The following is a 57,671-nucleotide window of genomic DNA, read 5'->3' on the forward strand; positions in this document are numbered from 1 at the left end:
ATTGTGAATAGTTTAGATATTAATAAATTGACTTTTAGGCTTTCAGTTCTGAAGTTGGTTATTTAAGTTTGTAGATAATTTTAAAGGACTAAAAATGAAGTTGCGAAACCACATTCTACTGTGCTTATCTCTACTTTTTGCATCAAATACATTTGCGCTTGAACAACAATATCACCAGAACATTTCTGCGATTATTGCCGCGTTTGAAGATGATGATAAAGCGGCGATAGCTGCACTTATTCGTTATCCGTTAAAGCGCAGCTATCCAGTGCCTGCTATTAATAATGAAGCTGAGTTAGCCGAACGTTTCGAACAGGTATTTGATCCGCAGCTGATTGCACAGATTGCTAATTCGAATATCGATACTGATTGGGATAAGGTGGGCTGGCGCGGCATTATGCTAAATAGTGGTATCGTTTGGGTTGATACCGACGGTAAAATTATCGGTATAAATTACCAAACAGCCAAAGAGCAGTTGCTGACGAAACGTTTAAAAGCAGCTGATAAACAAGCGCTGCACCCAAGTGTTAATACTTTTGCAGAGCCTATTTTAGATTGGCAAACGGCTAAATTCCGTATTCGTATTGATGACTTAGGGGATGGAAACTTCCGCTATGTATCGTGGGGTATTGATAAAAAACTCAGCGATAAACCTGATATTGTTTTAGTTAATGGCGATATAAAGTTTGACGGTAGCGGTGGTAACCATAGCTACACATTTAAAAATGGCCGCTATAGCTATGTATTACAAGTTACAGTGATCGGCTGTGATACCTCGCCACCAGGTTGGCTTGAAGTATACAAAGACAAAAAGTTGTTATTGTCTGACGCTGTGATCAGTGCAGTTAATAAGGCTAATTAAGCTTCTAGTGAAGAGCGGCTATTTTTAACTTGCTGTGAAACGTAAACTGCGATCGAGAGTGGGAACTAGCTATGAAAACAATCGGCATGCTCGGCGGCATGAGTTGGGAGTCAACAACCAGCTATTACAAAGCTTTAAACGAAGGCGTTAAAAACTCATTGGGTGGACTACATTCTGCCAAAATTTGTATGGTGAGTGTCGATTTTGCAGAAATTGAAACGATGCAGCATCAAGGTGATTGGCAACAAACAGCAAGTATACTTACCGAGGCTGCTAAATCAGTTGAGGCTGGTGGTGCCGATTTTTTACTTATTTGTACCAACACCATGCATAAAGTGGCCGACGAGATTGCCAGCAATATTACCATTCCAATTTTGCATATTGCCGATGCCACCGCCGAGCAATTAAAGCACGATAACATTACGCGAGTAGGATTATTGGGCACGCAATTTACAATGGAGCAAAACTTTTACAAAGAGCGTTTAACTGATAAGCATAACATTGAGGTATTAATACCTGAGCCTAATGAGCGAAAGCGAGTGCACGAGGTTATTTATTCGCAGTTATGCCAAGGGATTATTGATGACGATTCGCGAGCCGATTATATACGCATTATAGAGCGTTTATTTGAGCAAGGCGCGCAGGCCATTATTTTAGGTTGTACTGAAATTGCTTTGTTGGTAAAGCCACAACATACACAGGTTCCGCTCTACGATACCACCAAAATACATGCCGAGGCAGCAGTAAAACTAGCCCTCGCTAAGTAAATAAGGTTGATTAATTCTGCAAATAACCACTTCGGTATACTTGTATACTGTGATGCTGATAGTAAAGTAATTTGGGGGTAGAGGTGAAAAAGCTTACTATTTATTTGTTACTTTTATTATCTGTTGGATATTCTTCAGTTGCTTTATATTCGCTCATTAATAGTGATATTGAAGATATTATTATTTGCAGCACTAATGATAATACTCATTACATCCCAAGTGACGCTTGTGAATATTACTTACTTAATTATAGAGCCGATAAGGATGATATCGAATCACTTGAATCAGGCACTGGTCTAGCATTTTTATTTGAAATTAAAGATATAGATAAGCGTGATGCTTATATCGAACACTTTATTTCTAAAGGAGTCAAAGTAAATACGTTAAGTCATATAGATGGCTTATCACCTCTGCACTCAGCTATTTTGCTTAATGACTTTGGCTTAGTACAACTTTTAATAGATAAAGGCGCGAGTATTACCATTAAAGAAAAATCACATGTACTTACACCTTTAGAGTTTATTCATAAATTGAGTGAAAAAAATGCTCAGATAAATAGACAGCTGATATCTGAACTTTTGACGTCGGTTTCAAATAATAAACAGGCTGGATAATTCAAAGGCTTGCCCAACATGTTAAATCTAATAAATCTATTATTTACCAACAAAAAAACCGCCAGCTGGCGGTTTTTATTAGCAAGTAAAGCTGTTAACGCGCTTTATATTAATGGCCTTTCTCAAACTCATCAACTTCACGCTCAGCGTCTTCTTTCGATTTACCGTATGCTTGTTGGATTTTACCAACTAGCTCTTTACGGCTACCTTCAATTTTATCTAAATCATCGTTGGTAAGGTCGCCCCATTTACGCTGAGCTTTACCTTTAAGTTCTTTCCAATTACCTTCAATACGATCGCTATTCATAATTTACTCCTTGTATAGATAAGTGATTTTCTTGTCATGTCACTTATTAAAGAGCAAACTGTATACCATGCTAGATAATTATTTTATTTAAATTTAAATCAATGGTTTATATTTTTTACTGGCGGTGGCTATTACATTGAGTGTTTAATTATTACGTTAATGTGTGTAATTATTACGACCTTGAAAAGTAGGGATTGATTATTAATATTTGTGTGGGTAATTCACTTTTTAGAATCTTTCTTTAACTATTTCACACGAAAAAGCCAATGAAAAATTTATACTTCATTGACTTGTAGGTATTGATAATGTTCATTACGAAGGCGTGATTTTTTAAATACGCGCTTTTACAAATGCCGCAATTGCGTCGTCTTGGCAGTGCGCGAAAAAACACTCTTGGAAACGTGGGCCGCCAATGGCTTGTTTAATCAGTTCAGGATCAATGGCTTCCAGTGCGCTTAAGTAATCTTTAGCAACATCCGCTTTTAGTTGATTTAAAATACCTGCATTTGTTACTTGAGATTCTTTACGCTCTGCTGGATACCCTTGGCCTTTTTCGCCGGTAAATGCTTTTTCAAATATATACTTAATATTTAACTCAGCGCCCCAGCCAAAGCCTTTGGCATAAGGTAAAGCGAGTGCATTACCGTTATTTATTTGCGCGAACAGGTAAGCATCAGACGGATCAATACAATAACCGCAGCTCACACCCGCAAATGCATTGCTCGCCATTAACGCGCCTTGGCCTGTGCCACAACCAGTTACAACAAAGTCGACCGCTTTAGAGTTGAGCAGTAAGCTTGCGATAATGCCTAGGTGAATATAAGTTAGTCGATGATCGTTATCGCCATCCATACCAACATTAAATACTTGATGGCCTTGCGTGTCGGCTACGCTGTTTAATTGTTCAAGCACGATTGGATTTTTAGCAGCTTGACTGAACTCATTCATTAATGCGATTTTCATTTAGTCCTACCCAAATTGATTAATATTAAAGTGATTCTAACTACATTTGCTACCGGTGGCAAATGTCAGGCATGCATAATAAATAAAAAGCGAACTAAAAATAGGTGAGATTTTGGTTACATAAAATAACGCAAATTAACATTCTCTTCGTTATTGCTGTATAATTAGCCACTGCGACATTGTCTAGTGTCGTAACTTTCTTATTATCAGGGCGTTGTTTATGAAGTACTTCTTTTATTTATTAATGCTATTTAGTAATTCCTTAGTCGCAAAGCCAGTGTTGGTTATCGATATTCTTAGTAATGAGAACTTTAGCGAACGTTATAGCGCTTTTTTAAATGGTCGTGATGTACTTAGCATTACTGATTTTACTGCCAATACACATGGATCTCACCTTGAGATCGTGGAAATGATTTTACTTCAGCAAGCTTTATACTTAGGTGGTGAAACTCGCCCTGTGGAGTTTCGTGCGCAGTCATGGGTAAACAACACTGAATTTGATGCCCTAATTGATGGCTCTAGCCTAATGCTGGCACGCAGTGTGTGGCATGAAGATATTTTAAACTACCGTGGCTCGCTTTATGTTAGTGAGGCTGTTATTGAATTTGGTCAGTACGAAGCGGGTTTATATGTTGCAGCTGACAACCTGCAAGCACAACAATTACAAGTATCACAACTTAATAAATTAACCGTAGTGGTTAACCCTCGTTGGCAGGTTGATTGGCGGGCACTGGTTAATACCCCGATGAGCGCAATTAGCTATATTGGCCCATGGGAGGAAATGCTAGCGATGGTTAAAGCCAAAGTAGTCGATGCGATGATGATTAATTTTAGTGTGGGGGCTAACTTGGATTTAAATTATGACGGACAATTATTTACGCCAATAAAAAACGTCAAGGTGGTGTTGCCTGATACTCGCCATTTTGTTGTAAGTAAAAAACACCCACAAGGTAAAGACGTTGCGCAAGCGCTTTCGACAGGTTTAAAAATATTGCAGCAAGGCGGTGTTATTAAAAAGGCATTTCAGCAATCAGGATTCATCAACCAGCAGGTTAAAGATTGGCAGATAATAAATCAGCAAATGATAGTAGCCACTCAATGAGAAGTTATTTTAACGTATTTTGTTTAGTGTTACTGATGTACGGTTGTGAGCTTCTAGCGAGTTCTGCAGGGCAAGAAAAGCAGCAATTAGATCGCTATTACGATAAATTTAAAGCAGATATTGATGACGATAACATGCTGCATGTCATGAGCTATATCAAAGAGCTACGGCGATTGGCTGTCTCGCAGCAGGCGTTGGAGATAGAGGTTGAAAGTTATTTGTTAGAGGCGTTAGTGAAACGCCGTTATGGGGCATTTGAAGAGGGCGTAAAGCTTAATAATTATGCCTTGGAATTAGCGCAATCCGCTGGAAATCAAAAGTACACTGCTTGGGCTTATTTACACTTGGCGCATTTAGAAATGGAGCTGGAGCGTTTTCGATTAGCGCTTGAATATATACAGCATGCTGTTGATTTTTATAAAAATGAAAATTCAGAATACACTGCACTCATGTACCTTTGGCAAAGTAAAATTTATTTGGCTATGGGGAGCTACCATCAAGCATTGCAGGCGAGTAATAAAGCGCAAAAGGTAACTGCAAATATTGGCGATCTTAGCAATGAAGTGGTGGTTCACCATGCGCAGATCCTCCTTAAACTTGGCGATTATCAAGTGGCACAGGCGATGTTAGCTAACGTTGACCCTAATCAGTTGAGTAAATCACAAGAGCGAGTTCGTTTGCATTATTACTTGGCATTAGCTAATTGTTATTTGCAAGCGGGGAATTTTAAACAAGCCATACATACTGCATTATCGCAGCTCGCAAATAGTTACAATACGCGCTTTTTAGATGAGCAGGCACAACTACAGTTTTTGGTGGCGAGTGCTTACCGTCAGCAAAAAGAGTATAAGTTGGCATATCGTTATTTAAATCGCTATACACTGAGCAAAGATGCGCTGAGCTTACAGCGGCGCAATAATAAAGTGTTACAGCTAGAAGCGCATTTTAAATTTGATTCGCAAAATCAACAATTACAGCTGTTAGGTAAAGATAACGCATTAAAAGAGCAGCGGCTATTACAACAACAGCAAACAATTGAGAACCAGCAACTACAGCATCAGCGCTGGTTGCTTGCAGGCATTTTGATTATGTGTGGGCTGGCATTTATTTATTGGCGTTGGCAAAATCAGCGTTACTTAGTAACGCTAAAACAACAAGTTGCTGAGCGTACACACGAACTTGCCAAAAGTAATGAGCTATTAAAAACAATGAGTTACACTGATAGCTTGACGGGTCTACACAATCGCCATTACTTCTTTAGTGTTATCAACCAACAGCTAGCAAAGTTAGCGCGAATTAATCATCTACTCCCTCCAGCGCAACTACAAAACTTGGTATTTGCAGTGGTTGATATTGATCACTTTAAAAACATTAATGATAGCCATGGTCATGGGGCTGGGGATCAGGTGTTGGAACAGTTTTCAAAAATACTGCAACAACACAGCCGTAACAGTGATTTATTGATCCGTTGGGGTGGAGAAGAGTTTTTACTGGTCATGGATAATCTCAGCCTTGATGAAGCTGCACATACGCTAAATCGTATGCGTAATGCTATTGCAAACCATCATTTTACGTTAAACCATAATGAAGTTTTACAGTGCACTTGTTCGGTCGGGTTTGCCTGTTATCCGTTTATCGCAGCGATGCCAGAGTTGTTTAACTGGGAGCAAGTAATTGAACTAGCTGATGGAGCACTGTATTTAGCAAAAGAAAATCAACGCAATGCTTGGGTTGGCATTACCCCAGCAACGGAAAAGTTGCATTGGCAAAGTGACGATGTGGTGAAGCATTATCGTAAATACTTGTTAGCAGGTGATCTACAAAGCTATAGCAATATTACCGCAAAGCTGAAATTATAAGGTGGTTTGAGTATAATCAGCAAAATGGTTATTAATGGTAAAACGTGTGCTACCCGTTGAAGATATTTATACACAGCTAGTTACCCAACTAAAAACTCACCCTATGGCATTATTACAAGCGCCACCAGGGGCGGGTAAATCAACGTGGTTGCCCTTGCAGCTAATGCGTGATGGGCATTTTCAGCGTATTGTTATGCTTGAGCCGCGTCGCCTTGCTGCACGAAACATCGCCAGCTACTTAGCTCGTTGTCAAAATGAAAGTGTTGGTCAAAGTGTTGGTTTACGGATCAAGCAAGAAACCAAAGTTAGTGCCAATACTCGCCTTGAGATTGTTACCGAAGGCATGTTGACGCGGATGCTACAAAACGATCCTGAATTGACCGGTATCGATTTACTTATTTTTGATGAGTTTCATGAACGCTCCCTCGCCGCAGATACAGCATTAGCTTTTGCACTAGAATCACAAGCTGCATTGCGTGATGATTTAACTATTTTACTGATGTCAGCAACTCTTGATGGGCAGCGTTATCAGCAGTTTTTTGACTGTCCCATCATTGAATCAAATGGCCGTAGTTTTCCTATCGATGAAGTGTATATTCCTCTAAAAGATGAAAGCCGTTGGCTTGAGCAAATACCTGCAATAATTACTCAAGCAGTCAATGAACAAGCGGGTAGCGTGCTGGTATTTTTACCCGGTCAGCGAGAAATTAATCGTGTGCAACAAGCACTTAATGAGCTACCTGCTGATTGTCAGGTTTTTACACTCTTTGGTGAACAAGATAAGGCGACTCAGCAAGCAGCCATTGCACCTGCAAAAAATGGGAACCGTAAAATCGTATTGACTACCAATGTTGCGGAAACTAGCTTAACCATTGAAGGTATTCGGATTGTGGTTGATAGCGGCAAACGTCGCGCTGCGAGTTTTAATTTAAAAACCGGTGTTACTGAGCTGACAACACAAAGTATTTCTCGTTCTTCAGCCGTGCAAAGAGCTGGTCGAGCCGGGCGAATAGAGCCCGGTGTTGTATATCGACTTGGCTCAAAGCAAACCTTTGAGCGACGTAATAGTCATGATGCGCCGGAGATAGTGAGCACCGATATTAGCCAATTATTATTAGAGGCAAAATGTTGGGGCGCTGAGTTAAGTGACTTGAGCTTGTTAGATCCGCCTGCGCAACAACAAGTTCAGCAAGCAACTAAACTACTGCAAATGTTAGAAGCTCTCGACGGTAAAGAAAAACTCACCGCCCTTGGTACACTGATGCTAGGTTTTGGTACTGACATTCGCTTAGCGCACATGCTTATTAAAGCGCAGCAATTAGAGTCGAGCATGCCCGGCATTTATGGTTTAGCTGCATATTTAGTGGCGTTATTAGAAAGCCGTATTAGTCATGCTGCCGATTTAAACTTAGCCTTACACAGTCAACATGCGCGGCCACATCCGCTATTTAAGCAACAACTAAATTATTGGTTAAAGCGCTTAAAACTCAGCCCAGTTAACGACTTAAAGACGGGGTATTTAGCGTTATTGGTCGCGTTTGCATTCCCTGATAGGCTCGCTAAAAAACGAGGTAACGGCTATTTACTTGCCAATGGTGCTGGCGCCGAGCTTAGCGAAGAGTTTTGGCATAATGATGACTATCTCGCTATTGCCAGTATGGGTGGGCACAAAGGGGGCCGGGTGTTTGCTGGTGTTGCATTTACACCAGCTGAAATTGAAAGCGAACTTGGGCATTTATTTTACCAGCAAACTCGTTGCGAATTTGACGAAAAAACCGGGCGTTTTATTCACCAAGATGAAGTGAAGCTTGGGGCCATTACCCTCAGTAGTCAACCAAGTAAACATGCTCTAGATAAAAGCGAGCGCGCTAAAGCATGGTTAAGCATATTTAAAAACTATGGCTTTAGCATTTTCAATGAACAAACCGAGAGTGAGCAGTTACTTATTCGTATGTGCTTAGCCAGTAAATTATTGCCAGAGCAGTTCCCAGCCATTACTGAGCAGTCACTGATTGACAATGCCGATAGCTGGCTTGGGGTATACCTAGAAGATATAAAAACTCTCGAACAGCTGAAAAAATATAACTATTTTGAGGCACTACAAAACTGCTTTGATTGGCAGCAACAGTCAGCTTTAAAAGCGTTACTACCACTTAGATTAACGGTGCCGAGTGGCTCAAACATTCGTATTGAATATCAACTCGATGGCCCTGCAAAACTCAGTGTGCGGATGCAAGAAGTATACGGCATGACCAGCACGCCATTACTTGCACAAGGCAAGCTTGCCCTATTAATGGAGCTACTTTCACCAGCAAGGCGACCATTACAGCTTACGCAAGATCTTGCTGGCTTTTGGCAAACCAGCTATCGCGATGTGCAAAAAGAAATGAAAGGCCGATACCCCAAACATTTTTGGCCAGACAGCCCAGCAACCAGTGTCGCGACCAGTAAAGTTAAAAGTAAGATGTGACGGAGTGAGAGTAAAGTTAGCGATAAAAAGTTAACTATAATGCAGTGCTTTATGGTTTAAAAAAAGGTAAGTTACATACTTATTTTTATGCATAAACAAGGAGTTATTTAATGCCACATTTTATTGTCGATTGTTCACAGAGTATCTTGGCTCATCATGATGAAGATACTATTAATGAACAAATTCATCATACTGCAAACGCATCGGGATTGTTTGCTGAGCACGAAATTAAAGTTAGGGTAAACCCTTATAAAAACTATTTAGTGGGTAACAAACGAGATGAGTTTATCCACGTATTTACTCATATAATGCAAGGACGAACGACTGAGCAAAAAGCTGAATTATCAAAGGCGATAGTAACTCAGCTTACTCAGATGTTCCCACATATTGATAATATTGCGATGAATGTGAGTGACTTTGAAAAAGCCACTTATTGTAATAAAAACCAACTCTAATAGGGTGAATAACATGTTACGGTTGAGGAGGTTTAAAGCTGACGACGCGTTATTGCTCATCAATTACCTTAATAACCCAGAGGTGATGCAGTTTTTATCGCCAAAAATTCCAAATCCTTACACTATTGATGATGCACGCTGGTGGATTGAAACTGGTTCAAAAGCAGGGCATACCTTTGCAATTGAACAGAACGGGCACTTTATTGGTTGTATTGGCGCTGTTGCGGGTGAGTTTGAATACAGTAAATCAGCGGAAGTGGGTTATTGGTTGGCTAAAGAGTGTTGGGGACAGAGAATTACCTCGCAAGCATTAGTATTACTTATTGAGAAAATACAACAAAACAACGATATAGTAAGGTTACATGCGGTTGTTTTTGAAGGTAATACACGCTCAGCTAAAGTACTTGAAAAGGTTGGCTTTGCTCAAGAAGGATGCTTACACAAAGCAATTTATAAACAGGGCGCATTTTATAATGCACTGGTTTATGGCAAAGTTATAGCGCAATAGTTGGCAAAAATAGTTGGATTTGAAATGAAGAATATAATTGTTGTTCTATGTTTATTTATAAGCACACTCACTTGGGCACAGACGCTAAAGGTTGTTGATGTTACAACAGAAATCGCTCCAGCTACGAGTTGGTTAGAAGTGGTTGATAGTGGAAAATACACAAATAGTTGGCAACAGGCGGGGGCGTTTTTTCAAGAAAATGTACCAGAGGCGCTTTGGGTCTCTAAGTTAGAGCAAGTTCGCACACCGCTCGGTATTGTTAAATCTCGCGAAGGTATAAGTCGCCAAGTGTTAACCTCAATACCGCAATTACCTGATGGTGAATATGTGATTTTAGAGTTTCAAACTGATTTTGAAAATAAAGCGAACTCTATTGAAACTGTGACACTTAAAAAATCGGCTGAGCAGTGGCAAGTGATTGGTTACTTCATTCAGTAAGTTAATGGCCTTGCACGGGATTACGTGCAAGGCATAGAACATTACTTCTTGCCTGTCAGCTCTTCAACAATGGCATTCATCTCTAGTGGCATTTGCGCCAAAATAGAATCTTGGTCATTGGCTAAAACCAGATCTTTTTCAATGTAAGAAATAACTTCTAAGTTTTTCACATTGATGATACCGCCAAATGCTGTAACGCGTCTTACACCAGGTACTGGAATACCGCCAGTGCTATCTACGTGAAGTACAATAACGTTTTCAAAAGAGAAGTTCTTATCTTTAATAGCACCTGAGCTTTTCAGTGCTTTGGTTAACTTGTCCATTGAGTATTGTAAATCGGTTGCAAGTTGCTCACCGTAATAGTTAATTTGGTAATCACCTTTATTGGCACCACGGCGAATACTTTCACCTAGTGTCCATGAAAGGTTACCGACAACGCTATAAAGTTGTTGCGCAGAAATAACAGATGCGCCGTATTTTCCAGCAACACCGGCAGTGATTGCTAAACCTACTTCAGTATCATTGCCTGGTACACCGTGCAGTGATACTGGGAAAATCATTGCAGGATTTGTGGTTGAAAATTCAACTGGTAGTTCATATTTGTCGTTTGTTTTAAGTTCAGTTGACACACAGCCAGTTAAAACGAGTGATGCTGCAAGAGAGATAGTTGCAACGGTTTTCTTTAGATAAGCATTCATAAGGGGTCCTTTTTAATGTTGTTTAGCTTCCTAGGGCGGCGATTATACAAATGGTCGCTATTTAAGCAATGTGTAAATTTTGCCGTGAGCGAATGAGCCGGATTTTTATTTTTATATGTGCAATTAATAGTGGGGCAGTTTAACAAGTTTAGGGTACAAAAAGAGTGAGTTGTTGCTGATATGGGGATGATTCAGCCATGATGAAAAATATTCAACTTGATCGTTTTGTTATATTGTAATGCTATGTTTTTACTGTATTTATATTACATATTAGAACTATCTGCGATGTTTAAGTATTGAGAGTGAATTAAATGATACGGCAGCTAGACGAGTCATGATGAATGAACTCTATTAATATTTGTAAAAAGTTTGTCGCTTAGATTGCTACATTAATTTTGCTTTAATCAATACCATAGCGTATTTTTAGATATTCTTAACGCTGAGTTTTATAGGAATTCAAATGAATAAAATAATTGGTATTGCGCTGATCTGTATTGGTGTTGCATTAGCTTTTTGGGGTTATGACGTCTATGACTCAGCAAGTTCGCAAATTACCCGCACTTTAAATGGCGAAACTCCGCTTGAAGCGTGGGCAGCCATGGTTGGTGGGGCGGTGTGTATCGTATTTGGCGCGTTCAAAGTAAAAGGGTAACTGCTTACTGAGCAGCTCACTTTTACTCATCATTAAACTGCAGTTTTAGCCATTGTTTGAGCTGCAGTATATTCGCATTTTCAGCCTTTCCTTTTGCGCTCACGAAGTGAAATTGTTGGTATGGATTCAAAATAGGCTCACCTATTTGCACTAGCATGCCATGTTTAATATCATCTTTTACAAACTGTTTATGGGTAACCACTATACCTAATTGGCGCATAGCCGCTTGTGTTGCTTGCACCGATATACTAAAAGTTAAGTTTTTATGCTGTTGTGGCATGGTTAACTTTTGGGCATCGCACCAGACCTGCCAATCGGTATAACGACGTGGATTTTCGACAAAAATTGCAGGGTATTTACTCAGTATTGTTTGTAGGTTTTGCGTTGGATCGAGTAGTTGTGGGCTACACACTAAAATTAGCTCGTCATCACCTAGCTTTTCACACGCGTAGTTAGTCCAATCTTTGGCATTGCCATGAATTAATGCAACATCAACCCCTTGCTGCTCTAAATTAAACTCACCGACCAAATTTGATAAACGCACATCGAGCTCTGGCGCGTAATCTTGTAACTCAGCGACACGAGGGATCCACCAATGCAGCGCCATAGAATTAACCATATTTAATGTTAAATAGCTATCTGCTTGGCCTTTCGATGCTTCATCACTGGCGGCGATAATTTCATTAAGCGCTGGGTGCACTCGTTGATAATAGCGCTTGCCCGTGCTGTTTAACTCAACTCGGCGGCCCACTCGGTTAAATAGTGGTGCATTGAGCTGTGATTCAAGCGACTTTATTGCTTGGCTTACCGCTGAGTGACTTATATGTAGCTGCTCTGCTGCAAGTATCATGCTGCCCGTTTGCGCTACTGCCACAAAACTATGCAGTGATTTTAATGGGATTGAATGAGCCATACCTTCTCTTTATTAAGTTTTACTTACAGGTTTATACACTATTACTCGCTTTTTAATTGTACGTTTTCACGCTACTTTAGCGGCCAAACTTATCTTAAGCTTATTATTCTCAATATAAAACGTATTTAGTTATTGAGGAAGAGGTTGTTATGGCGACTATTTTACGGCCCAGTATGTTTATGCTGTTGTCCACATTTACTTTAGCGTTGAATGGCTTATTATCAAAACTTTTAACGGTTCATTTTAGTGACGCCATTTTAGTTATGCTGCGTTTACTCATTCCAGCCTTAGTGATGCTGTTGTTGGCAATGGCTAGCCATTGGGTTATACCAAACCAAGCTGCTTGGCGTGCATTTACCCTACGGGCAATTTTTATTGCCAGCTGCCAAAGTTGTTTTATGCTGGCGCTGAGCCACTTAAGCTTAATTGAGGCGGTGGTGTTATTTAGTACCGGGCCATTATTTATACCGCTGCTAGAGCGGTTTTTCTATAAAACCAAAATTAGCTGGCTGGTAATGCCAACTTTAATCGTGATGATAATTGGCGTGGCGATGCAAAACTTAACCGCACAAGGGATCATCTGGCGCTGGGAGTTATTAATTGGATTAGCTGCTGGGGTTTTTAATGGTTGCTCGCAAGTTGCCTTATTTAAAGCCAGTAAAATTAATCTACCAGTATTAGTGATCAATGGCTGGTGCTTTGCAATTGCTGCATTGCTGGTATTGCCGGTCATGCTGATATTTACTAATCAATATGAGTACCAGCAGAGTATGCAACTGCTCAGTAATATTGAACAAGGGATCCCGTTGTTATTACTATTTTTGGGGTTGTCGACGGCGTCCACGCAATTTTTTCGCTCTAAAGCATATCGATTAGTAGATTCAAACTCAGAGCTTGCGCCGCTTATCTATACTAATTTAATTTTTGCGATGGTGTTTCAATTACTATTTTTTGATACATCAATGAGTTTGATGCAAATATTAGGAACTGGGTTGATAGTGCTTGCGACATTATTAAACACATTTGCGCCGCATTATTTTAAACGGATTAAAGTTCAAAAAGGAATAATCTGAAAGAAGTTGAAGGTGTTCCCCAAGTATGCGGCACTCGGTGTCAGTCCTGAAACCATAAGGTCTCAGGGCGGGGATCTGCGGTTTGCCGTAGGCTTCTCGGTACATGCCGAGCTTGCACAATAGCAGACGAACAGAAACCCTAACATAAAATTTATCGGCTCAGGGACTTAACCAAGCTCCAACACCCTAGGGAACAACTTAAGTATATAAGACATAATCCAATCCTTACACCCCAAATTGAAAAAACTTATACTGCTTGCTTGCTTTTTCAACGCTGGTAACTGGCTATTTACTTTTCGGATTGCTTTTTGACCTCAATCATACTTTTCATTGGAGTTGCTATTTATCGAGTGGTAGCATTAACTTAATTAGCCAAGCGAAAGATGCCAGCATGAACGAATTACCAGATTACCAACAAGCTCAATTATTACTTGAGAAGAACGAAATTTTTGTCACTCCAGCAGAAGCCCATGGTGTGATCAGTGGTTTACTAGCCTGTGGTTTGAACATTGAAGCCAAAGAATACTTAGGCTTATTAAGCGATGTGTTTAATGATGGCCAGTCGTTTAGTCATGACTTAAAAGAATTTTTTGCTGTGATTTACAAGCAAGTAGTCGCCAGCTTTAATGACGAAGAGTTTCAATTTGATTTATTTTTACCAAGCGACGATGAAACCTTAATTGACCAAGCCAATGGTTTAGTATCGTGGGTAGCCGGTTTTATGCTGGGTTTTGGTTTAAAACAAAAAGATTACGGCAAGCTCTCAGCTGATGTTAAAGAGGTCATTAGCGATTTTAGCGAAATAACCCGCTTAGACACCATGTTTGATGAAACCGAAGAAGATAGCCAAGCGCTGCATGAAGTGATTGAGTATGTGCGTGTATCGGCATTACTTTGTTTTGCTGAACTAGGCCAAGAACAGGTACCAGCAAGCACTAAAAAAACACTTCACTAAGTTAAAATTAACAGTATAAACAGGGTTTATGATGCCAACAGTTAGTATTGAAAAAGCTGAGTTTAAAGCACGCCGCGAACGTTTACTTGCGATGATGGAGCCAAATAGCGTGGCTATCATTCCTGCAGCGAATGAAGTAACTCGCAGTCGTGATACCGAGTATGCATTTCGGCAAGATAGCGATTTCTATTACCTAACTGGCTTTAATGAACCTGACGCTATTTTAGTGCTTTGCCCAAGCAGTGAAACACCCAGTACGCTGTTTTGTTTGAGCAAAGATAAATTAGCTGAAATTTGGCATGGTCGTCGTATTGGCTTTGAAAAAGCAAAAACAGAGTATTTATTCGACCAAACCTGTGCGCTGACTGAGCTAGATGAGCAATTATTGAATTTGGTGAACGGCCAGCAGATTTTATTTTATGCGCAGGGGACTTATCCACAATTTGATGACAAAGTGTGGGGGCTGTTAAATACTCTGCGCGGCGCGCCGAAAAAAGGCTACAAAGCACCGCACACCATTAAAGATATTCGTGGCTTAGTGCATGAAATGCGCTTGTTTAAATCAGCTGCTGAAGTAGCTATTATGCGCAGGGCATGTGAGATCAGTGCGCAAGCTCATATTCGTGCAATGCAGTTTGCAACACCTGGCGCCACAGAGTACCAATTAGAAGCGGAACTACATCATCATTATGCAATGCATGGGGCTCGTCATCCCGCCTATGGGACCATTGTTGGTAGTGGCGATAACGCGAATATTTTACATTACACCGCAAACAGTGACACTCTTAATGACGGTGATCTAGTATTGATTGACTCAGGTGCTGAGCTGCAAGGTTATGCGGCAGATATTACGCGCACCTTTCCTATCAATGGCAGATTTAGTGAACCTCAAGCACAGTTGTATAATATTGTACTTGCGGCACAAGAAGCGGCATTTACAGAAGTTAAACCCGGCGGCAGCTTATCTAAAGCCAACCAATTAGCGATGACGGTTCTAACTCAAGGCTTACTGGATTTGGGTATTTTGCAAGGTGAATTACAAGAGTTACTTGATAATCAAGCTTGTAAAGCATTTTATATGCATGGCTTGGGTCATTGGCTTGGCCTTGATGTACACGATGTTGGTGACTACAAGCAAGATGAAAAAGAGCGCCCATTTGCACCGGGTATGGTGCTTACAATTGAGCCAGGCTTGTATATTGCGCTAGATGCCAAAGCGCCTGAGCTATATAAAGGCATTGGTATTCGTATTGAGGATAACCTCTTAGTGACCGAGCAAGGTTATGAAAATTTAACCGCTAGCGTGCCAAAAAGCATTAGTGAAATAGAGGCCGTGATAAACATGGGCAAATGCTAGGAGCAACCGTGGCAAAGCAGTTTGATGTAGTCATTATTGGTGGCGGCTTAGCCGGCGCTAGCTGTGCCTTGAGTTTAGCCAAATCAGCACCTGAGCTGAATATTGCGGTTATTGAAGCGCATCAACCTAGTGGTGACCACCACCCCAGCTTTGATGATCGCAGCATTGCATTGGCGCAGCAATCAGTGCAATTTTTACGACAGCTGAATTTATTTGACCCCACAGCAAATTTTTCCGCAGCAATAAAAAAAGTGACGGTTTCAGATCGTGGCCACTTTGGTAAAACCCATATTGATTGCCAAGAATTTAACCAGCCGGCATTAGGCTACGTGGTTGAGGTTAATCCATTTGGCCGCTCTTTACACCAGTTGTTAACGCACTCCAAGGTTGAGCTTTTTTGCCCCGACAGTGTGGCAAGTTTAAGTTACCAGCAAGACTACGCCGCGTTAACTCTGAACTCTGGGCAGCAAATTCAAGCTGCTTTAGTGGTTATTGCTGACGGCGCGCAGTCACCTACACGACAATTAGCTAACCTTAATTTTACCACTGAGCCTTATTCACAAGGGGCAATAATTGCCAATATTGAAGTTGTAAGTGGTCACCATAATCATGCTTTTGAACGCTTTACGGAGCAGGGCCCAATGGCACTTTTGCCAATGAGTAATAACCGTTATTCATTGGTGTGGTGCATGGAGCCACAGCAAGTGAGTGAGCATATGTCACTCACTGACGACGCGTTTTTAACAGCACTACACACTGCATTTGGTTATCGAGCAGGGCAATTCACTAATGTCGGTATGCGAGCAAGCTACCCACTGGTATATGGCCGTGCGGAGTCGTTAACTGCGCATCGTACTGTACTGATTGGTAATGCAGGACATGCAATTCATCCTATTGCTGGGCAAGGGTTTAACTTAGGCCTGCGCGATGTACAAGTATTGTGTGATCTTGTTAAAAGCAAACAGCCGTTGGGGAGTTATGCGTTTACCCGCGATTACGCCAAACAACGCAGCCAAGATATCAATACTGTGATGACTTTAACCGATGGCTTAGTACGATTGTTTTCAAATAGCTCGCGATTACTCGCTTTGGGCCGCAGTTGTGGCTTATTCTCAATGGATTTATGTTCTTCATTAAAAACCCCACTGGCAAAGCAATTAATGGGGCAAGTTAAACAAGGTAAACGACTATGAAACAGGCGCAAGTATGTGTTGTAGGTGGCGGCTGCGTTGGCTTAACGCTTGCACTAGGGTTGGCAAAAGCAAATATTAGCGTAGTGGTTATTGATGCAGCAGCAAAGCAAGTGTTACCTGGTGCAGATTACGCACTGCGCGTAAGTGCATTAAGCTTAGCCAGCCAAGCATTATTTGAATCACTCAATGTGTGGCCAGAGATCATCGCCCAGCGAGCGCGCGCCTACACCCATATGGATGTTCGTGATCAAGACAGTTTTGGGAAAATTGCCTTCAATAGCGCTGAGTTAGATTTACCACAATTAGGCCATATTGTTGAAAATGATATTATTCGGTATGCGTTGATCAAAGAGCTCGAAAAGCACAGCCAAGCAACATTGATGCTTGATACTCGCTATCAGCAAATTCACCAAAGCGATAATGATGTATTTATTACGCTTGATTCTGGCGAGCCCGTTATAGCGAAATTGCTGGTGGCGGCCGATGGTGCTAATTCAGCAATTCGTAAACAGTTTAATTTGCCTATCACTTTTAAAGATTACGACCACAACGCTATTGTTGCCACGGTAAAAACCACTGAAGTACATAACAATACTGCACGGCAAATATTCCTGCCAACTGGGCCACTGGCGTTTTTACCATTGCCTGATGAACACAGTCATTCAATTGTTTGGTCAACAACTCCAGAGCATTGCCAGCAATTACTGGCAATGGATAATATAGAGTTTAATAAAACGGTAATGGCTGCCCTTGATGGCCAATGTGGTTTGTGTGATGTGCAAAGCGAGCGCGCAGCGTTTCCACTGAAAATGCGTTATGCGCAGAAGTGGCTCAGTGGCAAAGTGGTATTAATGGGCGATGCAGCACACACCATTCACCCATTAGCAGGGCTTGGCATGAACTTAGGTTTAAAAGATGCCGCCTATCTAACTCAATTATTAAGTTCGCAGCAGGGCGAATTTGCCAATGAGCGATTACTTCGAGATTACGAGCGCACTCGTAAACTTGATGCGCAAAAACACATTGCCATGATGCAAGGCTTAAAGGAGTTATTTGCCGGTACTAACCCGCTTAAAAAGCTCGTCCGTGGTGTGGGTTTAACGATGGTTGACAATTTAGGCCCTATTAAACAGCTGTTTGCTAAACAAGCGATAGGCAAATAATAAAGCGAGTTTTATACCAGAGATTTTTGTCGCAGGCGCTTTCTAAACTGAGAGGGAGTAGAACCCTTTAGCGCAAGAAAGCGTCGATTAAAGTTAGAAATATTCTTAAATCCACACTGATCACTAATGGCGGTAATAGCGCGATTAGTGTTGATCAATTCTTTACATGCCTTGCCAATTCTCAGCTGATTAATAAACTCAGTTAATGTGCGCTCCATACGCTTTTTAAAAAAGCGATGAAAATGGTTGGTGCTCATATGCGCCATCGTGGCGAGCTGCTCTGCGCTGAGCGATTCAGTGTAATGCTGATAAATATATTCAACCACCTTGTCAAACTTATCTCGCGCTGGATCATTCTGATCTAAATAATTAAATGTTGAGCTTGATAGTGTGCGTGCTTCAGTGTCTTTACTTAATAAGTACAACAGGTTAAATAACCCTAAATACTGCTCGAACGGTTCTGCTTGCTCAATCTGTTCAAAAATAGTCTTAGCTTTAACTGCGGTGCCTAAGGAGAATTTTGAACCTCTATATGCTGAAATAAGCATTGGTTCTAAGACTGTAAACTCAGGGTGACTAGCTACTTGTTGTTGGAGCCATTTTTTAGGTATTTGCGCTACATGTACAACTTGTAAACTGTCATCGTGATTAACAGATGATTGCCAAGTATGGGGAAGATCCGGGCCTAGGATGACTAAATCTAATTCTGCATAAGGTGCTATATAGTCACCAATATGACAAACGCCGCTACTGTTGAGCGTTAAGCAAATTTCAAACTCAGGATGGTAGTGCCAATTAAACGGTATAAAATCAAGAGTATATTTGCAGTATCGCCATGATGAATTGGTATTGGGAATGACTTTCTCACACATAGCACGCATTGTTTTTCTCTCGTTATAATTATTATTTAGTGAAGATAAAAGCAACTTTTAGCAGAGCAGTCAATATTTATATATCCGCTTTTAGTATTAGCTTGATCTGTTACTTAACCCCAAAATGATAGTTGAAAAGTATCATAATCTCATTGATAAGTGCCGCATAAAAATTATTCAAGGTGCAGACTAAATACTCCATTTAGAGTGGTGATCACACTCCTTTGAATCATTTTGTTTGTATGCCCACAAGCCATTTGAGATCACCACTCTGCTTATAATTTTAGGTAGAACAACAATGAAGCCACATTATTTTATCGTTGCACTGGTACTGTGCACCTTTTTTGTTATTTCGTTTATAACAAACTTATTAGCGCCGATTTTTCCGGCACTTATTGATAGCTATAAAATTGGTTTAACTTTAGCGGGACTATTTCCGTTTGCATTTTTTATTGCCTATGGCGTGATGTCTATTCCTGCGGGATTATTAGTACAGCGCATAGGCGAGAGAAAAGTCATGTTAATCGCGTTTACAATCGCCTTTATAGGCTGTGTCTTGTTTGTGTGGTTACCGGTGTTTTTGGTCGCAATGGTGGCACTTTTTTTAATTGGTACCGCAATGGCATTTTTGCAGGTAGCAATTAATCCATTATTGAGAGCTGGCGGCGGATCTAAACATTTTGCGGTATTTTCGGTTGCTGCTCAGTTGATGTTTGGCGCAGCAGCGGCGCTTTCCCCCTTAGTTTACAGCGCGATAACTCAGTCTAATTCATCATTTTCCAGTCAATTATTACACTTAGTGCCAACGAACATGAGCTGGTTAAGTATGTATGTGATATTTGCAGTGATTTGCCTGATCATGTTAATCACAGTCGCTATTGCACCTATAAAAACGGGTGAAAATACTACAAAAAATCAAACGATATCGATTAAGCAAAGTGTTTCTTTATTAGCTGATAACACAGTACTTAAGTTTTTCTTTGCGATTGTCTCCTACGTTGCGCTTGAGCAAGGGGTAGCTAATTCGATTTCGGTGTTCTTGCAGCACTATCATCAAATTGATCCCTCAGTACACGGTGCGCAAGTGGTCAGTCAGTTTTGGCTGGCCCTAACTTTAGGCTGCTTATTAGGCATTGTGTTACTTAAGTTATTTGATGCAAAAACAGTATTGTTGGGTTTTAGTGCAGGTGCAGGGTTGAGTTTACTGTGTGCATTATTTGGCAGTGCGGCTATAGCGTTGATTGCATTTCCGTTGGTGGGATTCTTTTTGTCTATCATGTGGTCAGTGATTTTTTCACTGGCATTAAACTCGGTGTCGCAAAACCACGGTGCAGTATCTGGCATTTTATGTACAGGTATTGTTGGTGGCGCATTTGCCTCCCCAATTGTTGGCGTGCTCAGTGAACTCAGCGGCAGTTTACAAGGCGCATTACTGATTTTACTGCTGCCTCTTGGCTATATTTTTAGCGTGGGTATTTGGGCTGCGCCCTTGGTGAAAAATCATACCTTTAGATTTACTCGAAAGCCATCAAGTAACAAAAAACTTCAACAACATACCCATTAAAATAGATAGAGGCTGTAATGTCACAAACCCTACTCTGTGTCGACTTAGGCGGCACAAAAGCATTGGTAGCAAAAGTAACGGCTATTGGTGTAATTGAAAAACGTTATTTTGATGTTGATGGCAACGCCAGCAAAGCACAAATGAACGAGTTTTTGTGCAAAATTATTGAGCAAGTTATTGATGACAGTTGCCAAAGTATCGTTATTGGTGTGCCCAGTATGGTATTGATGGAAACCGGTGAGGTAATAGAAACCGTTAATATTCCTGATTGGAAAAACGTGCAACTCAAGGCCTTACTTAGTGAACAGTTTAAGTTGCCGGTACTGATTCATAACGATGCCAATTGTTTTGCGATGGGCGAGTTCACTCAAGGGCAGTTCAATGCAGATACAAATTTAATCGGTATTTGTCTAGGTACAGGATTGGGAGCTGGACTGGTATTAAATGGTCAGCTTTACACCGGCAAGCATTCTGCTGCAGGGGAGTTTGGAAGTTTTGATTATCGACACGGGATTATTGAAAACTATACCTCTGGGCAGTTTTTTATTGAGCAAGGCACGTCGGGTAAGCAGCTTTATCAGCAGGCGCTTGCCAATGATGTCACTGCGCAAGCACAGTTTACAGAGTTTGGTAAACACTTAGCGCACGCTATAAATCAAGTAATATTAGCATTTGATCCCGATGTCATTATCTTAGGCGGCTCTGTTGCAAATGCGTCGGCTTACTTTTTACCGAGTTTACATAGTCAGTTAGCTAAGTTAGTTAACCCCATTATTCTTCAGTCTTTAGATATTTGCATTAGTACACTTGGCGATGATGCGCCATTACTAGGTGGATATGCGTTATTTATTAATGAAATCAATTATAAACAGCCGTTAGGAGCTAATTATGCGTAGTTTGTTATTATTGCTCAGTGCCTTCAGCTGTGCATCTGTTATGGCTACAACACTAAGTCAAAACAATCTTGATGCATTTGCGCAGCAGTTGTCAGTTAACTATGAACTGATATCAGCAAAGCCTGAAAAGTGCCCAGAACCTTATGCAAACTGTTATTTATCGCGGTTGACGTTTACTACGCCCGTTGATATTAGCAGTAATCGGTGGACGATTTATTTTAGTCAGTTGATGCCAATTTATTACACTGATTCAAACCAATTTAGTATCACTCATATCAATGGTGATTTACACGAATTAAAGCCCGGTTCTACATTTGCAGGGTTTACAGCGGATCAGCCCATCAGTATTGAGTTTTATACGCAAGAGTCACAAATTACTCGCTCTGAATTTATGCCTAATTACATTTTAGCTAGTAAAGGGCTTACAAGTCGCGTGATCAGCAGTACCCAAGTCAGTAAAGATCCGGAAACTCAGTTAGAGCTGCAACCTTATTTGGCTGAGTTCTTAACGTTGGATCAATTACAAACCAGTAAAGATGATGCTACGCCGTGGATGGGAGCTGAGTATTTATACGAACATGAGTCGCGACCGCAATTAACACAAGCACCATTAAGTTTGATCCCAAAACCAGCGTCGTTACAAAGGCTCAGTGGTGATGGAGTTAACTTAAGCCAAGGCATTAACGTCATCGAGTTTGATGAACCGCAACTAAAACTCAGTGCGGCGTTTGGGCGCTTAGCGCAACTGGGAGTAAAGCAAAATGAGTTAGGAATTACGACCTCTATCAGCTTAGGTTTAAACTCCTCGCACAGTGAAGCCTACGAATTACAGATACAAGATCAAAAAATTACTATTAAAGCAAATACTGATAGCGGGGCGTTTTATGCATTACAAAGCCTTGCAGGGCTTATTAGTATTGATAACTTAACAATTCCCGCATTGAGTATAACCGATGCACCACGTTATTCATTTAGAGGCATGCACATTGATGTAGCGCGGAACTTTCGCTCTAAAGCATTTATTTTAAACACCATAGAGCAAATGGCAGCGTATAAACTCAATAAATTACACCTACATTTAGCGGATGACGAAGGATGGCGGCTAGCGATTAATGATCTACCTGAGCTGACAGATATAGGCGCAAAGCGTTGTTTAGATTTAACCGAGCAACAGTGTTTATTACCACAATTAGGAGCTGGGCTTGATAGCTCCTCGGTGGTAAACGGCTACTACAGTCAAGCTGATTACATTGAAATATTAAAGCACGCGCAAGCACACTTTATTGAAGTGATCCCCTCTCTTGATATGCCTGGACACTCACGTGCGGCGATTGTTGCCATGGAAGCACGATTTAAGCGCTTGACCGCACAGGGGAAAGATAAGCAAGCCGCTCAGTATCGATTACTAGAGCCGAGTGATAAAACGCAGTACAGCTCTATTCAACATTATGACGATAACACCTTAAATGTATGTTTAGATTCAACCTATCAGTTTATCGATAAAGTTCTGGATGAAGTGAGCGCATTACATATTAAAGCTGGCGTGCCGTTTAAAACCTATCATATTGGCGCAGATGAAACAGCAGGTGCTTGGGTTGATTCGCCTAGCTGTAAAGCCTTAAAAATACAGCAACCAGCACTGCATTCATTTAATGGTTATTTTATCGAAAAGGTGAGTAGTCTAGTTGCCAGTAAAGGTTTAAAAGTAGCGGGTTGGAGTGATGGGTTAAGTGATGTGAACCTTGCTAACATGCCCAAAAATGTGCAATCAAATGCTTGGGCAACACTCAGTGAAAGCGGCCATGAGGTTGCGCATCGTCATGCTAATCAAGGTTGGGATGTCGTGTTATCAAGCCCGGATGTAACTTATTTTGACTTCCCATATCAATCGCATCCACAAGAACCTGGAAATCACTGGGCTAGCCGCGCCATCGATAGCAAAAAAGTATTCTCATTTATGCCAGATAACTTACCCGCACATGCTGAAACGTGGCGCTCGGTAAAACATCATAATTACACTGCTGATGACCGTAACACCATGCGCACAAAACCTTTTATTGGTTTGCAAGGGCATTTATGGTCAGAGCTTATTCGCAGTGATCAGCAAGCCGAATATATGCTTTACCCTAGATTATTGGCGCTAGCAGAGCGTGCATGGCATAAAGCACCATGGGAGCTTGAATATAATAAAAAGGGTGTTAAGTATGATCAAAATAGCGAGCATTTTAATACAAACCTTAAACAACAAACAGAAGCCGATTGGCAGCGTTTTGCAGCGTTAGTTGGCTTTAAAGAATTTGCAAAACTAGAGCAAGCAGGGCGATTTTATCGCTTACCCAGCGTCGCTGCACAGCAACAAAATGACCGCTTAGATGCATTTACTGTATATCCAGGGGTCGCCATTGAATATCAAGATGGCCTTGGCAATTGGCTAATTTATGATGATGAAAACAAAGCCACAAATGTACAGCAAGTTCGTACGCTTTCTCAAAGTGGTATCCGTAAAGGGCGGTCATTACCTCTTAAGCAGTAAGTATCTTTAATTTTGCCCAATAAAATCGTGTATCAGTGGTGTGTGTCTTTTTGCTTTTTAAAAATGATAGCGCTGTCATTTTTGTTGGTGTATGATTAATTAAATGTAATAAAAATGGTTTTAGTGTTGCTTAGCCTCAGTTTTTAAAGCTTTAACGGTGTGATACTAAAATAAATAATTAAAATAAACTGTTGGGATATAATTATGGAAGCAACCGTCGAGTGTGAAGCAAATACTAAACATAGTATTTGGCTGCCAATGACATTGGCAGGCTCAATGTTCTTTATTCTAGGCTGTATAACCTGGCTAAATGGTGCTATTACCCCGTTTTTGCAACAAATGCTGGTGCTATCACCACTGCAAGCCTCGTTCATTATTTCTTCATTTTACATTGCGGTTACAGTTGCTGGCATCCCTTCAGCCATGCTGATCAAACGTGTTGGCTACAAAAATGGTATGGCTATTGGCTGTGCGGTGATGGCCGCGTCTGCCTTGATGTATATTCCTGCCGCTAAAATGCAGATGATTGAAATATTTTTATTCGCACAGCTAATGATAGGTGTTGGGCAAACTATTTTACAAACAGCGGTAAATCCGTATGTTGTTAAAATGGGATCTGAAAAATCAGCGGCAGTTCGTGTATGTATTATGGGCTTACTGAATAAATTTGCCGGGGTTATCGTGCCTGTTATTTTTGCTGCCGTTGTTGTCAGCGGTGTAGTCGCTGATGGTGAACAATTATCACAACAGCAAAAAGATGCGATGGCGAATAGTCTTATTTTACCTTATATGGCAATTGCAGGTTTGATCTTTGCGTTTGCAGCATTTGCTAAATTTTCATCGCTACCTGATTTGGTTTTTGAAGAGTCTGAAGGTAATGGTAAAGGCGAAGTAAAAGAGGCACTAAAACATCCTCACCTAGTGCTGGGTGTAATTGGTATTGCCTTATATGTTGCTGTTGAAGTGATTGCCGCAGATACCATTGGCTCTTACGCATTACAGATTGGTATTGCCGATTACTCAGTGATGACTTCATACACTATGGCATGCATGTTGGTTGGTTATGCCATTGGTATTGCACTTATTCCACGCTTTATGTCGCAGCAAAATGCGCTCGTTATGTCTGGGCTTGCAGGTATCGTAACTGTACTTGCAGTGGTAATGGGAAGTAACGATTCGTTTATTATTGCGAACCTGTTGTTAGTGCCATTTGGTGGTCCTGAGCTGCCAGACCCATTGTTATGTATTGCCCTACTTGGTTTTGCCAATGCCATGGTTTGGCCAGCAATTTGGCCGTTAGCATTAACTGGCTTAGGTCGTTTAACAGGTACTGCGTCGGGCTTACTGATCATGGGTATTGCTGGTGGTGCGTTAGGGCCATTACTGATCGGTTTGGGTAACGTAGCAGGCTTAGGCGCACAAGGTGCTTACGCTTTGATGATCCCAAGTTATTTATTCATCTTATTCTATGCGCTAAAAGGCCATAAAATGAGAAGTTGGAAGTAGAATAAAGTTGGCGAGAGTAAAGTTAGCTCGTTAAGAAAGTTTGTAAGTGAGCAAAAGCGCGATTTATAACACATCGCGCTTTTTTTATGTCCGTAGATTGGGTTTTGGGTTACAGGTCGCTTTAGTATAAGCGCCATTTTCGTGATAAATCACGACCAATAAAAAAGCCGTGCTTGATTTAACAAACACGGCTTTTATAATTTTTAGCCTTTAGCCTTTAGCCTTTAGCCTTTAGCCTTTAGCCTTTAGCCTTAGCCTAAAACGCGTAGCTATAACCTAGTTGTAACGTGCGTGGTTTGCCTGGTTGAATACCACCATTTGCGCGGTTGGCAATGTAGGTTTTATCAAATAGGTTATCAACGGTTAGGTATACTTTTTGATTGTCATCAATTAAGTATTTAGCAGCTAAGTCCCACACTACGCGGCTGTCGATAGCGTTTAACCCTGTAGGGCTTAAATCTGCATGCGAGTCAGACACATAACGCATTTGCGTATCAAATACTAAGCTTGAAAATTCAGCACCAAATGATAAGGCAACTTGGTTTTCAGGCACGTAAGGCATCGCATCGCCTTTACTTACTTGACCCCAAAGGCCTGAGTCAAAGTCGTTTTCAAACGTTGAATCAGTATAGGTATAGGTTAAGCGAACAGGGAATGCCGCGCTATCAGTTGCAAATGTGCGGCCTGCACTTAATTCAAAGCCTTCAACAGATACTTCACCGTAGTTGTACTGATCGCCGATGTTGTCATCACTACAACCAATGGCAGCAGTACAGTTACCGTGCATGTTGTCGTAATCAGAGTTAAAGTAAATCACTTCACCATTGAAACCTGCGTAATCATAACGGCCGCCTAACTCAATGTTTAAGCTTTCTTCTTCTTGTTGATCAGCATTGCCAGGAGCTGCTGGTGCATAACCTTGTTGAATACCGGCAAGTAACGTCAAGTTATCATTAACAGTGTAGGTTGCACCTAGCGAAGGTACTAAAATTTCGGTGTCATTACTAATGTCTTTTGTTAAGCCATTTTCACGTTTAGGATCAGACTTTGACCATTCTTCACGAGAGATAGTGATATCTTCATAACGAAGGCCGGCACTAATGACTAACGCATCAATGGTCCACTGATCTTGAATAAATAAGGTTGTTGCTTTTGCGCTGTCGAAACGGTTGCTATCAGAGCCTGGTACACCTTGGCTGGTTAGCGTCATTGATAAGTCTTGGTTTAGCGTGTATTCGTCTTGCCATTGGAAGCGATCCATTTCATCTTCGTGGTAGCGTACACCTACAGTAATATAGTGATCGCCTGCTGGGATATGTAGCTCAGACTGGATCCCTTTCGCTTGGTAATTACGGTTATTGGCTTTTACACCAATACCTTCAATACCTTCATTGGTTGGGTTTGCTTCAAAGTCACTGTATTGCTCTAAGTTACTTTCGCTTACTTTACTGGCTTTATACCAGTTACGATGAAAATCATTTAAATAAGCAGTTGCTAAAAACTCATAACCATCACCAAAGCGATAGGCATAGTTAAGTTGATACGCATTGTGCTGAGTGTTCATTTCATCTTCTTGAGATGCAGCATAACGACGATACGGTGACGCTTTATAATCAGCATCTGTTAAACCCATATAGGTTTCATCAGAGCGCTCATCTGAGTACTTTATTTTCATTTCAAGGTTATGCGCTTCGTTTTCGCCAAAATCAAAACCAAACTTTAGTAACACGTCATTTTTTTCAAAGCCGGTGTTATCGCTGCCTACCGGTAACTCTTTAAAGCCATCTGCGCCGTAACTAAATACTTCAATTAAACCAGCTGCATTGTTTTTCTTTTTGCCAAAATAAGCATGACCTTTATAAAAGCCATCACTTCCCAGCTCAGCATTAACTAAACCGGTTGAGCCTTCAGTTGGTAAACTACGTGAAACTAAGTTTAATACGCCACCTGTGGTACGTGGGCCATATTTAACAGAAGCTGCTCCTTTTAATACTTCGATTGCTTGCATACGGCCAGTTGTAGGGAAGTAGTAAGCAGCAGGAGCAGAATAAGGAGCCGGAGCAACTAGCACGCCATCCTCCATCACTGAAATTTTATCGTTACGGCCAGTACCCGTTCCGCGCATACCAATATTTGGGCGTAGGCCATAGCCGTCTTCTTCTTGAACATACACCCCAGGCACAGAACTTAAGACGCGTGAAATATCGGTGTATTCAAATTTTTGTAACTCTGCTTCACTAATAAAAGTAGCAGAGCCTGGAATATCATTGATTGCTGCTTGTGAGCCAATAACGGTAATTTGTTCAAATGCTTGCTCTTTGTCAGTTGCATCTTTAGCAATAGCACTGGTGCTAAGTGATAAAGTAATGGCTGCAGCTAGAGTAGAAACAATAAACTGAGATTTCATCGAAAGTCCTGTATTTTTTATTGAAATAAAATAAATTACCCAATTTAAACACGGTAAAAAATACGAATCAATGTCATTTCAATTTTACGAGCTCATTTTTATATAAAATAAGCTGTTGGTATGGGTTTAATGGCATGAGCTAGGTAAAATAGACTGTTAAGCTAAACGTAAACTAATAAATTCAGCCAGTTTAGCTACGGCATGCTCTGGTCGCTCCGCGCGATTTATTAAACTAATACCAATGCGACCAAGCTCTGGTAAGTGCTTAGTATGTAACTGGTAGTTTAATTCATGTGGCACGGTGCTTTTGGCGAGTACCGTAATCCCCAAGCCTTCTTTCAAAGCGGCGGTAAGGCCTGTTAAATCAGCGTTACTATAACTTATGCGGTATTTAATACCCGCTAGCTGTAGCGCCTCGATAGCACGACGACGATATATACAGCCCTCTGGCGCAGTGACTAAGGTGACAACTTCATTCTGTGCTAACGATAAATCGCCCACCCAAACGAGTTGGTCTTGCATAAACACGGGGAATTTTTCAGAGTTTAAATCTTCATTTAATGCCAATACTAAATCGAATTGATCTTCACGGGAGACAGATAGCAAATGTTTACTAAGCCGTGACTTCACTTCTAACGATACATCAGGGTAGAGCGCTACAAAATCGCCAATAATTGAGGGCAGGATCCGCGCGGCAAATTCGCTGGGGATCCCTAAGCGGACTTTACCGGTCACATTCTCTTTGGTAAACAGTTGTAAAATACTATCGTTTTGCAGCAGCATTTGTTTTGCCATTGGCAATAACAGCTCGCCATATTGATTAAGCACTTGGCGTTGACCCTGCTTTTTAAAGAGCTTGTGGCCAAGCACGTCTTCTAGGCGCTTTATTTGTAAGCTTACCGCTGGTTGCGATAAACCTAATAGTTCACCTGCTTTGGCAAAACCACCGACTTCTACTACGGTTATTAGGGTGCGTAAGCCATCTGTCGAAATATTCTTCATATAAAAAAATTCAATTTATAGAGTTAAATACATAAGTATTATTTATCAATTGATAAAAAATTACAATTTGTTGTTATACCCCTTGCACAATATACTTTTGCCACTAAAGATTGATAGGTGTCAATGATGACTTTTACTCCAATAATGTTTGCTCGTCACAGTCAAATAGACGCGCCGCAAAGCAATACTTTGCAGGCCGATAATAATAGCGTAGCAATCGATTTTAGTGGCACTGAAGCAATCCCATTTTTAACCACTATTTTAGGGTTAGATTTAAATAAATTAACTGCCAGTGGTTTAGGTTTAAAAGGCACCTTAGACGGTGACTTAAATAGCACATATAGCTATGCACTTTATTACTTTAGCGCAACGGCGTTTAGATTTGTGTTACATAGCGATGGCGCAGCACAGTTACAAGCGCTGATCAGCGAGCAACAACTGCGTTACGATATTGAGTTTGTGGTTCGCAGCGATTTAGCCACGCTAACTTTATCTGGTGAGCATGCATTTGATGTACTTGTTGATGCATTTAAACTCACTCCAGGGTTGCGTTTATCTGATGCAACGAGTTGTTATGGGGCACAAAGTGGTGAAGTATTCATCACCGCTATAGATAAACAATCTACGCAGTATTTTCAGCTGGTGGCTAAACTCCCTGAGCTGGAAAAATGGCAAACTTATCTACAGCAACGTGGCTTTGCTATGTCGCTTGCTGAGGTTGCTTAACAGATTTTATAAACTGGTTGGTGTAATGAACACTTGCCAGTTTTTTTGTAGTTTATTTAAAACAACAAATCGCAATTTGGGTGTCAGTGCAGTACAACTTATGTATAATCGCCGCCCATGTTATTCCCCCTCATTAAATTGAGGCCACGCCCAAAATTGGGTTAATTATAAAGTGAAGGAATATTATGACTTCTAAAACAGTTTTACATGCAAAGCACCTAGAATCAAAAGCTAAAATGGTTGATTTTCACGGCTGGGAAATGCCTATCAACTATGGTTCACAAATCGAAGAGCACAACGCAGTGCGCACAGATGCCGGCATGTTTGACGTTTCACACATGACTATTGTTGATGTCAAAGGCGAGCAAGCACAAGCATTCCTTCGTAAATTAGTGGCTAACGACGTTGCTAAATTAACTGTCCCGGGTAAAGCTCTTTACACTGGCATGCTTAATGAGCAAGGCGGCGTAATTGACGACCTTATTATTTATTTCTTCTCAAACACTGATTACCGCTTAGTGGTTAACTCTGCAACGCGCGAAAAAGATCTAGCTCACATGGCTAAAGTTTCAGCTGATTTTGCCGTTGAAGTGACTGAGCGTCCTGAGTTTGCAATGATTGCAGTGCAAGGCCCTAATGCTAAAGCAAAAACGGCCACTATCTTAACAGCAGAACAACAAGCTGCTGTTGAAGGTATGAAGCCATTTTTTGGTGTTCAAGCGGGTGATTTATTTATTGCAACAACAGGCTATACTGGCGAAGACGGTTACGAAATTGTAGTACCGAACGAGCAAGCGGCTGATCTATGGCAACAACTGCTAGATGCAGGTGTAAAGCCAGCAGGTTTAGGTGCACGTGATACACTTCGTTTAGAAGCGGGTATGAACCTTTACGGCCTAGATATGGACGAGAGCGTATCACCACTTGCTGCTAACATGGCGTGGACCATTGCATGGGAACCTGAAGATCGTGACTTTATCGGTCGTGATGTATTAGTTAAGCAACGCGCTGACAAAAGCACTGATAAACTTGTTGGCCTAGTGCTGGAAGAAAAAGGCGTATTGCGTAGTGGTTCTAAAGTAATTGTTGATGGTGGCGAAGGGGTCATTACCTCTGGTACTTTCTCACCTACACTTGGTTTTAGTGTTGCCCTTGCACGTGTACCACGTTCAACTGGCGAAACTGCTCAAGTAGAAATGCGTAAAAAATTAGTTAACGTAAAAGTAGTTAAACCAAGCTTTGTACGTAACGGTAAGTCTGTACTTTAAAGTATCAATTAAAAGATTTGGTGTTATCACCCAATATAAACCAAAGGATGAATAAAATGAGCAATATCCCTAGTGAGTTAAAGTATGCCCCTTCACACGAGTGGGTTCGCGACGAAGGTGACGGTACTTTCACTGTAGGTATTTCTGAGCACGCACAAGAATTACTTGGCGACATGGTATTTGTTGAATTACCAGAAGTTGGTGACGAAGTACTTGCAGGCGAAGATTGTGCAGTAGCAGAATCAGTAAAAGCGGCATCAGATATATACGCACCAATCGGTGGCGAAATCGTTGCAATCAACGAAGATCTTGAAGATGCACCTGAAACAGTAAACAACGACGCTTACGGCGATGGTTGGTTATTCCGCATTAAAGCATCTGATGAGTCTGAGCTTGAAAACCTGCTTGACGCTGAAGGCTATGCACATTCGATCGACGAAGACTAATTATTAGTTGTTGTTGAGACTAAAAGCCCCATTATACCTAACATAATTGGGGCTTTTATGATTTTACCGCTTACCTTCCCATACATTGTAAGTTATTAAATCAAAAGCTTTTAAGTTATTACTGGTCACCCATTAGTGATAACCATTTATTTTTTGGATCATAGGAATCTGGACAAATGTCAAACGCCAAATCTCTTGAACAATTAGAGCAAACGCAAGATTTTATTCGCCGCCATATTGGGCCAAGCCCGGCACAAGTAAGCGATATGCTAAGTGCTCTTGGAGTATCGAGTGTTGAAGAGCTGATCGGTCAAACTGTACCTGCAAGCATCCGCTTAGAGCAAGGCCTTACAGTGGGCGAAAGCCGCACTGAAGTTGAAACACTAAGCTACTTAAAATCAGTAGCCAATAAAAATAAAGTGTTCAAATCTTATATTGGTCAAGGCTACCACCCAACTCATGTACCACACGTAATTTTACGTAACGTACTTGAGAACCCAGGCTGGTACACAGCGTACACTCCATACCAACCAGAGATTGCTCAAGGGCGTTTAGAGTCATTATTAAACTTCCAAACTATGACCTTAGACCTTACCGGTCTTGATTTAGCTAGTGCATCATTACTTGATGAATCTACCGCCGCTGCTGAGGCAATGGGCCTTGCAAAGCGTGTATCTAAAGCTAAAAAAGCCAACATTTTCTTTATTGCTGATGACGTACACACACAAACAATCGACGTTGTAGCAACGCGTGCCGACCAGTTTGGTTTTGAAGTTGTTGTAGGGCCTGCTGCTGATGCGGTAAATCACGAGATTTTTGGCGCGTTATTCCAATACCCGTCAACATCAGGTGAAGTAGTTGATATCACAGATTTAATCGCTGGCGTACAAAGCAAAAAAGCGATTGCCTGTGTTGCTGCTGACATCATGAGCTTATTACTATTAAAAGCACCGGGTAAACTAGGCGCAGACGTAGTACTTGGTTCTGCACAGCGTTTTGGTGTACCAATGGGTTACGGCGGTCCTCACGCGGCATTTTTCGCAACGCGTGATTCGTACAAACGTTCATTACCAGGTCGAATCATAGGTGTGTCTAAAGACCGTTTAGGTAACGACGCACTACGTATGGCAATGCAAACGCGCGAGCAACACATTCGCCGCGACAAAGCCAACTCAAACATTTGTACAGCGCAAGTATTACTTGCCAATATGGCAGCGTTTTACGCGGTGTACCACGGCCCGCAAGGCTTAAAAACAATCGCACAGCGTATTCATCGCTTTGCTGATATTTTAGCCGCTGGTCTACAAGCTAAAGGTGTAGCACTTAAGCACAGCACATGGTTTGATACCCTAACTGTTGTTAGCGATAGCAAAGATGATGTAGTAGCACGTGCAATTGCAAACGGTGTTAACTTTGCAACTAACCATGACGGCGAGTACTCAATCTCAGTATCTGAGACTACAACGCGCGCAGATGTAGCTGAGCTTTTCGACATCATCCTAGGCGAAGGCCATGGTTTAAGTGTTGATGCAATTGCAGCTGACATTGAAGCAAACGGTAGCGAGTCAATCCCTGCAAGCTTAGAGCGTGATGATGAAGTATTAACGCACCCGAACTTCAACTCGTATCACAGCGAAACTGAGATGCTGCGTTATATCAAGCGCCTTGAAAACAAAGATTTAGCGCTTAACCACTCAATGATTTCGTTAGGTTCATGTACTATGAAACTAAACGCGACCGCTGAGATGATCCCAATTACGTGGCCTGAGTTTGCTAACCTTCACCCATTCTGCCCGCTAGACCAAGCAGAAGGTTACCAAATCATGATTAACGAACTGCATGATTGGTTAGTTAATATTACTGGTTACGACGCCGTATCACTACAGCCAAACTCTGGCGCACAAGGTGAATACGCAGGCTTAATCGCAATTCGTAAATACCACGAATCACGTGGCGATGCACACCGTAATGTATGTTTGATCCCAAGTTCAGCGCACGGTACTAACCCTGCATCTGCACAAATGGCAAGCATGAAAATCGTGGTTGTTGATTGCGATAAAAACGGTAACGTTGATATGGCTGATCTTAAAGCGAAAGCTGAAGAAGTATCAGAAAACCTATCATGCATCATGATCACATACCCGTCTACACACGGTGTATACGAAGAAACAATTCGTGAAATTTGTGACATCATTCATCAACACGGCGGCCAAGTATATATGGACGGCGCGAACATGAACGCACAAGTGGGTGTTACCAGCCCAGGTTCTATCGGCTCAGACGTATCGCACTTAAACCTGCATAAAACGTTCTGTATTCCGCACGGTGGCGGTGGCCCAGGTGTTGGCCCAATCGGTGTTAAATCACACCTTGCGCCATTTATGCCTAATCACAGCGTAATTAACGTACCTGGCACTAATGTAGGCAACGGCGCGGTATCAGCAGCACCATACGGTTCAGCAGCTATTTTACCTATTTCATGGGCTTACATCACTATGATGGGTAGCGAAGGCCTTAAACAAGCTACTGAAATGGCGATTGTGAATGCTAACTACTTAACGCACGAGTTAAGCCAGCACTTCCCAATTTTATACCGTGGTCGCAACAACCGTGTTGCTCACGAATGTATTGTTGACTTACGCCCACTGAAAGAGCTTTCAGGCATCACTGAAATGGACGTAGCTAAGCGCTTACAAGATTACGGCTTCCATTCACCAACTATGTCGTTCCCAGTAGCGGGCACGTTAATGATCGAGCCTACTGAGTCTGAGTCTAAAGTTGAGATCGACCGTTTCATCGAAGCGATGGTATCAATCAAAGGCGAAATCGATAAAGTTATCTCTGGCGAATGGTCTATCGAAAACAACCCACTAGTGTTTGCACCGCATACACAAGGCGACGTACTTGGTAATGAGTGGGACAGAGCATATGACCGTTTCTACGCTGCATTCCCAGTACCAGCTGTTGCAAAAAACAAATTCTGGCCTACAGTAACGCGTATCGATGACGTATACGGCGACCGTAATCTAGTGTGTTCATGCCCAGCGGTAGAGACATATAGAGATTAATTTTTGATTAAACTCAAATAATTAAAAAAGCCGTTGCAGCAATGTAACGGCTTTTTTGTGTGTGAAATAAGAGGCGAGGGGAAAGTTAGCGAGTTAGAAAGGGGAAAGGAGCTTTCGATATAAGCTCGTAGGTTGGGTAGAGTGCAGTGAACCCCAACGGCTTTGTTTAAATTGTAGGTCGCCCTTTAGGGCGAAAAAGTGAATTTCACCACCGAGAACTCAAATGCGCTTCGCGCTGCACCGAGGTTAAATATTGGTCGTAGGAGATGGCTTCAGCCACGAATGATTTTACACCAGTGATAGAGTTAACCACCGTAGGCGCTAAGTTTGCTGGCGTGTGTAATTTGTAGGTTGGGTAGAGTGCAATGAAACCCAACGGCTTTGTTTAAATTGTAGGTCGCCCTTTAGGGCGAAAAAGTGGACTTCACCACCGAAAATTCAGAGGTGCTTCGCGCTGCACCTAGGTTAAATATTGGTTGTAGGAGATGTCTTCGGCCACGAATGATTTAACACCAGTAGATAGAGTTAACCATCGTAGGCGCTAAGCTTGCTGGCGTGTATGATTTGTAGGGGTTGGGCTTTAGCCCAAAAAGTTGTATCACCTTGGCTGATGGTTTTTATTGCTAACTCTTGTCGGGATAAATCCGCGACCTACATTGAAACCTTTTTCAAGGTTTCTTTGCCAGATTGCTGGCGGTAATCAAGGGGCGATCGGTTTTCAAATTGATTCTGCTGCAAGCAATTCATCCCTGAAGCTGGGTTCCTGTCAGCATCCATGCTTCCACTTCCTCACGCTGCGAAACTTCGTTTCGGTCACTCGTCACCCATGGCCTAGTTTCTCCTTATCGCGCATCCATGCGCGTATTACTCATCAATTGCTTATTTTTAGGGCGTGATGACGGGGGAGGGGGTTAAACGTGGTATTAGTGTGTGGTCTTGGCAAGATGCAAGGCCTGACTTTATACCACGTTTCGCTATATGACTCAGTTTTGAACTTTGAGTTGCTTATTTCCTACAATATACAAAGTATCTCCATCCCATCCTTGGTAAGTTTTAGGGTTCCGATAATCTATAACTCCACTATCTTTTGGCGATATACTCATTTTTCCTTTAAACGCTATATCTCCGGATGCATAATATATTTCGCCTAGATATTCATTTGGTGCTAGATTTTTATTTTTTTCTATAAAAACAAATACACCACCATCTAAACCGCCTACCCAAAATGCTTTATCTGGTACTACAATAGGCTTATTAGGTACATCAGGTTCGCTTTGTTGAACATCGCAGGCAGATATAAATATAATGGTGAATAATAGCAATAGTATTTTTTTCATTTAAACTCTCCCAAACCTTCTATTTTTAAGGTTTTACTTTTTGGAGAGTAATCTAAATCAACATAATCCTCTCTGAATTCACCAATGTATGAATTTGGTCTAGGATCAACCATCCATGGAGTTTCTAGTCCAGCTTTTTCAACAACTTGTTTGACAAAATGAATACAACTATTTGTAGTTAAGCTATAAGGTTTGCGCTTGGGGTTTGCATTTTGCGACTTTCTTAAAAGAGCGTAATCAAGCATTGTCTGATATTTCTTATCAACTTCAATGAGAACCCCATGGATGCGGCCAGATTGGCCTGATACTCTGGAAATGAAATCTAGGGGTTTTATTAATGTATTAATTTCAACTTTTCCATTAGTTATTTTTGCATCAGGGAGGTTTGCAGCTTTTACAACAAGTCCAAGATTATGGGGAGGATCATATCTACCATACTCAAAGTACTTTGTTGTTCCATTTGTACCATTAATAAACAATACCCCCGCGTGACCAAGGTTCGATATCTTTTCTTTGTATTTTGGGATGGAAAAGTTATCCCAGTCTACCCAAGGTAAGACATCTACATTTCTTTTCTAAACTTCAACTGCAATTTTATAATCAGGGAAAACAATAGGGATGATTATATCTTTGTGCATGCTTTCTATCCTTTGTGAGCGCTAACACTTTAGTATCTGACACGCAATTCGTGTTGCGTATCGCTTGTTGGGTTTAACCTATTTTTAACTGCCTTATTAAGGCTTTTTCAGTGACGTTAGCTAATTAGTGTATACATATTCTACACATTTCGCGTTTAGATGTGTACCCATTATATGTGGTTTATGTTCAAAAAATTCATGAGGTCAAAACTCATTGTGTTAGCTCTCGTAGCGCTGGCGAAGGCTGCCGCTGACCCCTATCCGGACTCTCTGTAGGAGTCGGCTTCAGCCACGAATGGTTTAACACCTGTGATAGAGTTAACCACCGTAGGCGCTAAGCTTGCTGGCGCGTGTGGTTTGTAGGTTGGGCTTTAGCCCAAAAAGTTTTATTACCTTGGCTGATGGTTCTTACTGCTAACTTTTGTCGGGATAAATCCGCGACCTACATTAAAAACCTTATTCAAGGTTTAGCTTGCTGGCGGCAACCAAGGGGCGATCGGTTTTCAAATTGATTCTGCTGCAAGCAATTCATCCCTGACGCTGGGTTCCTGTCAGCATCCATGCTTCCACTTCCTCGCGCTGCGAAACTTCGTTTCGGTCACTCGTCACCCATGGCCTAGTTTCGCCTTATTGCGCATCCATGCGCGATATTACTCATCAATTGCTTATTTTCAGGGCGTGATGACGGGGGAGGGTGTTAAACGTGAGGTTGGTGTTTGGTCTTGGCAAGATGCAAAATCTGCTCCTCTACATTATTTTTGAAATCAGCCCCGCTATATGGCTTTCTACTTCAGGCTAAATTAGCCTATCGCTAATACATAGAGGTTTGCCACTAATTTATCTTGCTTGAATAAAAAATATCCGATAGATTGTTCCTGTGAGCATCGTAATACTGTCAGCTCCTTGAGCAGTCAGTAGTTGTTTCACATTAAAGTGCATGGCCTCCCTGAGAACGTGTGAAATATTAAATCTTGTATGAAAGTGCTTCTTAAGTGCTCATACAGTTGATATCGGAAAATTTAAAATGACCATCTTGTCAGAAAAAATGGGACAGTTTGTAACTGTTCATATCCACTCGTCTAAAGATACTTCTTTCAAAAAGAAGCCCCTTCGCTCAGTTCAGCTTCAATTTCCTATGCTCAAACCCGTTGCTCCACTTTTATCGCATGTGAAATCATATTCTGATGATTTCAGGATATGCCTTGAAGATGTTAATGATGATGCAGCAGCACAAAGCGAATTTAATAGGAACGTTAGTCAACTCAATACGGTAATGAGTCATATTGGTGAAGACAGCTTCATGCATTATGTTGCGGCTGAATGTAGTTTATTTATAGATAGCACTGAATCCAACATTCGCAACTCAGAGGGAGTACTCCGAGGTATCCACGAAATAAAGTCAATATTCTCTGAGGCTGTAGTGAAGCATTTGCGAACCTACGGGGTTGAATCGAAGTGCAATATTGGCTATGGCTCTATTTACGTTGATGACGAGATAGTAATTAACTCAGGTATTACCCAATCTACAACATTATCCAGAGGGATCATGGATTTTACCGAATTCAGGATCAATAGCTGTGCTCAGCTATACTACATGGAGCAATATTATAAAGCACCACGAGGTTTCTATGAAACGGGGTCATGGGCCAATGTAGTAGGCGACAAGCTTCTTGTACTAACGTATAAAATGGCGGCTTATTCAGCGTTGTCGAGCTTCCTGTCACGCATGGCAGCACTGTTGAATAAAGACATAAAAACAGACCATTTTCTATTAGTGACTGCGACCAATGCTGATGAACAATACACCAAGTTGGAAGGTGAGTTTTCTAAGATGGCCTGTCCGGCAGCCTTTGATACCAATGCTTTGCTCAATGATAAGCGTGTTCAACAAAGTGAAACTTATCAGGAAATTGAGTTGTTGGGACTGGGAGCGACGGCCAAACAAGCATTTGCGGAAAATGAAGCTGCATTTATTTTGTTAGAGGAATTATCAAAATCTCTCTGTGCTGACAGAGTGTCAGTTTTCAATCCGAAAAAAGCTGAGGAAGAAAATGCCATTCATGGTTACTATGACGAGTTTTATGAATCACATGTAACCTTACCTGCACGAAAAACTCGCCAAGGTATGATCGCGCTGAAACAGGCGTTAGAGCAGTCTTCAACTCTAGCATCTTTTTTAATTGATAAGAATTATCTCAAATTAAATGTCACAGCATCATGCGCAGACTATGACCAAAATTTAGATGTTCCAGTTCGGCCCTATCAGTGTCTTCAGATTTGCGTTGGAGGGCGCCCACCTCTTGTGCAGTCTGGCGATATCATCAGTTTTTATTTTAACCTGTAGGAGGTGATGTATGCTAGCCACTTCCAAACAAGCTGGAGGCGATGACCTGAAAGAACTCGCACAGCCAGTAATAAAAGCCATGATGAATGACTGGGTAACACAAAAAATTATTGAGTATCGAGGGCAGGGGAAAAGGTTATCTCGCACTATGATGGCTAAACAATTAAATGTGACAGACTCATGCTTTAGTCAATATTTGAATCCAAAACATCCAAAAGCAGCACCTTGGGAGTTTCAAATAAAACTGGCGGAAATGATGAACCAAAGCTTACGCAAGCTTCATCCCGAATTGATTGATTTGAGCTTGTATTGCTCAGTATAAGCAAGGTGATACAGAAACAAAACCCGCTTCGGCGGGTTCTTTATTTTTTGGAACCAAAGGTCTCATCCATTAAATCGAATGGGTCACCCATTAGAAAGTTCCGGTCAAGCAGGCAGCTGTGTTTTCTTGATCTTTTTATTCAAAAAACCAAGTGTTGTTAGTTTTTAAACTCACTTTAAATATGGCTATTCACCTAGTAATGAGCTCGATTGATGAGAATATGCATTAAAACCAAATGGCTTCCACCTTTTGGTAGTTTACTTTTCGTATTAAAGAATTTATAAATCGTTAATGATTAAATTATAGGCATTGTATTGAAGTGGGAACTAATATATTATTTTTCTTTTAATGGAATACCAAACTTACATAAGGAAAATGAAATGAAAAAGAATCAAGGGTTTCGTATGGTACGCGAGCTAACGTTTCAGCTTTAAGTGCGGGATACGTATAGCATGCTAAAAAATATTCTTTTTATAATTTTATGTGTCGTGTTGGTTGCGATTGCATTTGGTGCTTTTAAGTTTTTAGGTAACTATGCTTTTTTGATAATGCTCATAATCGTTATAGCGTTATTTTTTACTAAAATTGGCAAGCCAAAGTTTAGTAAAAAATAATATGAATAAAACAGCCGCAGGAATACGGCTGTTTTTCTGGAAGCCAAAGGACTCACCCATTAGAAAGTTCCGGTCAAGCAGGCAGCTGTGTTTTCTTGAACTTTTTATTCAAAAACCAAGTGTTATTATGTTTTAAACTCAATTTAAATATGACTATACATCCAGTAATGACGTCGATTTATGTGAATATGCATCGTGGTTTGGATAAAGAGCGCCATATGAATTTAGGCCGTTTAATTAACCTTGATTTCCACCTCAGTAATCGTTAAGCGCCTAGCGCCTTCAACCGAAGCCCCTGTCATACAGACTAAAGTGATTTTTTACTATATGATTGTAAATCATACACTCTTCATTGGTTTAAGCGCTAATGTGGATAGACTAAATCACTAAATGAGCCATTATAATAAAAACAATGCGTTATATATTTGATACTTTTGAGTTTGATAGTACCAGTTTGGTACTTAAAAATAATGGTCAGGATTTGGCTATTCGCCACAATGATGCCAAAGTACTTAAGCTGCTATTGGAGCATTCAGATACTGTATTTAGCAAAGAAGATATTTTATCGCAGGTTTGGCAAGGCAAGGTTGTGTCCGAGCAGGCTGTTTTTCAAAGCATTAGTAATTTAAGAGGGCTTTTTGGTAGCCATGCAATTAAAACCTTTTCAAAACGAGGTTATCAATGGCAACTCAAAGTTGATGCAACTCATTGTGATACCGAAAAAACGCCAAGCACTGTAAATTCAAATATAGTAGAGCAGCCAACAGAGGCTTTAGCATTCCCACACCAGCGAAAAAAATGGCTAGTTATGGCGTTTACGGCGCTAACCCTTTTTGCTATTGCGTTGATGTATTTAATCGCCAAGCCATCAGAAGACGTTAATAGAGCTGTTATTAATATTGCGTATATCCCGCTAAGTACTCAATCAGACACGAAGCAGGTCAATTTTAGTGATGATGAGCACTTTGACTTTACTGAAATACCTCATTTAAATACTGCTTATTTTCAAGTTTCAGCCGATTATGAATATCCTCAATTGGCCAGTGAGTATCCGTTAATTTTATCAGGCACTATGCGTACTTATAATCAAAAGACGTATATTGATTTTATTCTAAAGGGCCCATTTTCAGATTGGCGTGGCCATGTGTTGGGGGCTGATCAACGCGATGCGACAAAACAGCTTTTAAACCACTTACAGAATCCCGTTATTTATAACTTACTCAATGAGGCGCAAGCACCTGCAGTTCAGCAGGCAAACTTAACTATTGCCCACCAGCAGGCACCTAACGACCTCATTATTCTTAGTCAACTTACAAATAGCTATTTAAGAATGGGTGAACGCGAAAAAGCGATGGTGATGGCAACTAAACTTGAAAAAGCGGCTATTTCACAGAAAAACACCCAATACGTTGGGAATGCTTTATTTTTTCAAAGTGATATATTAACTCGAAAAGAATTATTTGACCTAAGCACCACAAAGCTGACGAATGCGATAGAACAATTTAAAAAAATTAATGATTTACCCCGACAAGCTGATGCATTAGTTGCGCAGTCGTGGATAGATCATAATCAGGCTGATTATAATGCCATTAAGCATAGCTTGCTTACGTCAGCCAAGTTAGCCTATGAGGCTCACGATAAACAACGTGAGCTAAATGCTATAAATTATTTATCAGTGTTGGCGCATAAAAATAAACAAGAAGACGACAAATACCTTTATTTAACAGAAGCCGAAAGTAAAATGAAGGCATATCAATTCCCTAGCTATCACTTGGCTATCATACCGTTTCACTATGCTATTTTTGCTAAGAGCCTTGAGGATAAAGAGCCTCATTTAAAACAAGTACTAAAACTTGCTACTTTGACGCCTGAATTTTGGGCTGCACGAACTAGTCGTAAGCAATTAATGCAATACTATATAAGTCAAAACCGCCTAACAGACGCACAAGCACTTATGGCAGGTATTACATTAGATAGCGCAGATAACTCTTACTTGAAAACGCTGTTAGCAGATGCGCAAAACGATACTGAGGCATTTATTACTCACGCAGAACGTACTTTTGAGCAAGCACAATTGTCGGGTAATCTTAGCCTTAGCTTAGATATAGCACTATTGATTTGCGGCACTGAAAACCCGCAAGTAAATTATGATTTTTATTCTCAATATATTAATGAAAAAGGCAGTGACTATTGGCGACGGATAAATGAAGAGAAGCTGACGTCTCTAAGTTTATGAATTGTACTAAGCGTCACTTAAAACGTAAAAGGCAGCAATATTGCTGCCTTTACGCTTTATTTAATAAGCTAATTTTGTTTAAAGTTAACCCAGTTTAGCTTCCAGTTTTTGTCACGTGATTGTATCGTTAATTTATTTCTGCCTTGGTTTAAGTAAATGGTAGCGCCTGTTTGGGTTTCCCATTGATGATAACCCCCCGTAACTGTTACTTTTTCTGTGGCAAGCTCTTCGCCATTCACTAATATTGCAAAGCCTTTAGTATCATTAGGGGCTGCAACTCGGTAGCTAAGCGAATAATGTCCTGATTTTGCGACTTCTAACTGATAGCTCACTATCGCCTTATCACTTATGCCGCGCGGGCCCGTTAAATTGAATTTACCATCGACATCAGAGGTTCTTCCTACGGAGGAGCCGGTAATCTCAATTGCTGATTCTGCTTCCAATCTTCCTGGTATTTGTACCCAAGGTGCTCGTGTTTTTACCGTATTACTGTAATCACTTTGTTGATGATGCCTAACCGCTACCACCGTGTATTCATATTGGTGGTTATCGATATTGGCATCTTTAAATGTTGTTTCTACTATGTTTGGCGCTAACAACTCGAACGTGCTGCCAGCAGCAGGATTTCTGTAAACGCGGTAACTTTCAATGTCAGCTTGCTCGCTCTTGTCCCAGCTTAAAGTAACAAGGCCTTGTTGTTGATTTATGGTTAAATTAGTGACTTTGTCTGGGTAGGGTAAAACCGCATCACGCTTTAACTGTTCACTGTGTTGTGCTATTTTCAGTGCTTTTTTAAATTGCTTTGTGTTGCTTTTCATTGTTGGTGCAGCGCCGTCCAGTGCAACTCTTAATCCTTCTACCGGGCCAATAAATTTTTTACCCATGACGCCTCTTTCACTAACCGCAAACGTATTCCAATGCCAACTACCACCTCGGACTACATGGGTTTCGCAATTCTCATCTGTCCATGGTTGGCCATTAGTGGGGGCATTTTTATAGTTGTTTTTGTAACAGTCAGCAGTAAATTCAACCACATTACTAATCATGTCATGTAGACCAAATGGGTTTGCTTTATACATACCAACGATGCTTGCATAAGCAGAGTGATCAACACAGTTTGACTTACCATTAAAGAAGTTAACATAGCTAGTGTTGGTATCTCGCTGTAGTATATTTTCGCCGGTTAAATCAGCCGTATTCTCGTATTCACAAACGAGGGTTTGCTCGGGGTCGTCACCAAAATAATATTTACTCGTTGTACCTGCTCTTGCAGCGTACTCCCATTCAGCTTCACTGGGCAGGCGGTAAGGGCGACCTGTTTTTTCAGCTAACCATTGAACATAGGCATTAGCCGCTTTCCAACCAATACAATTTACGGGTTGAAAGTCACTGGTGTTGAGCGAGTTGTTTTCTCATGTGCCTGCTGTTGCTCCATAATTAAACCAGCCATTTAATTGGTGAATGCATTGAGTTGGCATGTCATAGCCAGACTCTTTAACAAAGTGACGAAACTCTCTGACGGTTACTTCATATTTGCCTAAGCTAAACTCGGGTAGCGTGACTTTATGAACAGGCTGGGCATCTTCTTTATCTATATCGCCCATCTGAAAAGTACCCGCAGGTATCGTGACCATGATAGGTTCAATCAAACCACTGGTACTTTCATTTGCATAAATTGCAGAGCCATTAATCGATAACAAGAGAGGAATTATTAATTTGTTTAGTTTCATTTAGTTTTCCTTTTTGATGAGAGAGTAATAGTGGAAAACTAAGCAATAAAAATCTTATAAAAAATCTAAATGGTGCAAAAAATAGAAAAACCCTAGACTATTTATCTAATGAAAGTATCCAAACCATTGTTTAAAATGAAAATAGTGATAGAAGAGGGCAAACCTAAACTTTACCTCATCAAGAGGTTAGGTTTATAGTTATTACTTATTGAGCTAATTGTATGATTGGTTTAAGAGATGGTTTCAGCCACTAATGATTTTACACCGAGATTAAAGATATCCACCGTAGGCGCTAAGCTTGCTGGCGCGTGGGTTTGTAGGTTGCGCTTTAGCCAAAAAAAGTTTTATTACCTTGGCTGATGGTTCTTACTGCTAACTTGCTAACTTTTAACGGGATAAATCCGCGACCTACATTAGAAACCTTATTCAAGGTTTTTTTGCCAAATTGCTGACGGCAACCAAGGGGCGATCGGTTTTCAAATTGATTCTGCTGCAAGCAGTTCATCCCTGAAGCTGGGTTCCTGTCAGCATCCATGCTTCCATTTCCATGCGCGATATTACTCATCAATGGCTTATTTTCAGGACGTGATGTTGGGGGAGGGGTAAACGTGAAGTTGGTATTTTATGAAATTTACAAGTGCAATAAGTGTCCAATTAAGGTACTTTGATAGCGTTAATGTTAGTTTAAAATGATGGAATGTATGAATTTAAGGATTGTTTTTTTATTAATGCTGGCACTGGCCTTTAATTTAAGTGCTGATGAGCATAAGTACCACCAACACTCAAAAAAAGAGTCATTCTATAAAACGGTTGATAATTTAAGTAGAGCTGTATTAGATATAGAACCTAATGATGGTGCTATATTATCTGAAATAGCTGTTTTTGGGGAAACAGGGGCTCCCATTGCAGTAATTTGTGAGGGTAATGATATTGCACATATAAATGTTGGTTGTGAGACTATATCTAATGAGGCTGTTAATGTTTTTTTTGATTTTCCTGAATATAGTCAGCATACAATTTATTATCGACCCAACGTAATTGTTGATGGTTATAAGCTTATACAAGCGGTTGTAATTGAGAACAAAATCCAAAAACTTGTTTTTCAAGATTCATTTTCTCTAGAAATGTTTTTTGTATCCAACAATGAACAACTTAGAAATATAATTAATAATGAAATTAAAATAAGGGAATTCAAGCCTAATAATGATCAATTAGAAGGAGATGCATTAGATCCAGATAAAACCACAAAAGAAAGATAAATCTTAGCCGCTACTCTCTAAGTACCAAAGGCTCACCAGTCAGAAAATTCCGACTAAACTGGCTGCAGCTTAGATTTATATTCAATATAACTTGTGAGCATTCCATTTACATGGAAAAAGCGTACATAGTCAACTTGCTTACTACAGTGTCTGTCAAGAGCTTGTAAGTTAGCAAATGCAGAGTATGAAAAAATAAAGGCCATAATTAAGGTATATTTTTTCATTTTTTAGCCCCTATCAAAGCTTCACAATGTTGATCAGCCAACCAGTGGAAAACAGGTTCAAAACGTAAAATATCTGCTATTTTATTTTGACTTTTCCGGTTCGTATAAGCTCGATCAATTGTATTGAAATACAATGATTTAGGATTTCTAAAAGTAGAGTGCTCATTTTGTAATTGCCTAGTACAGTAATTGATATTCATAATTCCAATAATGACTTGCCTGCCAATATCAGCATCTAAGTTTGGTATGCGCCCTTGCTCAATATCAATAACGAGTTGTAATGTTGAAGCTGTACCTAAACTAAAGGTGATGAGCTGCGGTGAATCAAACTTTTCATACACATAGCGCTCATAATCATCACGAATACCGTTGTCATTTTGATCAACACCGTCCAACGTTTTATAGTCGTCAGGGTGTTCCGGTGGTAAATCTGGGGTTAGGTAAAATAAATCTTTAATTTTTTGCCAACTACTGTGGGGTTTTGGCTCGTTATTCTCATTCCAATAGCGGGCAAGGAAGTCGTCAGTACCGTGTTTAACAAGGCTGCCAGCTTGATACACTTTGTTTGCTTGCCATTTTTCTATCACGGTATTTTGCAGCCAGATCCAGCCATCCCAATGCGGCTGGTTTTCTATCGGTTCAATACCTTTAACCCAAAAAGCGGCAATAAATAAGCTGTTGTTGTAAGTAACTACATCACCTGCGACATAAATTGAGCTGGCATTCCATTGTGGGTGGTTTGGTTGAATAGCAGCTAAATCAGTATTTTTTGATTCTGAGTTAAGCTGAAAAATGTTTACAGCGTAAGCGTGTGAACAAAAAAGTAAACTAACGATGATTATGCACTTAGTCATTGCAAATTCCTTTTGAATGATGTTGAGTTATTTTTTTTAAATTAAGTTCACTTTTTAGGTAAATGCAAGTGGAAAGTATTGAATATTATTACTGACTGTTATGAGGCGTTATAGTTGTAACTGATGAGGGCTAAACGCAGGGGTGGTATCAGATCTTGGCTAAATACAGCACCTAACCACAGCATTTCTCTACAGCATGGGGCAATACAAATGAGAGTGTTGCTACGCCAGCATCATTGCTAGTAACAGGCTTTTGAGCAGGGTCATTCACTAAGTCATTTATTACTTCAGCACTTTGTACTGCTTTGCCATTGCAGGTTATACGGTAGTTCACCATTGTATCTTTCTGAACTGAAAATACGTTGCCTATAGATAAAATTTGTAATTGCTGATTTTAAGTTTAGGGACTTCTGCCAGTGTGCCACGTAGGCAGCTAATGTAATGCAGGCTAGCTTAATATGTTCATCTTTTTCTAAATTGTAATTTAATAACTTTGTAATATTTGTTTTGACTGGGGTAGCGTTTTTTGTCTCGTTTGTATAGAATTCCAAATGATAACTATTATTGCCTACATGTTCAAATGCTTGCCTAGTAGGTTAAATTAAAAAAAATTTGAGCATAAACTTAATTGATTAAGTCACGCTAATACCTAAGAGGTAGAATGAATTTAATAAAAAGACACCAAATATCAGCCCTTACAATTGCAGTTTTAGCACCTTCTGTTTATGCAACTACAGCGTCACCAAGCATAGAAAAAATATCAGTTTCGGGCGTTAGGCAAGCCTTTCGTGGCGATGTGCCATTAAGCGAACAACCACAAAGTATTGAATTTATATCTGCTGAAAGCCTTGATGATGCAGGGGTGAGCACTCTGACTGATATATTCGATTTAACTCCTAGTATTTCTGAACAAAATGACTTTGGCGGGTTGTGGGAAAGCTTTGCAATACGCGGTTTAGTAGGCGATGAAAGTATTCCATCTGGCTTTTTAATTAATGGCTTTTCATCAGGTCGAAGCTTTAGTGGCACCCGCGATACCAGTAATATTAATTATGTAGAAGTGATGAAAGGCCCTGGCTCGGCACTTTATGGGCGCTCTGAGCCTGGTGGTACCATTAATATCATCACTAAAAAGCCGCAGTTTGAAGAGCAAGGGTATGTAAAAGTATCGGCCGGTAGCTGGCAAACTTATCGTGGTGAAGGTGACTACACCAATGCAATTACCGATCAACTCGCTTTTAGAGTAAACGGCGCAATTGAAGAAAGCGAAAGTTTTAGAGACTATCACGAGAATAAAAAAGCGGTGATAACGCCATCAATACTATGGTTAATCTCCGACACAACAAAGTTGAACTATGAGCTTGAGTATGTGGATCAAAGTGCGACATTTGACCGTGGTATTGTTGCAGTCGATGGGGATATAGATGCATTACCTATTGAGACTTTTTTAGGTGAACCAAATGATAAACCAACAGAAGTTGATGCGATTTCTCATCAATTAACTTTTGAACATCAAATTGGGCAATGGTCGCTTTTGAATGGTTTTAGTTATAGTGATTCTAAATTTATAAGTGAATCGAGCGATGCAGAACTAGCACCTAGCAGGCAAGTTTATTTTACTGATGGTGAAACATTGAGTCGGCAACATAACGAGCGTGATTTTCAAACTAAAAATATCTCTGCGCGTACAGAGCTTAGTGGTAGCGTAATAGCCGCTGGGTTTACCCACCACTTATTAATTGGTGCCGACGCCAGCAAGTTTGATTTTGATAAACTCTGGTACAGATACCGCCCTACGCTTGAAGATACGCGCTATGCAATCAATATGTATAACCCTGTGTATGGGCAAACAGCACCAGAGGGCACTCTTTTATATAACAGCACAGAAGTACAGCATAGTTACGGAGTTTATATTCAAGATCAAATAGACATCACTGAGCAATGGAAAATGCAAGTGGGCGGCCGTTATGATTGGTTTGATCAACAAATAGATAACCACATCAATCAAAGCCAGTCTAAGAGTGACCAAAGTACATTTAGCCCTCGGGTTGGTTTAGTGTACGCCTACTCAGACGACATACAATATTACACCAGTTACTCGGAAGGTTTTAGGCCAAACAGTGGCTACGATATAAATGGTGATGCATTTGAGCCGGAAGCAACAACCTCTTTTGAGGCGGGTATTAAATTTAGTACCGATGCTGTTAGTGGCAGCTTTACCGTATTTAGCGCGGAAAAAAGTAATATGCTAACCACAGATCTGCAAGCGGGTGTGTCGACTGCGTTAGGTGAAGTAACTAGCGAAGGGGTTGAGTTTGATTTACATGGTAATATTACTGACACTACTTCGTTTGATTTTGCATATACCTATACTGATGCCAAAACGGCAAACGACACCGTAAATACAGATTGGTGGGTAAAGCTGCCAAAAGGTAGCCCATTACTAGGCATTCCTAAGCACAGTGCAAATGCGCGCCTTAAAAGAGATTTAAATGACTTAATCGATTTAAATGCGAGCGTTGGTATAGCTGTTCAGTATGAAGGTGAGCGCTTAGGTGAAACCATTGATCCTACCTATTATTTACCTTCGTATACGCTGGTAAATTTGTTCGCAAATTACAATGTTAATGATGATGTGAGTATCCAGTTGAACGTTAATAACGTACTGGATAAAACCTATTATTCAAACTCTTACTCTGCAATTTGGACTCAACCAGGCGAGCCGGTAAATTATAAGCTGAGCTTAAAATATAGCTTTTAATTTATCTTAAAAAGCTTATTTAGCCGTAGGTCGGGCTTTAGCCTGAAAAGTTGTATAGGTATGGTTAATCGTGTTTTATTAAACTCGTTAACTCTGTTTTTAACTTTTGTCGGGATAAATCCGCGACCTACATTAGAAACCTTATTCAAGGTTTTTTCGCGCTGGCTTGGTGAGCCAAAACGAGGCTGCCGCTGACCCCTATCTGGACTCTGTAGGAGCTGGCTTTAGCCGCGAATGTTTTCCACCCGAGCATCACGCTATTAATAATGAAGTTGTAGTCATTTCAAAGCTCTTTTGATGAAGTTGTATAGCTTTTTAAATTAAACTCCTCTTTTAGGTAAACTCAAGTAGGAAGGGTTAAGTGTTTTAAGATTTTTCTAAATTTTTATGGTTAGCTTTCAAGATGAGTTTCACTAAGTATCGCAATTTTATTAGGTTATAAATAACATTTCGTGCGTGAAATAATTACAGAATCTAAGCTTCTTATTAATCGGTAGTTTATTTTTGAATATAAAAGAAGGTTGTTTAATTTATTTTGCATGATAATATTAACCGTATTAGGGACATGTGTAATAAGCACAAACATATAAGGATATAAATATGTTGAAAATGAAAAAAACTACTGTAGCTATTGTTTTAGCATCAGTTTCTTCAATAACACAAGCAGCTGTATTTGATGGGTCTTCTCATTGTTCGGAAGATGTCGTTTTTAAATCACAAGCTGTAAATAACTTAATCGCTTCACAAGGCGACCTTCCGGCACTCAAACAAATAGCTCTTGAAAAAGTAGGCTCTATAGAAAATGGCTACTTTATATTCGATCCTGAGTTTTCTCGTTCTGATCGCTATTTTAATTGCAACGTTCCTTTAAATAGTACTATTGGTCAGTTTGAATTGACAGTTCATGGTATTACAGAGGGTCTAACTGGCGCAAATGCTGGCTGTTCAATTTCACGTGTACGTAAAGTTAGTGACGGTGGAAAAGATAAGTGGTTTAAATTTAGTACTGGTAAAGGCTTTGATTGGGCTGATATTTCTAATAGCTCAATCGATTCAAAGCAGTTTGTATCTTATACAACAACACTTGATAACAATTATGAAAGAGACGCTGTGCTTACACTGAAATGCCGCACTACGTGGAAAGATGGCTCAATTGCGGTCGGTCAAATAGAAATTAATAATTAAACGAATACAAGTCCCTAATTATATGGCTTAGCATTATGACTAAGCCTTTCCTTAAAACTCTTTTATATTGATTAAAATCAATGATCCTCTATTCCTCAGTCTAGGCTGGTAATTTGTTTTTATTTTTGCAAGTCAATGTTTTATAAAAATACACAATTACCATAATACAAATCACGCCTCTAAACTTAAAACCTTTACTCAGCCTGCGCTTCAGTCCCGAGTTGGGCATCAATGTAGGCGAGCTCTTCGCTAAAAATACCACTAAAAAATGCATGTTGTTCAATCATTAAAGCGTCATTAGGTTGGGCTTTGTAGTCTTGCTGGCACCTGACAAGTTCGCTTGATATCCATTGGCATACGTCGGTTGCTGTATTTATTGCTGTTTTTAAAAACGATGACCATTTAATCTTTTGTAAATTAAAGCGATAGAGTGTTACAGCAATAAGGCTATATGCATGTTGCTCAGATGAGGGCGTGTTATCACTCTTTATTGTGTAACTATTTAGCAGCTTACTGCTGATAAGCGCTTGTTGCAGTGCGACTTGTTGTGGTTCACTTAGAAAAGTAGTGGTCATAACGTATTGGTGGCCTCTATCCGCTGGATTAAACGTGGCATTTAAACTGGAAGCTAGGCAAGGCGTTGGATGACTCATGCAATAGCGAAGAAATGCTGCAACAGTGATAGCAAATCAGGACTGACTCTTTACTGAATTAGTAAAATACAATTGTAATCGAAGAAGTGGTTTAGGTTCTAATTTGTGGTTTACTGTTGTGCTGGCCTATAGGTAAAAACAACTAATAAAAGGTCAGCCAACAACGATTACTTAATGGTTGTTGGCTGGTACTTATTACATAAATATGTATCAATCAAATGCAATGAGCGTTACTTTTTCTGTTGTGCTATCCAGTCGTTGATGACTTCCTCAAGCACAGCTATCGGCAGTGAGCCTTGGCCAATTACGGTGTCGTGAAAGCGACGAATGTCAAAATTAGCTCCAAGCTCTTTTTCTGCTTTTGCCCGGAGCTCGCGTATTTTTAACTCGCCCATTTTGTAAGAAAGCGCTTGAGCAGGCCATGATATATAACGATCAATTTGGTCTTCTACGGCACTTTGTGGCAATGCCGTGTACTCGTTTAAGTAGTTAATCGCGCGCTCTCGACTCCAGCCAAATGCGTGAATACCAGTATCAACAACTAGTCTGACTGCACGCCACATTTCGTAGCCTAAGCGGCCAAAGTCGCTGTATGGGTCTTGATAAAAACCGGCTTCTTTACCAAGACGCTCAGCATAGAGCCCCCAGCCTTCGCCAAATGCAGAGTGGTTCAATGTGCGTCTAAATTGCGGTACATCAAGCTCCATCGCTATCGCATTTTGTAAATGATGGCCCGGTATGGCTTCGTGCAAACTTAAGGCTTCTAAATTATATAGAGGTTGTAACGAAGGTGTTGAGGCTAAGAAGTAAGTGCCTGCTGAGCGATTATCTGCCGGTGGCATATAAAAAGCGCCTCGACTTGCAGAGTCTTTAATTGCGAAGGTGTTGCGCGGTAAATGGCTGAAATAAGCCGGCAATTTGCCATACATTTTTTGAGTAATGAAGGCCGCTTTTTCTAATAAATCTTGTTTGTCGGTGGCATAAAACTGCGGATCGGTGGCTAAAAATTTTAAGAAGTCAGCATATGTGCCTTTAAAATTCAGAGAGTCAATAATAGCCTGCATTTGGGCTTTAATACGTGCGACTTCCTGTAGACCTAACTCATGGATCTCTTTAGGTGTCGCTTGTGTCGTGGTGTAGTAATTTACTGCATATTGATAATATTCAAGCCCGCCTTTAATGCTCGAAATACCAGGCTTTGCCCTGCAGTTTGGCATGTAATCATCAACAAAAAAATCATAAAAATGTTGGTACGCAGGGATCACTTTATTGCTAATCAGCTTTTTTGCTTTTTCTTGATAAGCTGCCTTTTGCTGTTGGCTAAAGGTGTTGGGTATACGAGTGAACGGCTCGTACAAAGCACTATTTTTTGGATCTTTAACAATATGCGCACTGATGCTCTTGCCGTAGTTTTTAAAGGTGGTGCAATAGTGTGTGTAGCCGTGTTGTACACCTTCTTTCATCAAGCTTATGTTTTCTTGATTAAAGCGAGGGTAGTCGTCCAAACTGATTAAAAAGTTGTCGTAGTCGGCTGTGGTTAAAAACGCCATGTTTGCAGGAGCCTCAGCAAAGTAGGTGTGCCAGCCGCTTAAAAAGTTAACAGGAAAATACTTATCATATGACTGGTAGCTTTTTTGCTCGGTTTCGCGCTCATATTTAAACAGTCGATAATTCATTAACTGTGCTTTACTGAGAGATTGCGCGTCAATAGCGGCTAATTTTTGCAACACTTGTTTGTTATAGGCTTGGCGTTTTTGTATTGCTTGCTCAGTCCAATTAGCAAGTTTGCCATTGGGTTTCCAGCCATCTGGGTCGGTACGAAAAAATATTTTTTCACCTTGTGCATGCTGCCAGTGCTGATCAATTATATTTTTTAAATTGGTATTGTCATCAGCGTGGCTTAGCAATGAAAAAAGAGTTAAAGAAAGAGCCAAGAGGTTTATTTTATACATGTTTTTTCTCATAATTAGCAAGTTAGAGCTTTTATAAAGCAGTCGCGTAGGGTATTAGTTTTGCGTACTTTATAGCTAAAATTAGGGTATCAAATTAACGTTGTAAATGCGCTGGCTTTTTCAGCTAGAGCCAATTGAAAACTAATTACTTATTGAGATCGACATCGGTGATAAAGCCGTACAACATAGGCTAGCGGTTAAACTATTCTACAAAGGGGCTTTCATTGGATTCACTCACACAAGTTGTACTTGGTAGCGCAGTTGCTTATTCAGTATTAGGCAATAAGCTTGGCCGAAAATCGCTATTGGTTGGTGCGGCGTTTGGCACGTTACCTGACTTAGATGTGCTGATTAATTTTGGTGGCAATGTTGAGAACTTTGTTCAGCACCGTAGCTTTAGCCATTCTATTCTTGTGCAACTATTAATTAGCCCTTTGTTTGCATGGCTTTTACTTAAAATGAATTGGGCTAAAGGGGTGTCGTTAACGCGCTGGTCTATTGCTATATTTTTGATTTTGAGTACCCACGCCTTACTTGATAGTTTTACTGTTTATGGCACACAGTTACTGTGGCCGCTTTCGACATACCCGTTCGGTATTTCGAGTATATTTATAATTGACCCCGCTTATACTCTGCCACTTATAGTCTCGTGTATTGGGCTTTGTTTTGTGCGTACTAAGAATCAAGCTCAACGCATAAATACCTGCGCGTTAATTGTCAGTTCGCTTTATTTAACGTGGGGCTTAGCGGCAAAGTGGCATATCAACGAGAAGATTCATCAGGCGCTAAATAATCAGAACATTACATTTAAACACTTTGAAAGTATGCCTACCCCTCTTAATACCATGCTTTGGCGAGGGGTAGCCGTGACCGAACAAGGGCATTATGAGATTTATGCCTCTGTGTTTGATAACGTTACAAACGTTGATATGCAATTTTACCTCAGCGAAAACACGCTACTAGAAAAGCTTGTTGGTACAAAGCGGATAAGTTTACTGCAAAACTTCACTAAGGGGCTTTATGGCGTGTATCAACAAGACGAAAAAGTGATTATGAGTGATTTAAGAATGGGTCAAGAGGGCTATTACGTATTCTCGTTTGTGGTTGCCGAGAAAAACAACCAGCAATGGGCAGCAGGGAATTTTCAAAAACTGAATAACCGACTTCCGCTAGATAAGCTCGAACTAATTTTTTCGCGCATTACAGATCCTAGCGTTGATTTATCAGCTAAAGCCACTGATTAATAAAGTGGCTTTTGATTGGACGTTAATCAGAAATTCCCCCTTTTGAATAGAGGGGAGTATGTCTATAAGTTAACTATTGCCGGGAACCAGTTGGCTAACACGACCCCAAATAAACCCACTAGAAAAATAATGGCTATCATTACCATTAAGCTTGCGGTGGCGATTGTAATAACTTTATTCGTTGTACCTTCAGCATATCTTACCAGCTCAGCAATAAGCAAAGGGATCACGTAAGAGCAAATACTAACAGCTAACACGGTTGGGCCGGTGAAGGTTGTAGTATCGACTCCTAAAGTACCAAATATTAAGAACCAAGCAAAAATCATCAAGCGAAAAAATAATACCCCATTTGCCGCAAGATATAAGCGTGTTGCCCATATTTTGTGAAGGTTAATATTACGTTTTCTGGCAGCTATTACAGCTAATATACTTGATAAAATGACCACGCAACCGCCAAATATAGTTAACCCATGCATCAATGTGTTGCCAACAGTTCCTCTGGCGAGTATTAGGTAAATACCTGCCATCGAAATGGTGCAGGCTAATAGCACAAAAATACGGCCGTTATAACGGTGAAAGCGAGGGTGCTTTGTTCGTATAGCGGGGATTAATTGTAAGCTGCCGCCTATAATCATTACGATGGCTAATAATACATGTGCCGCATACATGACGTTTCCTGTTTCATCGTTAGCAACATAGGCGCTGCTATTTAGACGACTCCAACCAGATATTCCGCTAGTGACCCCTGTAAGCCCGTAGCCTAATGTGAGGTATATAACAAAGCAGGTCTGTGCCATCAGCAGGCATGTAAACCATATTTTTTTACTGCTATTAAGCAATGAATTTGGGTTAAGTTTGATTTTATTCATGTGTATTTTCTTTTTTCTTCATAAAACGAATAACGCAAATATAAAGGGCTTGCAGGGTGGTTTCTTATCAAATTTGAAATTTGAGTAACGATATATGGGTAATTTTTAGAATTAATTAACTTCTACAGACACATTCCCTAACAAAGTCTTTTTGCTAACTGAAAAGTTACTTTGTACTATGTTAACTAGGTAAGTTTATACGTCAGGTTAAAAGCGCACTGTTATGCAAAATACGTCTCCTTATTTTCTGCTAATTTTTGTTTGTATGAGTTTGATGCTTTTAAATGCGCTTAAAAAAGATAAGCAGCTGGTTCATTATTTATTTGTTATATTTTGTGGCTCGCTGTGTATGGTGGGGGCGCAAAAACTCAGTGCACCGAGCATTGGTGAATATCAGTATTTTATTGGCTTGTTTACTTGCGCAACGTGTAATGTTTCGTGGTTAATTTCACGGGCCTTATTTCGTGAACACAATCCTATTTCACGCAGGCATGTGGCCGTTGCTTCAGTTATCGCGCTTTTGATCATGTTTAATCAAACATGGCACTATTTAGTTAGCCTTGACCCGCAACCGCTTTCTAGCAGTCATATAATGTGGCGATTAAAACAAGGCATGAATGAAATAACAGGTTTACTTTCATCGTGCATTTTAGTGCTTTCTTTTTGGGAGTCGCTGAGAGGTTTCAATAGCAAAACACACGCTCAAAAAGTGCAGTCGGTGATTTTTGCTAGTGCGTACTTTTTAGCGGTTGTTAATGCCAGTATATTACCTGTATTTATATTTAGCCCCGCGGAGATTGCGCTATATAATCCGCTAATTATCACCTCTTCTGCGCTGTTAATTGTATTTGCAATGCACACGGTCATGACTCTTCAAGCAAGTAACTCAATCAAGCAAATGCAACTTCAAAATGGTGAGAATGAGGTTGGTTTTGATAGTGATGAAGTAAAGCATTCTAGTGATAGTAATCATCAAGAGCAAATACCACCCGAGTTGGTGGCTGGTATTTCTGAACTCATAAACGAACAGCAATTATTCTTACAAACGAACCTTAAAATTTCAGATTTTGCGCAAGCGCTGATGGTGCCGGAATATAAAATTAGCCGAGCGATTCGATATCATTATAAGGTTGCTAACTTTAATCTTTTTATAAATCAATATCGTGTAAATTATGCGAAAGAGTTATTAGCAAGTGAACAAGCTCGAGAATGGAGTATATTGAGCATTGCACTTGAGAGTGGCTTTTCGTCTCTTGCAACGTTTAATCGTGTGTTTAAAAGTATTGTGGGGAATATTCCCAATGAATATCGAAAACAAAATAGTGACTATCAAAGTCAGATCCTTGCAGGGCTGGTTGAGTAGATACTTATTGATTCTTAGTGACATACATTAGATCGTAGGACTGCCTTGAATTATTTGGCTCATCTTTATTTAGCAAAACCGACTGCCGACTCACATTTTGGGAATTTACTGGGAGATTTTGGTGGCCAACGGCAATTAAAACAGATACCCGCAACCGTTAAAAATGCGCTAGATAACCATTATTTAGTCGACAAATTCACTGATTCGCACTCACTTGTAAAAGAGGCTAAACAATATTTTTCACCACATCGCAAGCGTTTTGCTGGGGTAGCGGTTGATGTGTTGTTTGACCACTTTTTAATTAAGCATTGGCATATTTTTAATCAGCAACCACTCACTGATTTTAAGCAAACCAGTTATAAGCTTTTGGGTAAACGTATTCCAGTTATGCCAGCAAAAATGCAGCGCGTAGTTACCAGCATGATAGAAAACGATTGGTTTAAAGAGTACGAAACTGTTGAAGGGGTGGGATTGGCGCTTGATAATATTGCTGCGCGGATTCGTTTTACTAACACCTTTACTGGCGCTGCGGAAGATATTACCCGTCATTACACTGAATTAGATGCTATTTTTTTAGCATTCTTCCCTGAGTTAATTAAGCTTGACCTAGAGGGCTCTCAAAGGATAAATAAAGTTAGCTTAATAAGCATCAATACAGTCCCCTATAAGCAGGTTAGACTGATTATCGAGGTTGGTATCCTGAGTGTGACTAACTTTTCTTTATTGCCGATTTAACGAGTATAAAACTAATGTATAACAATAATGAAGACGCACCGAATAGCAATAAAGAAATGGACCAACCGAACGGACCTGTTTCGCATCCTGTATTGTACTTACAAGCAATTGAAAACGGATCTAAAATAAATTTATAGGAGAACCACATTGTAAACAAAGAAGTAGAAAGTAAAAAAGAGGCTATTAATAATTTTGATAATACTGAATTTAAAGCTTTTGGTTCAGATTGTTGCTGATTTTTTTTTATAATGTGTAAAATATAAAAACATCCAAAAGAGAATATAGTAATTACTAAACTATATAGTACATTAATTACTTTAGGACTAAGAATCGAAAGAAGAACACATACTGCAGCAATTAAGGTTATATAAATTAATTCTGATCGCAAAACTTTATTTACTCGCGAGCACTGCATGAAACAACCAGTTCACTACTTTCCCCAGAAGAAATAGAAAAATAAATATTCATTTTCTCGTTATCGTTAATTCTTGGAGAGCTTCTAACGCGAACTGTGTCTTTGTTCATTTGTGAAATGATTAACTCGAAAGAGCTAATCCATGGCTTTTGTCGGTCTGTTTGAATAACTGTTGCCGCTTTTGCCTTTACAACAATTTGATTGTTTTTATAAAGTAGCGCATATTTATTAATATTAGTGGATAGCTCAACTAAGTTACTTCTTAGAATATTGGAATCATTGTTTAAATAGCCCTCATT

48 protein-coding genes, 1 other RNA gene and 3 pseudogenes (1 of these 52 only partly in view) are annotated in these 57,671 nt (G+C 40.3%); 32 read left to right on the forward strand and 20 right to left on the reverse strand.

Annotated features, from left to right (window positions below):
- Window positions 1-94 precede the first annotated feature (94 nt).
- From V7783_RS04510 to V7783_RS04520, 3 genes are all read left to right on the forward strand, one after another.
- On the forward strand, window positions 95-862 hold the full coding sequence (locus tag V7783_RS04510) for a hypothetical protein (protein WP_335677675.1): 768 nt from the start codon (window positions 95-97) through the stop codon (window positions 860-862).
- A gap of 71 nt (window positions 863-933) precedes the next feature.
- Window positions 934-1,629 (forward strand): aspartate/glutamate racemase family protein, encoded by a 696-nt coding sequence (locus V7783_RS04515; protein ID WP_335677676.1) that lies wholly within the window; start codon window positions 934-936, stop codon window positions 1,627-1,629.
- A gap of 83 nt (window positions 1,630-1,712) precedes the next feature.
- The gene (locus V7783_RS04520; protein ID WP_335677677.1) at window positions 1,713-2,243 is read left to right on the forward strand and encodes a hypothetical protein; all 531 of its coding nucleotides are present in this window, start codon (window positions 1,713-1,715) and stop codon (window positions 2,241-2,243) included.
- A 109-nt stretch (window positions 2,244-2,352) separates the two neighbouring features.
- Here the strand turns inward: V7783_RS04520 and V7783_RS04525 are convergent, their stop codons facing one another.
- Together V7783_RS04525 and V7783_RS04530 are read right to left on the reverse strand one after the other, a co-directional pair.
- Window positions 2,353-2,550 carry a CsbD family protein gene (locus V7783_RS04525; RefSeq protein WP_335677678.1) on the reverse strand — a complete coding sequence of 66 codons (198 nt, stop codon included), beginning with the start codon at window positions 2,548-2,550 and terminating at the stop codon, window positions 2,353-2,355.
- A gap of 330 nt (window positions 2,551-2,880) precedes the next feature.
- Window positions 2,881-3,513, reverse strand: coding sequence for an RpiB/LacA/LacB family sugar-phosphate isomerase (locus tag V7783_RS04530; protein ID WP_335677679.1), 633 nt, complete (start codon window positions 3,511-3,513; stop codon window positions 2,881-2,883).
- A gap of 220 nt (window positions 3,514-3,733) precedes the next feature.
- Here V7783_RS04530 and V7783_RS04535 point away from each other — a divergent pair, with 220 nt between their 5' ends.
- From V7783_RS04535 to V7783_RS04560, 6 genes are all read left to right on the forward strand, one after another.
- Window positions 3,734-4,615 carry a hypothetical protein gene (locus tag V7783_RS04535; protein ID WP_335677680.1) on the forward strand — a complete coding sequence of 294 codons (882 nt, stop codon included), beginning with the start codon at window positions 3,734-3,736 and terminating at the stop codon, window positions 4,613-4,615.
- Complete coding sequence (locus V7783_RS04540; RefSeq protein WP_335677681.1) at window positions 4,573-6,474, forward strand: GGDEF domain-containing protein; 1,902 nt, start codon at window positions 4,573-4,575, stop codon at window positions 6,472-6,474. The genes V7783_RS04535 and V7783_RS04540 overlap by 43 nt, the downstream gene beginning before the upstream one ends.
- A 46-nt stretch (window positions 6,475-6,520) precedes the next feature.
- Window positions 6,521-8,944, forward strand: a complete 2,424-nt coding sequence (hrpB, locus tag V7783_RS04545) for an ATP-dependent helicase HrpB (RefSeq protein ID WP_335677765.1) — start codon at window positions 6,521-6,523, stop codon at window positions 8,942-8,944.
- A gap of 110 nt (window positions 8,945-9,054) precedes the next feature.
- Window positions 9,055-9,399 carry a 5-carboxymethyl-2-hydroxymuconate Delta-isomerase gene (locus tag V7783_RS04550; RefSeq protein WP_335677682.1) on the forward strand — a complete coding sequence of 115 codons (345 nt, stop codon included), beginning with the start codon at window positions 9,055-9,057 and terminating at the stop codon, window positions 9,397-9,399.
- 13 nt (window positions 9,400-9,412) lie between these two features.
- A complete protein-coding gene (locus V7783_RS04555) occupies window positions 9,413-9,907 on the forward strand; it encodes a GNAT family N-acetyltransferase (RefSeq protein WP_335677683.1) in 495 nt (164 codons plus the stop codon).
- 24 nt (window positions 9,908-9,931) lie between these two features.
- A complete protein-coding gene (locus V7783_RS04560) occupies window positions 9,932-10,345 on the forward strand; it encodes a DUF4019 domain-containing protein (protein ID WP_335677684.1) in 414 nt (137 codons plus the stop codon).
- 41 nt (window positions 10,346-10,386) lie between these two features.
- Here V7783_RS04560 and V7783_RS04565 read toward each other — a convergent pair whose 3' ends face one another.
- Entirely contained in the window at window positions 10,387-11,043 is a 657-nt protein-coding gene (locus V7783_RS04565) for a hypothetical protein (protein ID WP_335677685.1), read from the reverse strand.
- 460 nt (window positions 11,044-11,503) lie between these two features.
- On the opposite strand from V7783_RS04565, the gene V7783_RS04570 reads away from it, so the two are divergent.
- A complete protein-coding gene (locus tag V7783_RS04570; RefSeq protein ID WP_064665684.1) occupies window positions 11,504-11,695 on the forward strand; it encodes a DUF3185 family protein in 192 nt (63 codons plus the stop codon).
- Window positions 11,696-11,717: 22 nt separating this feature from the next.
- Here V7783_RS04570 and V7783_RS04575 read toward each other — a convergent pair whose 3' ends face one another.
- A complete protein-coding gene (locus V7783_RS04575; RefSeq protein ID WP_335677686.1) occupies window positions 11,718-12,608 on the reverse strand; it encodes a LysR substrate-binding domain-containing protein in 891 nt (296 codons plus the stop codon).
- Window positions 12,609-12,757: 149 nt separating this feature from the next.
- Between V7783_RS04575 and V7783_RS04580 the strand changes: the two genes are divergently transcribed.
- The gene (locus V7783_RS04580; protein ID WP_335677687.1) at window positions 12,758-13,681 is read left to right on the forward strand and encodes a DMT family transporter; all 924 of its coding nucleotides are present in this window, start codon (window positions 12,758-12,760) and stop codon (window positions 13,679-13,681) included.
- Window positions 13,682-13,693: 12 nt separating this feature from the next.
- Here V7783_RS04580 and ssrS read toward each other — a convergent pair.
- A non-coding RNA gene (gene ssrS, locus V7783_RS04585) (6S RNA) lies at window positions 13,694-13,877 on the reverse strand.
- A gap of 195 nt (window positions 13,878-14,072) precedes the next feature.
- On the opposite strand from ssrS, the gene V7783_RS04590 reads away from it, so the two are divergent.
- The 4 genes from V7783_RS04590 to V7783_RS04605 are packed head-to-tail and all read left to right on the forward strand — an operon-like array spanning window position 14,073 to window position 18,349.
- The gene (locus tag V7783_RS04590; RefSeq protein ID WP_335677688.1) at window positions 14,073-14,636 is read left to right on the forward strand and encodes a UPF0149 family protein; all 564 of its coding nucleotides are present in this window, start codon (window positions 14,073-14,075) and stop codon (window positions 14,634-14,636) included.
- Between the two features lie 31 nt (window positions 14,637-14,667).
- The gene (gene pepP, locus V7783_RS04595; protein ID WP_335677766.1) at window positions 14,668-15,993 is read left to right on the forward strand and encodes a Xaa-Pro aminopeptidase; all 1,326 of its coding nucleotides are present in this window, start codon (window positions 14,668-14,670) and stop codon (window positions 15,991-15,993) included.
- Between the two features lie 8 nt (window positions 15,994-16,001).
- Window positions 16,002-17,186 carry a 2-octaprenyl-6-methoxyphenyl hydroxylase gene (gene ubiH, locus V7783_RS04600; RefSeq protein WP_335677689.1) on the forward strand — a complete coding sequence of 395 codons (1,185 nt, stop codon included), beginning with the start codon at window positions 16,002-16,004 and terminating at the stop codon, window positions 17,184-17,186.
- Complete coding sequence (locus V7783_RS04605) at window positions 17,183-18,349, forward strand: FAD-dependent monooxygenase (RefSeq protein WP_335677690.1); 1,167 nt, start codon at window positions 17,183-17,185, stop codon at window positions 18,347-18,349. Before ubiH ends, V7783_RS04605 begins: the two co-directional genes overlap by 4 nt.
- 11 nt (window positions 18,350-18,360) lie before the next feature.
- On the opposite strand, the gene V7783_RS04610 is transcribed toward V7783_RS04605, so the two are convergent.
- Window positions 18,361-19,230 carry an AraC family transcriptional regulator gene (locus V7783_RS04610; protein WP_335677691.1) on the reverse strand — a complete coding sequence of 290 codons (870 nt, stop codon included), beginning with the start codon at window positions 19,228-19,230 and terminating at the stop codon, window positions 18,361-18,363.
- A gap of 289 nt (window positions 19,231-19,519) precedes the next feature.
- Between V7783_RS04610 and V7783_RS04615 the strand changes: the two genes are divergently transcribed.
- From V7783_RS04615 to nagP, 4 genes are all read left to right on the forward strand, one after another.
- A complete protein-coding gene (locus tag V7783_RS04615) occupies window positions 19,520-20,785 on the forward strand; it encodes an MFS transporter (protein ID WP_335677692.1) in 1,266 nt (421 codons plus the stop codon).
- A gap of 17 nt (window positions 20,786-20,802) precedes the next feature.
- The gene (locus V7783_RS04620; RefSeq protein WP_335677693.1) at window positions 20,803-21,681 is read left to right on the forward strand and encodes an ROK family protein; all 879 of its coding nucleotides are present in this window, start codon (window positions 20,803-20,805) and stop codon (window positions 21,679-21,681) included.
- A complete protein-coding gene (locus tag V7783_RS04625; RefSeq protein WP_335677694.1) occupies window positions 21,674-24,214 on the forward strand; it encodes a family 20 glycosylhydrolase in 2,541 nt (846 codons plus the stop codon). The genes V7783_RS04620 and V7783_RS04625 overlap by 8 nt, the downstream gene beginning before the upstream one ends.
- 204 nt (window positions 24,215-24,418) lie before the next feature.
- Window positions 24,419-25,720, forward strand: a complete 1,302-nt coding sequence (gene nagP / locus V7783_RS04630; protein ID WP_335677695.1) for an N-acetylglucosamine MFS transporter NagP — start codon at window positions 24,419-24,421, stop codon at window positions 25,718-25,720.
- A gap of 256 nt (window positions 25,721-25,976) precedes the next feature.
- Here nagP and V7783_RS04635 read toward each other — a convergent pair whose 3' ends face one another.
- The gene (locus V7783_RS04635) at window positions 25,977-28,127 is read right to left on the reverse strand and encodes a TonB-dependent receptor family protein (RefSeq protein WP_335677696.1); all 2,151 of its coding nucleotides are present in this window, start codon (window positions 28,125-28,127) and stop codon (window positions 25,977-25,979) included.
- A gap of 156 nt (window positions 28,128-28,283) precedes the next feature.
- The gene (locus V7783_RS04640) at window positions 28,284-29,129 is read right to left on the reverse strand and encodes a LysR family transcriptional regulator (RefSeq protein WP_192542520.1); all 846 of its coding nucleotides are present in this window, start codon (window positions 29,127-29,129) and stop codon (window positions 28,284-28,286) included.
- 126 nt (window positions 29,130-29,255) lie between these two features.
- Between V7783_RS04640 and V7783_RS04645 the strand changes: the two genes are divergently transcribed.
- From V7783_RS04645 to gcvP, 4 genes are all read left to right on the forward strand, one after another.
- Window positions 29,256-29,855 carry a hypothetical protein gene (locus V7783_RS04645; protein WP_335677767.1) on the forward strand — a complete coding sequence of 200 codons (600 nt, stop codon included), beginning with the start codon at window positions 29,256-29,258 and terminating at the stop codon, window positions 29,853-29,855.
- 185 nt (window positions 29,856-30,040) lie between these two features.
- Window positions 30,041-31,123 carry a glycine cleavage system aminomethyltransferase GcvT gene (gene gcvT, locus V7783_RS04650; protein WP_335677697.1) on the forward strand — a complete coding sequence of 361 codons (1,083 nt, stop codon included), beginning with the start codon at window positions 30,041-30,043 and terminating at the stop codon, window positions 31,121-31,123.
- A 56-nt stretch (window positions 31,124-31,179) separates the two neighbouring features.
- On the forward strand, window positions 31,180-31,569 hold the full coding sequence (gcvH, locus tag V7783_RS04655; RefSeq protein ID WP_182732642.1) for a glycine cleavage system protein GcvH: 390 nt from the start codon (window positions 31,180-31,182) through the stop codon (window positions 31,567-31,569).
- 176 nt (window positions 31,570-31,745) lie between these two features.
- Entirely contained in the window at window positions 31,746-34,637 is a 2,892-nt protein-coding gene (gene gcvP, locus V7783_RS04660) for an aminomethyl-transferring glycine dehydrogenase (RefSeq protein ID WP_335677698.1), read from the forward strand.
- 983 nt (window positions 34,638-35,620) lie between these two features.
- On the opposite strand, the gene V7783_RS04665 is transcribed toward gcvP, so the two are convergent.
- Window positions 35,621-35,974 (reverse strand): hypothetical protein, encoded by a 354-nt coding sequence (locus tag V7783_RS04665; protein ID WP_335677699.1) that lies wholly within the window; start codon window positions 35,972-35,974, stop codon window positions 35,621-35,623.
- Window positions 35,971-36,504, reverse strand: a pseudogene (locus V7783_RS04670) (hypothetical protein); the annotation flags it as partial. The gene V7783_RS04665 and the pseudogene V7783_RS04670, both read right to left, overlap by 4 nt.
- Window positions 36,505-37,636: 1,132 nt before the next feature.
- Here V7783_RS04670 and V7783_RS04675 point away from each other — a divergent pair.
- From V7783_RS04675 to V7783_RS04685, 3 genes are all read left to right on the forward strand, one after another.
- Window positions 37,637-38,956, forward strand: a complete 1,320-nt coding sequence (locus V7783_RS04675) for a hypothetical protein (protein ID WP_335677701.1) — start codon at window positions 37,637-37,639, stop codon at window positions 38,954-38,956.
- Window positions 38,957-38,966: 10 nt separating this feature from the next.
- Complete coding sequence (locus tag V7783_RS04680) at window positions 38,967-39,278, forward strand: hypothetical protein (protein ID WP_335677702.1); 312 nt, start codon at window positions 38,967-38,969, stop codon at window positions 39,276-39,278.
- A 1,026-nt stretch (window positions 39,279-40,304) separates the two neighbouring features.
- Window positions 40,305-42,128 (forward strand): winged helix-turn-helix domain-containing protein, encoded by a 1,824-nt coding sequence (locus V7783_RS04685; protein WP_335677703.1) that lies wholly within the window; start codon window positions 40,305-40,307, stop codon window positions 42,126-42,128.
- A gap of 68 nt (window positions 42,129-42,196) precedes the next feature.
- On the opposite strand, the gene V7783_RS04690 is transcribed toward V7783_RS04685, so the two are convergent.
- The 3 genes and pseudogenes from V7783_RS04690 to V7783_RS04700 form a co-directional block, all read right to left on the reverse strand.
- Window positions 42,197-43,012 (reverse strand): carbohydrate-binding protein, encoded by an 816-nt coding sequence (locus V7783_RS04690; RefSeq protein WP_335677768.1) that lies wholly within the window; start codon window positions 43,010-43,012, stop codon window positions 42,197-42,199.
- Between the two features lie 36 nt (window positions 43,013-43,048).
- Window positions 43,049-43,858 (reverse strand): annotated as a pseudogene (locus V7783_RS04695) (formylglycine-generating enzyme family protein); the annotation flags it as partial.
- A 328-nt stretch (window positions 43,859-44,186) separates the two neighbouring features.
- Window positions 44,187-44,423: a hypothetical protein gene (locus V7783_RS04700; protein ID WP_335677704.1), complete on the reverse strand. Its 237-nt coding sequence runs from the start codon at window positions 44,421-44,423 to the stop codon at window positions 44,187-44,189.
- A gap of 136 nt (window positions 44,424-44,559) precedes the next feature.
- Between V7783_RS04700 and V7783_RS04705 the strand changes: the two genes are divergently transcribed.
- Window positions 44,560-45,117, forward strand: coding sequence for a hypothetical protein (locus V7783_RS04705; RefSeq protein WP_335677705.1), 558 nt, complete (start codon window positions 44,560-44,562; stop codon window positions 45,115-45,117).
- Between the two features lie 53 nt (window positions 45,118-45,170).
- Here the strand turns inward: V7783_RS04705 and V7783_RS04710 are convergent, their stop codons facing one another.
- The 3 genes from V7783_RS04710 to V7783_RS04720 all read right to left on the reverse strand — a co-directional run bounded on the left by V7783_RS04710 (window position 45,171) and on the right by V7783_RS04720 (window position 46,532).
- Window positions 45,171-45,341 carry a hypothetical protein gene (locus tag V7783_RS04710; RefSeq protein WP_335677706.1) on the reverse strand — a complete coding sequence of 57 codons (171 nt, stop codon included), beginning with the start codon at window positions 45,339-45,341 and terminating at the stop codon, window positions 45,171-45,173.
- The gene (locus V7783_RS04715; protein WP_335677707.1) at window positions 45,338-46,195 is read right to left on the reverse strand and encodes a chitodextrinase; all 858 of its coding nucleotides are present in this window, start codon (window positions 46,193-46,195) and stop codon (window positions 45,338-45,340) included. Before V7783_RS04715 ends, V7783_RS04710 begins: the two co-directional genes overlap by 4 nt.
- A 172-nt stretch (window positions 46,196-46,367) precedes the next feature.
- The gene (locus V7783_RS04720; RefSeq protein WP_335677708.1) at window positions 46,368-46,532 is read right to left on the reverse strand and encodes a hypothetical protein; all 165 of its coding nucleotides are present in this window, start codon (window positions 46,530-46,532) and stop codon (window positions 46,368-46,370) included.
- Window positions 46,533-46,856: 324 nt separating this feature from the next.
- On the opposite strand from V7783_RS04720, the gene V7783_RS04725 reads away from it, so the two are divergent.
- Together V7783_RS04725 and V7783_RS04730 are read left to right on the forward strand one after the other, a co-directional pair.
- Window positions 46,857-48,956 (forward strand): TonB-dependent siderophore receptor, encoded by a 2,100-nt coding sequence (locus tag V7783_RS04725; RefSeq protein WP_335677709.1) that lies wholly within the window; start codon window positions 46,857-46,859, stop codon window positions 48,954-48,956.
- A gap of 600 nt (window positions 48,957-49,556) precedes the next feature.
- Entirely contained in the window at window positions 49,557-50,141 is a 585-nt protein-coding gene (locus tag V7783_RS04730; RefSeq protein ID WP_335677710.1) for a hypothetical protein, read from the forward strand.
- Window positions 50,142-50,335: 194 nt separating this feature from the next.
- Here V7783_RS04730 and V7783_RS04735 read toward each other — a convergent pair whose 3' ends face one another.
- Together V7783_RS04735 and V7783_RS04740 are read right to left on the reverse strand one after the other, a co-directional pair.
- A complete protein-coding gene (locus V7783_RS04735) occupies window positions 50,336-50,716 on the reverse strand; it encodes a hypothetical protein (protein ID WP_335677711.1) in 381 nt (126 codons plus the stop codon).
- Between the two features lie 308 nt (window positions 50,717-51,024).
- Complete coding sequence (locus V7783_RS04740; RefSeq protein WP_335677712.1) at window positions 51,025-52,746, reverse strand: DUF885 domain-containing protein; 1,722 nt, start codon at window positions 52,744-52,746, stop codon at window positions 51,025-51,027.
- A 224-nt stretch (window positions 52,747-52,970) separates the two neighbouring features.
- Between V7783_RS04740 and V7783_RS04745 the strand changes: the two genes are divergently transcribed.
- The gene (locus tag V7783_RS04745) at window positions 52,971-53,990 is read left to right on the forward strand and encodes a metal-dependent hydrolase (RefSeq protein ID WP_335677713.1); all 1,020 of its coding nucleotides are present in this window, start codon (window positions 52,971-52,973) and stop codon (window positions 53,988-53,990) included.
- Between the two features lie 62 nt (window positions 53,991-54,052).
- Here the strand turns inward: V7783_RS04745 and V7783_RS04750 are convergent, their stop codons facing one another.
- Window positions 54,053-54,859, reverse strand: coding sequence for a DUF2306 domain-containing protein (locus tag V7783_RS04750; RefSeq protein WP_335677714.1), 807 nt, complete (start codon window positions 54,857-54,859; stop codon window positions 54,053-54,055).
- A gap of 274 nt (window positions 54,860-55,133) precedes the next feature.
- On the opposite strand from V7783_RS04750, the gene V7783_RS04755 reads away from it, so the two are divergent.
- Window positions 55,134-56,222 carry a helix-turn-helix domain-containing protein gene (locus V7783_RS04755; protein WP_335677715.1) on the forward strand — a complete coding sequence of 363 codons (1,089 nt, stop codon included), beginning with the start codon at window positions 55,134-55,136 and terminating at the stop codon, window positions 56,220-56,222.
- 45 nt (window positions 56,223-56,267) lie between these two features.
- Window positions 56,268-56,846, forward strand: a pseudogene (locus tag V7783_RS04760) (acyl carrier protein phosphodiesterase); the annotation flags it as partial.
- Between the two features lie 507 nt (window positions 56,847-57,353).
- On the opposite strand, the gene V7783_RS04765 reads toward V7783_RS04760, so the two are convergent.
- On the reverse strand, window positions 57,354-57,671 hold the 3' portion of the coding sequence (locus V7783_RS04765; RefSeq protein WP_335677717.1) for a hypothetical protein. The gene runs 108 nt beyond the window's last position; only the last 318 of its 426 coding nucleotides appear in the window; its start codon lies beyond the right edge, outside the window — the gene reads right to left on this strand; the stop codon is at window positions 57,354-57,356.

This window comes from Pseudoalteromonas sp. (assembly GCF_036960685.1).
Classification (GTDB): Bacteria; Pseudomonadota; Gammaproteobacteria; order Enterobacterales; family Alteromonadaceae; genus Pseudoalteromonas.

Excerpts from the sequence above, each read along its gene's own strand:
- V7783_RS04510 (WP_335677675.1), top strand. The coding sequence starts at position 95 with ATGAAGTTGCGAAACCACATTCTACTGTGCTTATCTCTACTTTTTGCA.
- V7783_RS04515 (WP_335677676.1), top strand. The coding sequence starts at position 934 with ATGAAAACAATCGGCATGCTCGGCGGCATGAGTTGGGAGTCAACAACC.
- V7783_RS04525 (WP_335677678.1), bottom strand. The coding sequence starts at position 2,550 with ATGAATAGCGATCGTATTGAAGGTAATTGGAAAGAACTTAAAGGTAAA.
- V7783_RS04530 (WP_335677679.1), bottom strand. The coding sequence starts at position 3,513 with ATGAAAATCGCATTAATGAATGAGTTCAGTCAAGCTGCTAAAAATCCA.
- V7783_RS04535 (WP_335677680.1), top strand. The coding sequence starts at position 3,734 with ATGAAGTACTTCTTTTATTTATTAATGCTATTTAGTAATTCCTTAGTC.
- V7783_RS04550 (WP_335677682.1), top strand. The coding sequence starts at position 9,055 with ATGCCACATTTTATTGTCGATTGTTCACAGAGTATCTTGGCTCATCAT.
- V7783_RS04555 (WP_335677683.1), top strand. The coding sequence starts at position 9,413 with ATGTTACGGTTGAGGAGGTTTAAAGCTGACGACGCGTTATTGCTCATC.
- V7783_RS04560 (WP_335677684.1), top strand. The coding sequence starts at position 9,932 with ATGAAGAATATAATTGTTGTTCTATGTTTATTTATAAGCACACTCACT.
- V7783_RS04565 (WP_335677685.1), bottom strand. The coding sequence starts at position 11,043 with ATGAATGCTTATCTAAAGAAAACCGTTGCAACTATCTCTCTTGCAGCA.
- V7783_RS04570 (WP_064665684.1), top strand. The coding sequence starts at position 11,504 with ATGAATAAAATAATTGGTATTGCGCTGATCTGTATTGGTGTTGCATTA.
- V7783_RS04575 (WP_335677686.1), bottom strand. The coding sequence starts at position 12,608 with ATGGCTCATTCAATCCCATTAAAATCACTGCATAGTTTTGTGGCAGTA.
- V7783_RS04580 (WP_335677687.1), top strand. The coding sequence starts at position 12,758 with ATGGCGACTATTTTACGGCCCAGTATGTTTATGCTGTTGTCCACATTT.
- V7783_RS04590 (WP_335677688.1), top strand. The coding sequence starts at position 14,073 with ATGAACGAATTACCAGATTACCAACAAGCTCAATTATTACTTGAGAAG.
- pepP (WP_335677766.1), top strand. The coding sequence starts at position 14,668 with ATGCCAACAGTTAGTATTGAAAAAGCTGAGTTTAAAGCACGCCGCGAA.
- V7783_RS04605 (WP_335677690.1), top strand. The coding sequence starts at position 17,183 with ATGAAACAGGCGCAAGTATGTGTTGTAGGTGGCGGCTGCGTTGGCTTA.
- V7783_RS04610 (WP_335677691.1), bottom strand. The coding sequence starts at position 19,230 with ATGCGTGCTATGTGTGAGAAAGTCATTCCCAATACCAATTCATCATGG.
- V7783_RS04615 (WP_335677692.1), top strand. The coding sequence starts at position 19,520 with ATGAAGCCACATTATTTTATCGTTGCACTGGTACTGTGCACCTTTTTT.
- V7783_RS04620 (WP_335677693.1), top strand. The coding sequence starts at position 20,803 with ATGTCACAAACCCTACTCTGTGTCGACTTAGGCGGCACAAAAGCATTG.
- V7783_RS04625 (WP_335677694.1), top strand. The coding sequence starts at position 21,674 with ATGCGTAGTTTGTTATTATTGCTCAGTGCCTTCAGCTGTGCATCTGTT.
- nagP (WP_335677695.1), top strand. The coding sequence starts at position 24,419 with ATGGAAGCAACCGTCGAGTGTGAAGCAAATACTAAACATAGTATTTGG.
- V7783_RS04635 (WP_335677696.1), bottom strand. The coding sequence starts at position 28,127 with ATGAAATCTCAGTTTATTGTTTCTACTCTAGCTGCAGCCATTACTTTA.
- V7783_RS04640 (WP_192542520.1), bottom strand. The coding sequence starts at position 29,129 with ATGAAGAATATTTCGACAGATGGCTTACGCACCCTAATAACCGTAGTA.
- V7783_RS04645 (WP_335677767.1), top strand. The coding sequence starts at position 29,256 with ATGACTTTTACTCCAATAATGTTTGCTCGTCACAGTCAAATAGACGCG.
- gcvT (WP_335677697.1), top strand. The coding sequence starts at position 30,041 with ATGACTTCTAAAACAGTTTTACATGCAAAGCACCTAGAATCAAAAGCT.
- gcvH (WP_182732642.1), top strand. The coding sequence starts at position 31,180 with ATGAGCAATATCCCTAGTGAGTTAAAGTATGCCCCTTCACACGAGTGG.
- gcvP (WP_335677698.1), top strand. The coding sequence starts at position 31,746 with ATGTCAAACGCCAAATCTCTTGAACAATTAGAGCAAACGCAAGATTTT.
- V7783_RS04665 (WP_335677699.1), bottom strand. The coding sequence starts at position 35,974 with ATGAAAAAAATACTATTGCTATTATTCACCATTATATTTATATCTGCC.
- V7783_RS04675 (WP_335677701.1), top strand. The coding sequence starts at position 37,637 with ATGACCATCTTGTCAGAAAAAATGGGACAGTTTGTAACTGTTCATATC.
- V7783_RS04680 (WP_335677702.1), top strand. The coding sequence starts at position 38,967 with ATGCTAGCCACTTCCAAACAAGCTGGAGGCGATGACCTGAAAGAACTC.
- V7783_RS04685 (WP_335677703.1), top strand. The coding sequence starts at position 40,305 with ATGCGTTATATATTTGATACTTTTGAGTTTGATAGTACCAGTTTGGTA.
- V7783_RS04690 (WP_335677768.1), bottom strand. The coding sequence starts at position 43,012 with ATGGGTAAAAAATTTATTGGCCCGGTAGAAGGATTAAGAGTTGCACTG.
- V7783_RS04700 (WP_335677704.1), bottom strand. The coding sequence starts at position 44,423 with ATGAGTAATATCGCGCATGGAAATGGAAGCATGGATGCTGACAGGAAC.
- V7783_RS04705 (WP_335677705.1), top strand. The coding sequence starts at position 44,560 with ATGAATTTAAGGATTGTTTTTTTATTAATGCTGGCACTGGCCTTTAAT.
- V7783_RS04710 (WP_335677706.1), bottom strand. The coding sequence starts at position 45,341 with ATGAAAAAATATACCTTAATTATGGCCTTTATTTTTTCATACTCTGCA.
- V7783_RS04715 (WP_335677707.1), bottom strand. The coding sequence starts at position 46,195 with ATGACTAAGTGCATAATCATCGTTAGTTTACTTTTTTGTTCACACGCT.
- V7783_RS04720 (WP_335677708.1), bottom strand. The coding sequence starts at position 46,532 with ATGGTGAACTACCGTATAACCTGCAATGGCAAAGCAGTACAAAGTGCT.
- V7783_RS04725 (WP_335677709.1), top strand. The coding sequence starts at position 46,857 with ATGAATTTAATAAAAAGACACCAAATATCAGCCCTTACAATTGCAGTT.
- V7783_RS04730 (WP_335677710.1), top strand. The coding sequence starts at position 49,557 with ATGTTGAAAATGAAAAAAACTACTGTAGCTATTGTTTTAGCATCAGTT.
- V7783_RS04735 (WP_335677711.1), bottom strand. The coding sequence starts at position 50,716 with ATGACCACTACTTTTCTAAGTGAACCACAACAAGTCGCACTGCAACAA.
- V7783_RS04740 (WP_335677712.1), bottom strand. The coding sequence starts at position 52,746 with ATGTATAAAATAAACCTCTTGGCTCTTTCTTTAACTCTTTTTTCATTG.
- V7783_RS04750 (WP_335677714.1), bottom strand. The coding sequence starts at position 54,859 with ATGAATAAAATCAAACTTAACCCAAATTCATTGCTTAATAGCAGTAAA.
- V7783_RS04755 (WP_335677715.1), top strand. The coding sequence starts at position 55,134 with ATGCTTTTAAATGCGCTTAAAAAAGATAAGCAGCTGGTTCATTATTTA.